The sequence below is a fragment of the Salipiger sp. D13 genome, from assembly GCF_003703915.1.
GTDB lineage: Bacteria > Pseudomonadota > Alphaproteobacteria > Rhodobacterales > Rhodobacteraceae > Salipiger > Salipiger profundus.
Map to the genome: position 1 here is coordinate 1 of NZ_ML112590.1, position 56,153 is coordinate 56,153.

Genomic DNA, 56,153 nt, shown 5'->3' on the forward strand with positions numbered 1-56,153 from the left:
TTGACAGGTACAAGCACCTTCATCGGCGGTTCTCCAGTCTGTTCCGTTGCGCCCTCGGTTCGGGCTTGGCAGGCAGTCAAAGCACAGATCCGCGCGGGTTGCGACCCGGACCCGCTCTGTGCGCCCCATAGGCACGCCCTATGCAACCGATTCCGCGCAGGCGCCGCCGGATCTTCCATGCAAGTCTTCACCGGAAACGAGGGGAGGAGGCCAACATGGGAACGCTGAGCGGGGTGCGCGTGCTGGAAATGGCAGGCATGGGGCCGGTCCCGTTCTGCGGCATGCTTCTCGGGGACATGGGCGCGGACGTGCTGCGCATCGACCGGCCCGTCGCCCCCGAGCGCGGCATCGGCGGTGCGGCGGCGGACCTGCGCGGGCGTAACAAGCGGTCGGTGCAGCTGGACCTCAAGAGCGCCGAAGGTCGCGAAACGCTGCTCGATCTCGTCCGGTCCGCCGACGTGCTGATCGAGGGCTATCGGCCCGGCGTCATGGAGCGTCTCGGGCTGGGGCCCGAGCCGTGCCTCGCCGCGAACCGGGCGCTGGTCTACGGCCGGGCCACCGGCTGGGGGCAGGACGGGCCGCTGGCGCAGGCGGCGGGACATGACATCAACTACATCGCGCTCGCGGGCGCGCTGGGGATGATCGGGGCCGAAAGCGGGCCGCCGGTGCCGCCGCTGAACCTCGTGGGAGACTACGGCGGCGGCGCGCTCTATCTGGCCTTCGGCGTGGTCTGCGCGTTGCTCGAGGCGCGGCACAGCAGCCGGGGGCAGGTGGTCGACGCGGCGATGATCGACGGGGTCGGCAGCCTGCTCACCGTGTTTCGTGGCTTCCTGGCCGAGGGGCGCATTTCCGGCCGACGCGGCGGTAACGACCTGGACGGCAGCGCGCCATGGTACGCGGTCTATGAAACGGCGGACGGCGAATGGATGGCCGTCGGTGCGCTCGAGGCGCGGTTCTATGCCAGCTTCATCGAACGCCTGGAGCTGAAGGCGGAGGCACTTCCGGACCGCTCGGCGCCCGGCGCGCGCGAAGTGCTGCGCGGCATCTTCGCGGCCCGCTTCCGCGAACGCACTCGCGCCGAATGGGAGCGGATCTTCGATGGCAGCGATGCCTGCGTGACGCCGGTGCTGTCACTCTCTGAGGCCGCGACCCATCCTCAGGCGACCGCCCGCGCGATGACGCAGCGCTTTGCCGGGGTCGAGCACCCGGCGCCCGCGCCCCGCTTCTCACGCACGCCCGGCGCGCTGCGCCTTGCCCCGGCGCAGGACGGAGCCGACACCCGCGAGGGGCTTGCGGCCTGGGGCATCGCGCCGGTCCGTATCGAACAGGGGCTTGCGGAGGGATGGCTTCGGCAGGGTGACGCCACGGATCACGCCAGCGAGAGGTAACCCCGATGGTCTCCAGAGACAGGAGCAATCGCTGGCCTCCATAGGCCTTGCCCGCGTGGAACCGCCGCTGTCGAGCGGGTAGGTTCGCTTGAACACCGCGGTGGCGCCGAACGGCCCCCGCGCAGAACCGCCGATCATCGCGCCAGGGGCGCCACAGACCAGACGGAGAAAGACATGGGCCAGACGAAACCGCTGACGGGAATCCGCGTGCTCGAACTCGGGGCCTATATTTCCGGACCCTATGCCGCCGCCATTCTCGTTTCGCTCGGGGCCGAGGTGGTCAAGGTCGAGCCGCCGCGCGGCGGTGACCCGTTCCGGCGCGGCGTCGGCACGGAAAGCCCTTATTTCGTGCAATACAACGCCGGCAAGAAAAGCATGGCGGTGAACCTCAAGTCGCCGGACGGCATCGCGCTCATCAAGTCGTTGCTGCCCGAATTCGACGTCGTGATCGAGAACTCGCGTCCCGGCAAGATGGCGGCGCTCGGTCTCGGGGTCGAGGACATCCACGCCGTCAATCCGAACATCGTCTATTCCTCAGTCTCGGGGTTCGGCGATGGCGGACCGTGGCGCGACCGGGCGGCCTATGACTCGATCGGGCAGAGCATGGGGGCCTTCTACTCGATCATGAACGATGCCGAGGATGCGAGGCTCTCGGGCACCTGCATCGGCGACCTGATTACCGCGATCACTGCCTGCATGGGCATCCTAGCCGGGCTGGTCGGCCGTGGCACGACGGGGCAGGGGTCCGACATCCGGACCTCGCTGCTCGAGGCGATGTCGACCATCACCATCGACGCGGTGACGCAGATGTACGAGGACGGCGGTCGCACCCCCACCCGCGAGAGCCGCCACCCGCAGGCGCAGAACTTCTGCCTCCAGACGTCCGACGGTGGCGCGATCACGCTGCACCTGTCCTCGTCGCAGAAATTCTGGGAGGCGCTGACCCGCGCCCTGGGTCGCCCCGAACTGGCCGAGGATCCGCGGTTCCTGACCTACCAGGACCGGCTGACGCATTACTTCGAGCTGCGTCCCATCGTCGAGGCCGAGTTCGCGCGCCGCGACCGCTCGGAGTGGGAGCGGCTCCTGATCGAATACGACGTGCCCTTCGCCCCGGTGCTGACCGCGGCCGAACTGGTGCGCCACCCGCAGACCGACTGGCTGCAGATGATGGAGCCGGAACGCGACGGGCTGGCGCTGGTGCGCGCGCCGTGGCGGTTCTCCGGAGAGCGGCCCGAGCGTGACTTCATCGCGCCGCAGATCGGGGAGCACACGCGCGAGATCGCGGGACGTGTCCTCGATGCCGCCGAGATCGACCGGCTGTTCGGAGAGGGCGTCCTGGCCGAGACCGAGGCCAAGAGCCCGGCCATCGCCGCGAGCGCCTGAGCCGCCGGACAAAGACCAAGGGAGAGAAGAGCAAAATGACCATCCTCGAGCAGTATTTCGGCCTCGCCGGCAAGACGGTTCTGGTTACGGGCGGCGGACGCGGCATCGGTGAATCCATCGCCGAAGGTTTCGTGAAGGCCGGGGCAAAGGTTTACATCTGCTCGCGCAAGCCCGAGACCTGCGCGGCCACCGCGGAGCGGCTGTCGGCCTTCGGTACCTGCATCGCGCTGCCGGTTCCGGGTGACATCTCGTCGGCCGAGGGCCGGGCGGCCATCGTGGCCGAGATGACCTCGCGCGAAAGCAGCCTCGACGTGCTCATCAACAACGCGGGCGCACTCTGGGCGGCGCCGCTTGCGGAGTACCCCGAAAGCGGCTGGGACAAGGTGTTCGACCTCAACGTGAAGGGGCTGTTCTTCCTCATTCGCGACCTGGTGCCGCTGCTCGAAGCCGCCGCCACCCGGGAGACGCCGGCGCGGATCATCAACATCGGCTCCATCGACGGCTTCCACATTCCCAAGCACGAGACCTACGCCTATTCCTCGTCGAAGGCGGCGTCGCACCAGCTGTCGATCCATCTCGCCGACCAGCTCGCGGGTCGCAACATCACGGTCAATGTGATCGCGCCGGGGATGTTCCCCTCGAAGATGATGCAGGGCACGCTCGACCGCGTGGGCGAGGACAAGGTGACCGAGAAGGTTCCGATGCGCCGCCTCACCGGACCGGACGACATGGCGGGCACGGCGATGTTCCTGGCGTCCCATGCTGCCTCGTACATCACCGGCGTCGTCCTTCCGGTGGACGGCGGCACCGCGACGACGCTGTGACCGCAGAGGTGCCGGGGGTGATGCTTGCACCGCGTCCGGTCGCGCAGTACCTGTGATGGGCGACAACAGTATCATCCGGAAGACAGGCGCGATGGAGCTACCCCGGGGCGCACAGGGGCGCCGCAACCAGCTGTCCCAGGACGTGGCAAGCTACGTCCGGGAACTCATCATCTCGGGACAGGCGCGCGAGGGCGACTACCTGCGCATCGACAGCATCGCGAGGGCGATGGATGTCAGCTCGACGCCAGTGCGCGAGGGGCTGCTTCTGCTGCAGCTCGAAGGCTTCGTGAAGCTGGTGCCGCGCCGCGGCTTCCGCGTGGTGGGGGTCGAGGCGCAGGACGTGCTCGACATCTTCTGGGCGCAGGGCACGCTGGCCGGAGAGCTGGCCGCCCGCGCCGCCGAACGCGCGAGCGACGAGGAAATCGCCGAGCTCGAGCAGCTCATCGTCGACCACCGCGCAGCGGTCGCAGCGGGCGACGAGCCGCTCTACACACGCCTTGGCCACAGGTTTCACCGGGCGGTGAACCTCGCGGCGCGCTCGAACCGCTTGGCAAACCTGCTGGGCAACATGACCAAGCAGCTGCCGAACGAGTTCTATGGTCGCATCGAGGGCCAGATCGAAGGCTCGATGGACTATCACCCGCGCATTCTCGACGCGATCCGCGACCGCGATCCCGAGAGGGCGCGCACACAGATGGTCGAGCATATCGTCAGCGGAGGCGATGCACTGGTGCAGCATCTCGAAGAGCAGGGGCTCTGGAGCGAGGATCGAAAAAACGGGGCCTGACGGCCCCGCTTGATCATTGCCATGTCTGCCTGCCGTGGCTCGGGTTCAGGCCAGTTCATACACGGCGTCGCTGCCGTCACGTTGCCCGAGCGCGCCCTGAAGGGTGCGCAGGTGGTTGGTGCTGGGCGCGGTGCGGGTGCTGTCGTAGACGACCTTGCGTGCCGCGACCCGCCAGACGCCGTCCTCGCGTTTCTCGAACCGGTCGATGTAGCGACCGAAGACCTCGATGTCCGTGTTCTCGCCGTCCGGCGGCTCGCGCCGGCTCATGGCGATGAAATAGGTTTCGGCGCAGGCCGTGACGGGGCCGGTGATCTCGATCAGGCTGTTGGCCATGAGGTGCATCGAGAACGGGACCGTGGCGTGCCGCTCCGAGACCCATGCGATGAACGCGTCCGCGTCGCCGTGGAACTCTCCGTGCCAGTCGATTGCCCCGTCATGGTAGGTGTCACGCACCAGCGCCCAGTCCCTGCGGTCGACACCGCGGGCATAGCGCAGCAGGTTCTCGTGGATCTCCTGCTTGGCGACCAACTCCTCCAGCTTGTCCATCCTGTCTCTCCTCCTCCAGAAAATACGTGGTCAGACCGGATCCCAGGAAAACACGTCCTGGCTGCGGTCGAGCCCGAAGAACGACGGCTTCAGCGCCGGGGCCGCGTGATCGCGGATCTGTTCCGGGGTCCAGCCGTCATCGCGCTGGACCGAGCGGACCGGGCGGCTCTGGCTCATCAGCAGGATCTCGTTCTTGCGGACCGCGAAGACCTGCCCGGTGACGTCCTTGGCCGCGTCGGACGCGAGGTAGACCGCCAGCGGCGTGTTCTTCTCGGGCGTCATCTGCTTCAGCTTCTCGACCCTGGCCTTCTGGTCCGGGGTCTCGGTCGGGATGTTGCCGGTCATCCGGCCCCAGGCGAAGGGACAGATGCAGTTGGCCCGGACGTTGTAGCGCGCCATGTCGAGCGCGATGGATTTCGTCAGCGCCACGATGCCGAGCTTGGCTGCCGAGTAGTTTGCCTGCCCGATGTTGCCGACAAGGCCGGAAGCGCTTGTCATGTTGACATAGGCGCCGGATTCCTGCGCCCGGAAGACCGGGGCGGCAGCGCGGCTGACGAAGAAGGTCCCGTTCAGGTGCACGTTGAGCACCGACAGCCACTGCTCGGGCTCCATCTTGTGGAACATCGCGTCGCGCAGGATCCCGGCGTTGTTGACGACGATGTCGAGCCCGCCAAGGTCCTTCTGCGCCGTCGCCACCATGTTCTGCGCCGCGTCCCAGTCCGATACCGAGTCCGTGCTGATCGTGGCCTTGCCGCCGAAGGCGCGGATCTCGTCGCGTGTTTCTTCCGCAGGGGAGGCAGAGCCTCCCTCGCCGGAGAGCGACACGCCGATGTCGTTCACCACCACGCCGGCGCCCGCGCGCGCCAGCGCCAGTGCCAGTGCCTTGCCGATCCCGCTGCCTGCCCCGGTGACGATGGCGACCTTGCCTTCCAGCATTGCGTGTTCCTCTTTTCCCGTTGTGCTGCGCTCTCGCGCCTTGGCTCCACGATAGGCAACTCTGCACCGGGATTGCAGTCATCGCGGGCGTCGGGCGCCCTGTCGCCCGGATAGGTGCGGCCTATGAGGCCGCCCGCGGCAGTTCCACTGAGCGCCGGGTCAGTTAACGTCCTGCGCGAGACCATGCGCGCGGCGCATGATGCCGGGGAGTGGTCCCGGCAACGATCAGGAGGAGCGATACCATGGCCAGCAGCGGCACTTTCGACACAATCTTCATCGACGGCGACTGGGTCCCGGCGAAGGGCAGCGACCGGATCGAGGTCATTTCTCCCGCGACCGAGGCACCGATTGCCTCGGTGCCGGCCGGCTCCCGCGACGACGTGGACGCGGCCGTCGCCGCAGCCCGGCGCGCGTTCGACGAGGGCCCCTGGCCGAAGGCACCGCTCGAGGAGCGCATGGCGTGCCTTGCGAAGCTCAAGACGATCTTCGAACGCCGTGCCGAGGAAATCGCCCAGGCGATCACCGCGGAGATGGGCAGCCCGATCACCGCGTCGCGTACGCAGCAGGTGCCCATTCCGATCATGATGATGGAGGCGCAACTTGATCTTGCGCCGCAGATCGCGTGGACCGAGCTGCGCCAATCGAAGACCGGCAACGGTCTCGTGACTCGCCGGCCCAAGGGTGTTGTGGTGGCCATCGTGCCGTGGAACGCACCGTTGATGGTGACGCTGGCCAAGATCGGGCCGGCGCTGCTCGCGGGCTGCACGGTGATCCTCAAACCGGCGCCGGAATCGCCGCTGAGCGCCTACCTGCTGGCCGAGATGATACAGGAGGCGGGGTTCCCGCCGGGCACCTTCAACATGCTCTGCGCCGACCGCGCGGAAAGCGAGTATCTCGCGCTGCACCCAGGCGTCGACAAGGTCTCGTTTACCGGGTCGACGGTGGCCGGGCGCACGCTGGCGAAAGGGTGCGGCGAGTTGCTGCGCCCGATCACGCTGGAACTCGGCGGCAAGTCGGCGGCAGTTCTGCTCGAGGACGCCGACATCGGCGCGGCGATCGACGCGCTGCGGGTGGGCTCGTTCCGCAACTCGGGCCAGATCTGCAGCCTGAAGACGCGGATCGTCGTGCCCCGCGCAAAGGAAGCCGAGGTGCTCGAGCGGCTCGAGGCGCTGGTCGCCTCGATGCCCGTGGGCGATCCGCTCGACGAGGCGACCGAGATCGGCCCGATGGTCAGCCAGCGTCAGCGCGACAGGGTCGAGGGCTACATCGACCTTGGCGTGAAGGAAGGGGCCCGGCTGGTCTGCGGCGGCACCGGGCGGCCCGAGGGTCTCGACCGGGGCTGGTTCGTGCGCCCCACCATCCTCGGTGGGGTCGACCCCGATGCGCGTGTCGCGCAGGAGGAAATCTTCGGCCCGGTGCTGTCGGTGATCCCCTACGACACCGAGGAGCAGGCCATCGCCGTGGCCAACAACTCGTCCTACGGGCTGAACGGATCGGTCTTTACCGCCGACACGGCGCGCGGCGTCGAGATCGCGCAGCGCATCAAGTCCGGTGTGGTCGAGGTCAACGGCGGCGGCTGCGGCTTCCACTGTCCGATCGGTGGCGTGAAGGCGTCGGGCATCGGTCGCGAGCACGGTCGCGAGGGCTTTGATCCCTATGTCGAGATCCGCACCATCGGCCTGCCCAAGGATTACGCCGACAGCCTCGCGTGACGGTCAGCCCCAGGATCTTCAGCTGAAAATCCTGGGGCGCACTCAGCCACCCGGGCTGGCAGAAGATTTGCAGGACGAAAAGTCTTCGCAGCCCACCGTCATGGACGGGCAGGGTCCGGAGCGGGGCCGCTGACGTCGGGCAGCGGGCGCCAGATCGCGATGAGCGCAGTGCCCGCCATCGCCACGCCCGAGGCCAGCAGCGCAACCTGCAGGCTGAATTGTTCGGCGACGATGCCCCAGGCCCAGCTGCCCAGGGTCAGGCCGAGATAGGTGAACGTCAGGTGCATCGACACCATCCGCCCGACCAGCCGACGCGGTGCCGAAAGCTGCAGCGTCGAGTTCAGCAGCGTGAGGTTCACCAGCCAGCAGGCGCCGCACACGTAGGTCGCCGCCAGTCCGACCGGGGCCTGGTGCGTGAGCGCAAGCACACCGATCCCGGCCGCGTTCACCGCCGTGGCACCGGTGACCACCCGTTCGATCCCGAACGCCGCACGCAGTCTCGACAGCAACAGACCGCCGCTGATCGCGCCGATGCCGATGCTGCCGTAGAGGTAGCCGTAGATGTCCGCCTCGCCGGCGAACTGCTCGCGCGCCACCAGCGGCAGCAGGGCGATCATCCCGTTCGAACAGAACCCGAAGAGGAACACCCGCTGCACGATGGGGTGCACCCGCTTGGCCTCGGCGATGAAGCGGACACCTTCCGATATCGCCCTGAGGATCGTCGCGCCCTGCGCGTCCTCGCGTTTCGGCGCGCGCCAGAGCGCCAGCGCGACGATGGCCGGAACGTAGCTCAGCGAGCCTGCGACGAAGGCGGCCGTGCTGCCGGCGGTGGCGAGGATCACCCCGCCCAGCACCGGGCCGAGCGTCTTCATGAGATTGGCCGAGATCGTATGCAGCGAGATCGCCTCGGGGAGTTGCTCGCGCGGGGCGATGTCTCCCAGCGACGCCATCCAGGCGGGGGCGAGCGTGGCATTGCCCGACGTTACGAGAAACGCCAGCACCAGCACCCAGGCCGGCGTCAGGACATGCAGCGCGGCCATCGCGACGAGCACCAGCGAGACCGTGAACATGAAGACCTGGCTCAGGATCATCACACGCCGCCGGTCGAGCACATCCGCCAGCCCGCCGGCGAGCAGCGAAAGCAGCACCGGCGGCAGCGAGGTCACGGTGGTCACCAGCGCGACCATGCTGGCGCTGTCGGTCAGTTCGGCCATCACCCAGGAGCAGGCGACGATGTGCAGGAAGAGCCCGAGGAAACAGACCTCGATCGCGGGCAGGAGCTTCCGGAAGGCCGGATCGACCAGGAGCGACAGGGCGGACGCGCGGGCCACCGTCAGCAGCCCAGCGTCATGCCGCCGTCGACGGTCAGCGTCTGCCCGGTGATGAAACGGGCCTCGTCGCTCGCGAGGAAGGCAGCGGCCCTCGCGATGTCCCAGGCGTCGCCGAGCCACTGCATCGGCACGCGCTCGGCGCGTTCCTTCCAGAGCTCTTCCATCTTCTCGGGCGTCGCGCCCCAGTTCCGTTGCGCCGAGGCCCGCGCCATCGGGGTGTCCATGAGGCCCGGCAGCACCGCGTTCACCCGGACCTGCCGCGCCGCGTATTCGGCCGCCGTCACCCGGGTCATGTGGTTCATCGCCGCCTTCGAGGAATAGTAGCCGACGTAGTTCTTGCCGAGATAGCGGATGCTCGAGATCGACGAGACGTTGACGATGGCGCCGCCGCCGCGCTTCAGCATCTCGGGGATGGCGTGCTTCATCGACAGGAAGCAGCTCTTGAGGTTCACGGCAAAGACCTTGTCGAAATCCTCTTCCGACAGCGAGACCACGTCGCCCGGGACAACGATGCCGACGTTGTTGGCCAGCAGGTCGAGACCGCCGTATTCGCTCACCGCCCTGTCGACGGCGGCCTTAACGTCCTCCGAGGACGTGGCGTTTCCGCCGATCCCGACGGCGTCGAAGCCCTCGTCTCGGATGGTCTGCGCGGCCTCCTCGGCGAGGGTGGCATCAAGGTCGAAACAGACGACCTTCGCGCCCTCGCGGGCGAATTGCGCCGCGATCGCCTTGCCGTTGCCCCAGCCGCCGCCGGCTGTTCCCGCGCCGATCACAAGTGCTGTCTTGTCACTGAAACGCTTCACGGTCCTGTCTCCCTCACCCTCGTTTCCCGAGCTTCCGCCGGACGCACGCCTTGTCAATCGCCGCGCCCGAAGCCGCCGCCTTGTGCGGCCACAGGCCCCAACCCCTGCGCCCTTTCGGCGGGGTTTCCAAGGCCCTGGTCTTGCGCACCTATGAGCTTGCCAGCTTTTGCCTTTCGAGGCGCCGAGACCGGCACGCGTCGATTGACCCAAAATAATATATTATGCATTCAAAGGGGAAAGAGGAGGCTTTTCCGGTATGAAACCCACACGTTCGATGCTGTTCGTTCCCGGCCACAAGCAGGCATGGGCCAAGAAGGCCGTGGCGGCCGGCGCGGATGCGGTGATCCTTGATCTCGAGGATTCCGTGCCCGAGGACATGAAGTCCGAAACCCGTCACATGGTCGCCGAAACCATCGGCGAGCTCGCGAAGTCCAACCCCGAGGTCGGGGTCTACGTGCGGCTCAACGCGCTCGAGACCGGCATGATGGGCGACGATCTCGAGGCCGTGGCGATCAAGGGCTGCAACGGTTTCCTGCCGCCCAAGACCTACGGGGCGCGCGACGTCGTCCAGGCCGAGGCGCTGGTGGACCACTACGAGCGTCGCAACGGCGTCGAGGCGGGCACGCTGGAATTCGTGCTCTCGCTCGAGACCGCGCAGGCTTATGCCGACTGCGAGAACATGATCAAGGCATCGCCGCGTTGCGCGACGCTGTTCGCGGGCACGGCCCGGGACGCCGACGTCTCGCGCTCCATCGGCTTCGAGTTCACGCCGGACGGGCTCGAGACGCTCTACATGCGGTCGCGGGCGGTGCTGGCGGTGCGCGCGGCGGGCCGGGATTTCCCGATCGTCGGGCTGTGGCAGGATCTTCAGGACATCGAGGGTGCGTGGAAATTCGCCCGTGACAACAAGAAGCTCGGTTTCCGCGGGCTGGTGGCGATCCACCCCAGCCATGTCGCCATCGCCAACGAGGTCTTCATGCCGACCGAGCAGGAGGTCGCATTCTACCAGGGCATGATCGACGCCTTCGACGCCGGTGTCGCCCGGGGCGATGCCGCGGTCGCCTACGAGGGCATGCACATCGACCTCGCCCACGTGAAGACCGCCCGCGAGGTGATCGGCATGTACGAGCAGCTCAAGGACAGGGGATAAGCCATGAAGGGACGCGCCAGCTTCGGCAGCTCCGCCACGGCGGACTGGCTGCCCGGCCCCGAACATATGGACCGGAGCCGTCTTGCAGCGGCGATGCTCCGCTGGGGATACGACAGCCTCGAGGACCTGCACCGGGCATCCATCGACGCGCCCGAGACCTTCTGGCCGAAGGCGCTCGACGATCTCGGCGTCGCCTTCACCACGCCGTGGCAGACCTTCCGCGACGACAGTGAAGGTTTCGCCTTTCCGCGCTGGTTCACGGGCGGGCGGCTCAATGTCGCCACCCATTGCGTCACGCGTCACGCCGAAGACCCGCAGGCCGCACAGCGCCCCGCGGTGATCAGCGAGGCCGACAGCGGCGCGCGCCGTGCGCTCACGTTCGGCGAACTGGGGGCCGAGGTCGAGCGCATCGCCGCCGGGCTTGCGGCGATGGGCATCGGCAAGGGCGACCGGGTCGGCCTGTTCATGCCGGTGATCCCGGAGGCCGCGGTGGCGCTGATGGCCTGCGCCAAGATCGGTGCGGTGGCGGTTCCGGCGTTCTCGGGCTACGGGCCCGATCCGCTTGCGGCACGGCTCAATGCCGCCGGGGCGGTGGCACTGGTCACGGTCGACGGCACCACGCGCAAGGGCAAGCCGGTCGGCATGAAAGAGACCGCGGACGGCGCACTGGCACAGGCGCCGGGGGTGAAGCATGTCCTCGTGATCGAGAACAGCGGCAGCGGCTGCGACATGACCGAGGGGCGCGACCACGACTGGTCGGGTGTCGGGCGCGGGCTCGATCCGGTGCCGACGGTGGAATGCGATCCCAACGATCCGTTCCTCATCATCTACACCTCGGGGACGACCGGCGCGCCCAAGGGCATCGTGCACAGCCACGCCGGCTACCTCATCAAGTCGGGGGTCGACTTCGGCTATGCCTTCGACGTGCAGTCTGACGACATCGTCGGCTGGATCGCGGACATGGGCTGGATGCTGGGGCCGCTCATGATCACCGGCTGCCTGCAGTTCGGTGCCGGCATCGTCTTCGTCGAGGGGCTGCCGAACCATCCCGATCACAACCGGATGTGGGACATCGTCGAGCGCAACCGCGTCACCATGCTCGGCATGGCGCCGACCGCCGCGCGCGGGCTGCGCGCCGCGATGAACGGCGGTGTTCCGTCGCAGGACATCTCGAGCCTGCGCGCCTTCACATCGACCGGCGAGGCCTGGGACGAGCCGACCTGGTGGTGGCTGTTCCGCGAGGTCGGCGAGGAGAAACTGCCGATCATCAACTACACCGGCGGGACGGAAACCGGCGGGGGGATCCTGTCGAACTACACCTGCGCGCCGATTTCCTGCGCGACCTTTGCGGGTCCGCTGCCGGGGCAGGATGCCGACGTGCTCGACGCCACGGGCGCACCCACGAGCGAGATCGGCGAACTGGCGGTCCACAACACCTGGCCGGGCATGACCCATGCCTTCTGGCAGGATCCCGACCGCTACTTCGACACCTACTGGAGCACCTTCCCGGACACATGGGTGCACGGCGATCTCGCCTCGGTCGCGGAGGATGGCTACTGGCGCATCCACGGGCGGTCGGACGACACCATCAAGGTCTCGGGACGCCGCATCGGGCCGGCCGAGATCGAGAGCGCGCTGGTCACCAACCCCGAGGTCTCAGAGGCCGCCGTGATCGGCGTGCCGGACCCGGACCGTGGCTCGCGCATCGTCGCCTTCGTGACGCTCGTGACCGGGGTCGAGGAACTCGACATGCCCAAGGCTGCCGAGGCCGTCACGCGGCTTGTCGGCAAGGCGATGATCCCGTCGCGGATCGTGCCGGTGCCCGGGCTGCCCAAGACGAAGAACGGAAAGATCATGCGCCGCGCCATCCGCGCGCGCTACCTCGGCCAGCCCACCGGCGACATGTCCGCGCTCGACGCGTCGACGCCGCTCGACCTGATCCCGGTGCAGGCCGACACCGAACAGACCGCCTGAGAGGAGACCCCAAAATGGCACTCGACCAATCCGAACTCGACCTGATCCGAGGCTCCGTCAGCAAGATCGCCGAGCAATTCGACCTCGAATACTGGCGCAAGATGGACAAGACCAAGGAATACCCCTGGGCGTTCAAGGACGCGCTGGCGGAGGGCGGCTGGCTGGGCATCCTGATGCCCGAGGAATATGGCGGCATGGGCCTCGGCCTCACCGAATGCGGCATCGTGCTCGACGAGCTGGGCGCGAAATGCGGCTTCAACGCCAACTCGGTGTTCCAGTACTACGTCTTCCCGCCGGGACCGGTCATCCATCACGGCTCGCCCGAGATGAAGAAGGAATTCCTTCCCAAGCTCGCGAGCGGCGAGGAGATGATGTGCTTCGGCGTTTCCGAGCCCGACAACGGCGTCGACACCTCGCGGCTCAAGACCTTCGCGAAGAAGGACGGCAACCGCTACGTGGTGAACGGGCGCAAGGTCTGGATCTCGAACGCGCTCAACGCCGACCGCATCCTGCTGCTGACCCGCACCAGCCCGCGCAACCCGGAAAAGCCGTTCGACGGCATGACGCTGTTCCTGACCCGGCTGAAGGACAAGAAGGGCGTCCAGATCAACCGCATCGACAAGATCATGCGCAACGCCGTCGACAGCAACGAGATCGTCTTCGAGGATTTCGAGGTCTTCGAGGACGAGATCGTCGGTGAAGAGGGCAAAGGCTTCCGCTGCCTGCTCGACGGGCTCAACCCCGAGCGTATCGCGGTCGCGCAGACCTGCATCGGGCTCGGGCGCGGCGCACTGAACCTCGCGGTGCAATACGCCAAGGACCGCGTCGTCTTCGACCGGCCCATCGGCAAGAACCAGGCGGTGGCGCATCCGCTCGCCGATGCCTGGATGCGGCTCGAGGCCGCCGATCTGGTGACCCAGAAGGCCGCGCGCCTGTTCGACGAAGGCCGGCCCTGCGGGCCCGAGGCCAACGCCGCGAAATATCTTGCCAGCGATGCCGGGTTCGAGGCGGCGGACCGCGCCATGCAGTTCCACGGCGGCTTCAGCATGTCGACGGAATACCACGTCTCGCGCTTCTGGATGGAAGCCCGGCATCTCAAGATTGCGCCGATCAGCCAGCAGATGGTGCAGAACTACATCTCGGACAAGGTGCTCGGCCTGCCGCGGTCGTACTGACGCCACTCCGGGACACAGGAAGGAACACAACATGCGCGAAGCAGTCATCTGCGAGCCGATCCGCACCCCGGTCGGGGGCTATGGCGGCTCCCTGCGCGACGTCCCCGTCGCCGATCTTGCCGCCACCGTCATGAAGGCGCTCGTCGCCCGCACCGGGGTGAAAAGCGAGGACATCGACGACGTGATCTTCGGTCAAGTCTACCCCAACTCCGAGGCTCCGGCCATCGGGCGCATCGCGGCGCTCGACGCGGGGCTCGACATCTCGGTGCCCGGCACCCAGATCGACCGGCGCTGCGGCTCGGGCCTGCAGGCGGTCATCAACGCCTCGATGTGCGTGCAGACGGGCGTCGCGGATCTCATCGTCGCGGGCGGCGCTGAATCCATGAGCCAGGCGGAATATTACACCATGGGCGCGCGCTGGGGCCTCAAGGGCCGTGACGCATCGCTGATGTGCCGGATCGGGCGCGGCCGTGTCACCTCGGGCGGCAAGTTCTACCCGGTGGCCGGCGGCATGCTGGAAACCGCCGAGAACCTGCGCCGCGACTTCTCGATCTCGCGCGAGGAGCAGGATGCCTTCGCCGCCAACTCCCACGCCAAGGCGTCGGCCGCCACGGCGGCGGGCAAGTTCGCCGACGAGACCGTGCCGGTGACGATCAAGAGCCGCAAGGGCGAGACCGTCTTCGATACCGACGAGCACATCCGCCACGACGCGACGCCCGAGAGCCTGTCGCAGCTGCGCGCCATCCTCGGCAAGTCGGACCCCGAGTCCACGGTCACCGCGGGCAACGCCTCGGGGCAGAACGACGCGGCGGCGGCCTGCATCGTCACCACCCGTGAAAAGGCCGAGGCCCTGGGGCTGAAGCCGCTTGGCCGGCTCGTGAACTGGGGCGTCGCTGGTGTCGGACCCGAGCGCATGGGCATCGGCCCGGTGCCGGCAGTGGAAAAGGCATTTTCCCGCGCAGGGCTCGCCATGAAGGACATGGACCTCGTCGAGCTCAACGAAGCCTTCGCGGCGCAGGTGCTTGCCTGCACCAAGAGCTGGGGCTTCGGCGAGGACGACTACGCCCGTCTCAACGTCAACGGTTCGGGCATCTCGCTCGGCCATCCGGTCGGGGCGACAGGCGTGCGCATCCTTGCGACCATGCTCCGCGAGATGGAGCGCCGCGAGGCCCGCTACGGTCTCGAGACCATGTGCATCGGCGGGGGCCAGGGCCTCGCCGCGATCTTCGAACGCGTCAGCTAAGGAATACGGAAATGAGCAACCTCGACAGATACAACGACTTCGCGTTCAAGTTCGAGATGAACGAGCCGGGCGTGCTCGAAGTCATCTTCGACGGCCCCAATCTCAACGCGGTCGATGCGCGGGTCCACTCCGACATTCCCTACGTCTGGAATGTCATCGACGAAGACCCCGACGTGAACGTCGTGATCGTGCGCGGCGCGGGCAAGGCCTTTTCGGCTGGCGGAGATTTCGCGCTGATCGACGCGCAGATCGAGGACTACGGCACGCTTACGCAGGTGCTGAAGGAATCGCGCGATCTCTACTACAACATGATCGACTGCTCGAAGCCGATCATCTCGGCGATCCACGGGCCTGCCGTGGGCGCGGGGCTTGTGGTCGCGCTGATGGCCGACATCTCGATCGCCGCCAAGGATGCGGTGATCGTCGATGGCCATACCCGCCTCGGCGTGGCGGCGGGCGACCACGCGGCGGCGGTCTGGCCGCTGCTTTGCGGGATGGCCAAGGCGAAGTACCTGCTTTTGACCTGCGACAAGATCTCCGGCGAGGAAGCCGAGCGCATCGGCCTCGTGTCGCTGACCGTCGAAGAGGCGGACCTGCTCGAGACCGCCCGCAAGACGGCAAGCAAGCTGAACCGCGGCGCGCAGGAATCCATCCAGTGGACCAAGCGCACGCTCAACCTGTTCTGGAAACAGAACGCGGGCACCTTCGAGGCCGGTCTTGCGCTGGAATTCTTGGGCTTCGGCGGTCCCGACGTGCGCGAGGGCGTCGCGAGCCACCGCGAAAAGCGCCGTCCGGACTTCTCTCGCAAGCGCTGACCCGCGCCACATCAAACGAGAAAGGCCCCGCGGGTGATCGCGGGGCCTTTTCCGTTCGACCGTCGGCGGCGCATGACGCGTGTAGCCCCCGGCGGAGCGGGTCGATACCGCGACCGCGGCTCCGCCGTGACTGAACGGCGCTCGCTGGAATTTGGGCTCATCTCATGCAAAAAGGCGCGGTCTCCCGGACCGCGCCTTCGTCATTGCGTCTCGCGGGGCAGGGGGCCGCACCGCGAATGTGTCTTGAAGCGCGTGCAGTCAGCCGGCTTCTGCGCGCGGGGCGGGAATTTCAGCATCGCCGAGCTTTACGGTGCCGGCTTCGCACATGGCGGCAATCTCCGCCTCCGAGAACCCGTAGTCCGAGAGGACCTCGGCGCTGTGCTCGCCCAGAAGTGGCGGACGGTCGAAGGCGACGCTCCCGGCCGACAGCTGCGCCGGCGGCGGCACCAGCGGGAAGGGCGCTGAGCCCGGGAACGCCACGTCGCGCATGAAGGTCTCGCGCAGGTCGAGCGCTCCGCCCGTGACCTCGGCCGGCGACAGGACCGGGCCGCAGCCGATGCTCGCGTTGCCGAGGATGTCGATGCATTCGTCGCGCGTCTTGTCGGCGCACCACTTCTGCATGATTGCGCTGAGTTCCTCGCCATTCGCGCCACGCTTGTCATCCGTCGCGAAGCGCGGATCGTCCAGCAGGTCTTCGCGTTCGACGATCTTGCACCAGCGCTGGAAGACCTTCTGCCCGATCACCTGCATGATGAACCAGCCGTCGCGCGCCTTGAAGATGTCAGAGGGCCCCGACATGGGGCTGCGGTTGCCGATGGGGGTGCGATGGCGGAAGCCGGTCGCCTCTTCCATCAGGATCTGGTTGGTGAGGTTCAGCGATGTGCCTACCAGCGATGCCTCGACATTGGTGCCTTCGCCGGTGCGCATCTTGCGGATGATCGCGGCGAGTGTTCCGTAGGCCAGCGACAGCGAGGTGGCGAAATCGATGGGCGCCGTGGCCGCGCGATGCGGCTTGCCTTCCTCGCCGGTGAGCCAGACAGCGCCGCTCACCGCCTGGCCGACCCCGTCGAAGCCGATCCGTTCGGCCATCGGCCCCCTGGTGCCGTAGGCGCTGGCGCTGGCAAGGATGATGTCGGGCTTGATCTCCCTGAGCGTCTCGTAGTCGAGGCCGAAATACTTCAGCGCGCTCGGCGAGTAGTTCGCCACGACCACGTCGGCCTGGGCGATCATCTTGCGGATCGCCTCGCGCCCCTCGGGCGAGGTCATGTGCAGCGCGAGGCAGCGCTTGCCGCCGTTGCACTGGAGGAACTGCGCGCCCTCGCCGTGCTCGGTGACCGGCATGAGAAATCGGTCGTCCTCGCCGCGTGGCCGCTCGATGCGCACCACGTCGGCACCGAAGCTGGCCAGCAGGTGGGCGCAATACGGTCCGGCGATCCACCGCCCGAAATCAAGAACCCGGATGCCCTCGAGAATGCCTTGCATGATGGTCTCGCTCCCTGTGTCTCGTGCTGCGGACTTGTTATCATCCCGGCCGGGTGGCGGACGACGCCCTTCGCGGACCGCCGAGCTTTTCCCTTCGGCTGCGCCACCTTGGGCCTATGACCGTGCCGGGCGGGCTGGGAGCGCCGCGCAACCTTGGGCAGACTGGAGTCGGCCCGTGAGGAGGGGCTGCCATGACCCATATCGCGCTGAGCGACCCGCGCGAGTCGCATTTGCGGGGCATCTTCTTCAAGGTGCTCTACGTCATCTGCATCGTTCTGATGCTGACCCTCGTCAAGCTGATCGACGACGTCCCCCTGGGAGAGCTGATGTTCTTCCGCTGCTTCTTCTCGATCCTTCCCATCGCGGGGCTCCTGATCCTGCGGGGCGAGTTGACCGCAGCCTTCCGGACCAAGCGGATCTTCGGCCACGTGACGCGAACCACGCTTGGGCTGACGATGATGGGGCTGACTTTCGTCGCGGTTCAGGCGCTGCCGCTGCCCGAGGCGGTGACGCTGCAATACACCCAGCCGCTCTTCGTTGTGGCGTTCTCGGCGCTCTTCCTGCGCGAGGTCGTGGGGCCGAACCGTTGGGGCGCCGTCGCCTTCGGTTTTCTCGGCGTGCTCGTCATCACCTGGCCGAACCTCTCGATGCTCACCAGCGGTACCGGAGAGCTGAGCCGCGCCGAGCTGATCGGCATTGCCGCGGCGCTGATCGCCGCCGCCGGCGTGGCGGTGGTCTTCCTGCTGGTGCGCGGCCTCGTGAAGACCGAGGCACCGACCACGATCGCCGCCTACTTCTGGTTGATTTCGTCGTCGCTGCTTGCGCTCTCCGCCATTGGCGGCTGGGTGCCCCTGACCTGGGAACAGGCGGGGCTGCTGGTGCTCTGCGGTATCCTCGGCGGGTTCGGGCAACTGTGCATGGCGCTGAGCCTTCAGGCCGCGCCGGCGTCGGTCACGGCGTCCTTCGAGTATACCTCGCTGCTCTTCGCGATCACGCTGGGGTGGCTGATCTTCGACGACGTGCCGGGGATCAACACGCTGGTCGGCGGGGCGATGGTGGTCGCCGCGGGCCTGTTCATCCTCTGGCGCGAGAGCCGCGCGGGCGGGCCGGTCAGCAAGCGCAAGCTGCCGCCGTCGCCCTGAGCCGCCGGCCTAGTCCAGTGCCTTGTAAAGGAAGTCCGGCACGGCAACGGCCTTGCGGGTGTTCAGGTCCACCGTCAGAAGGCATTGCTCGATGGTGGCGACGGTCTCTCCGAGATCGGTAACGATGCGGTGCGCGCACCAGAAGCTCTTGCCCTTGATGCGCTGGAGCTTCGATTTCGCGAAGAGCGGCGTGCCCGCGGCCGGGGCGATACCGCGCGACACCAGGAACTCGACGCCCATCCGGTTGATGCCGGTCTCGTTCGAGAATTCCGGCGTCAGCCCAAGCCCGTTGAGCTGTGCATGCGAAGAGACCGAGCTGTGGCGGATGATCTGCTCGAAGAGCATCTCGCCGGTATGGTCTAGATCGGACGGGCGCACCGGTCCGAGCGGAACCGTAAGGTCGTAACGGCCCTCCGCGGGCCAGTCGCCCATGGGATCTAGGTCAAGACCGCGGGGCAGGGCGAGCGGCACGTCCTCGGGGTCGACCGGAGGAAGCCCGGCGTTGCCGCCCGGCAGATCGAGTGCCGTGGCCGACAGGGTGTCACCGCTGCTGAGAAGATGCACGATCGCGCCCTCGTGCGGGCCCGACGCCAGGCGGGCGCTGCGCACCGAGACCGGGGCCGAGACGAAAAGCTCGCTGTGGAAGCGCAGGTGGCGCAGGGGCGTGGTCGCGCCCCCCGGACCACTGGCGCCGGGCGGCGTTGCCAGCGCCTCGGCGGCCATCTGGAAGCTGCGGCCGTAGTAGCGCGCGTTCCAGTGGTTGTTGTAATCGCATTCCCAGCGTTCGACCCGGCTGTAATAGGTCGGTGTGCCGATTTCGCTCATCTGAAGGCCCCCGTGCAGTCGCCCAAAGGGACCGCAACGCGGCGGTGGGCGCAAGGGCGGATAGGGCGAAGGGGGGCAAAGGAAAAGGCGGGGCCTCGGGGACCCCGCCTTCGGACTGCGTCCCGCGTCGGGGCAGTCGATCAGTTCATGCCGTATTCCGCCGGGTCGAGCTCTCCGTAGAGGTTGTCGTAGAAGACCTGGGTGAGCTCGTCTTCGTCGAGCGGATCATCCATGTTCGAAATCAGCTCGCGCCATTTCTCGATGTAGGGCTCGAAGGAGGCGAAGAGCGCTTCGGGATCCTCGACGCCGTAGGCATCGCGGGCCACCGCGGCGCGGTCGCCGAGACCGTTGTCGATCCATTCCTGCACGGCGTTCTGGATGCTCTCGTCGGGCTCGACCACGGGGTGACCCTTGGAGGCGGTGGTGTCGAGCGCCTTCTGGTTGGAACTGTTGAAGTCGATCTGTGCCTTGGCGTGGGCGCGGGCGGCGAGCTTGATGATCTCGGCGCGCTGATCATCGGTCAGGCTCTGCCAGAAGTCCTTGTTGAAGAGCTGCAGCGGCGAGTTGAAGCTGCCTTCCCAGCCCAGCAGCGTCACGGACTTCGACACCTCGTCGAGCGAGTTGTCGATGTTCAGCCACGCCGCGAGGATGCCGGCACAGTCGATCTGGCCGGTCTGAAGCGCCTGGTAGATCTCGGGGGCCGGAATGTTGACCGGGATCACGCCCAGGTCCTGTGCGAGCTTCGAGGTCAGGCCACCGGGGAAGCGGATCTTGAGGCCCTGCAGGTCCTCGAGCGTGGTGACCGGCTCGTCGGTGTTGCAGATCGCTGGGTACGTCGGCGTCGAGAAGCCGCCGAAGGGCACGACATTGTGCTCGGCGTACTGACCGTTGCCCGCCGGGTCGTTGATCGCCCAGTCTGCGAAGGCGGCGCCGACGGTGGTGGGATCGGGCTCGATGTAGCCGAAGCCCGAAAGTGCGTTCGACAGCGGCAGCTCCGAAGGCGTGTAGCCCGAGGTATGGAAGCCTTCCTGGACCACGCCGTCGCCGATGCCCTGCAGGGTTGCCTTGGCGGGCAGCAGAACGCCGCCGGTGAAGACCTCGAAGGCGATCTCGCCGTCGGTGGCCTTCTCGATTTCCTCGGCGAACCACTTGGCGACGCGAACGGTCGTTTCGCCGTCGGACTGGTAGTGCGAGATGCGATAGGTTTCGGCCTGTGCGCCGGTGACCGCTCCGGTGGCGGCAAGCGCGCCGAGGCTGCCCGCAAGCAGCAGTGCTTTCATGGTCCTCATGGTGACCCTCCTCCCTGATGTCCCGTCGAGCGCGGCCCTCCCGGCCGCGAAATGCGAGAATGATGCAATATGGGACTATACGCTCCCGGTGCGGGCTGGAGGAACGGCTTTCTTCACCCCATAGGCGGTGCCCCTGACCCCTAAAGGTCCGCTGGCAAAGGCCGTGCTTGCCGCGAAATGAGGGCGACCCGTAGAACGGGGGCTACTAGGTCGCGATACGGGACAATCGGGCAGGGAGGATCGCCCGACCCCGCGCAGACCGCAGGAAAAGGAGGGAGGAGGATGATCCGCAATCCGCTTGAGTGGGTGTCGGAAGCGCTCGTCACCGTCACCACCATACCGGTGCTGGCGATGATGGTGCACGTCACGCTGGACGTGGTCCTGAAGTACACCGTCAACACGCCGATCCAGGGAACCCTGGAGGTCACCGCCTACTACTACATGGTGGCAATCGTCGTTCTTCCCATGGGGTTCGTCGAACTGACGCGTCAGTCAATCGCGGTCGAGCTGTTCTACCAGATGATGTCGCCGCGGATGCAGGTCGCGGTGGTGGGCTTCGTGCTGCTGCTGAGCGCCATCGGCTACGGCGGCGTCGCGTGGATCTCGTGGCCGGATGCCATCAAGGCGTTCGAGCGCAAGGAGATCGTGATGGGCGCGGTGCGCGTCTACATCTGGCCGGCCCGCTTCCTTCTGCCCTGCGCGATGATGCTCGCGGCTGCCGTCTGCCTGATGCTCTTCGCGCGGCTGCTCTTCAAGCCGCGGGCCCGGGCCGAGCTTACCGCGGTGCATACCGCAGACATCGATCACGGAGCCGACTGACATGTCCATGCTAGAAATAGGATTTGCCAGCGCGGGTCTCGTGCTGGCCCTCATCGCCCTGCGCGCGCCCATCGGCATCGTGCTGCTCGTGGTGTCCTTCGGCGGCGTCTGGGCCGCGCTCGGCCTCCAGGTTGCCTGGGGCATCGCCCGCGCCATTCCCTTCGACTTCATCGCCAACTGGAGCTTCAGCGCCGTGCCGATGTTCCTGCTGATGGGTTACGTCGCCTCGAACGGCGGGCTCACCGACGGGTTGTTCGCGGCCCTGAAGATCATATTGAGGCGGGTTCCCGGCGGTCTCGGCTGCGCCGGCGTCGGCGCATGCGCCATGTTCTCGGCGGCCTCGGGATCGTCGGTGGCGACCTCGGCGGCGATGTCGCGGATCGCGGTGCCCGAAATGCTCAAGCAGGGCTACGACAAGGCGCTGGCCACGGGCACGATCGCCTCGGCAGGCACGCTGGGTTCGCTGATCCCGCCGTCGATCCTGATGATCGTCTACGCGATCTTCGCCAACGTGTCGGTCGGCAAGCTCTTCCTCGCGGGCTTCCTGCCGGGGGCGCTTTCGGCGGCGATGTACATGACGATGATCATGCTGCGGGTGAAGGCCAACCCCGATCTCGCACCGCGCTCCGAGGAGCGTGCGACGCGGGCGGAAACGCTGGCCGCGATCAAGCAGGTGTGGCCGTTGCCGGCACTGATCCTCGGCGTCCTCGGCGGCATCTTCGCCGGCGTGATGACCCCGACCGAGGCCGGCGCCGTCGGTGCGTCGCTGGCGATGGTGCTGGCGGCCTTCAAGCGCCGGTTGAACTGGACCGTGGTGCGCACCGCCGTCCGCGACGCCGCCATCGGCACCTCGACGGTCTTCATCATTGCCGTGGGCGCCACGATGTTCACGAGCTTCATGGGCCTCACTGGTGTGCCGCGCGCGGTTGCGAGCTTCATGATGGGCATGGGCGACAGCCCGGTTCAGCTGATCCTGATGATCGCCGTGGTCTACATCGTGCTCGGCATGTTCATCGAGTCCATCGGCATCATGCTGCTGACCCTGCCCATCTTCTTCCCGCTGCTGCAGGCGGCGAACGTGGACATGATCTGGTTCGGCATCATCGTCATCAAGCTTCTGGAGATCGGCATGATCACGCCCCCGGTCGGGCTCAACTGCTACGTCATCGGGTCCGCATTGCGCGGGATCGTTCCGATCTCGACCGTGTTCCGGGGCGCGCTCTGGTTCATCGCGACCGACCTCATCACCCTGACGCTTCTGGTGAGCTTCCCGGCCATCGCGCTGTGGCTTCCGAGCCTGATCGACTGAACCACGCGGCGCCCCTTCGGGGGCGTCGCCCCGTTCGAGAGAAGGAGACGACATGGACCCCGTTCAACGCATGCTGATCGAGCACGAGTGCCGCAATCTGACGGTGCGCTACTGCCAGCATCTCGATCATCTCGACCCCGACGGCTTCGCGTCGATCTACACCGAGGATGCGGTCTACAAGCCAGCCGTCGAGCCGGTGCCGATCGAGGGGCGCGAGGCCATCCGTGCCTGGATCGGGCGCTACCCGAAGGACCGGCTGGGGCGGCATATCGCAACGAACCAGATCGTCGACGTGATCGACGCGGACAACGCCAAGGGGACGTCCTACGCGATCGTCTTCCGCGAGCCGGCGCCGCAGGAGGGGGTGATCTCGTCGCGGGTGATGCCGCGCAGTCTTGTCGAATACACCGACACCTACCGCCGCACGGAGGAGGGCTGGAAGATCGCGCGCCGCTTCTACCGGTTCGACTTCCTCGATGCCGAGGAGACGCGGCGCCCGGGAGAGACCGGGGCGCCGCGCTGAAGGCTCAGTCCTTCCAGCTGTTCTCGGGCACGAAGTCCTGCGGGGTGGTGGCGGCAAGCCCCTCCCGCAGCGCCTCGGCATCGAGCGGCCGGCAATAGACCGGACGGGCCCGTTCGAACTTCCAGCTGTCCTTCAGCGGACCTGCGTAGACCGGATCGAGACCGCAGTCGCGGACGATCTGCGCCACCACGTCCGCCGCCGCCGTGTCGTCCGAGGCGATCGGCAGCGCGTGGAGTCCGCCCGACGGAGTGGGGCGCCCACCCTCGGCCAGATGCGCCGACATGATCGAGTTGAACGCCTTGACCACCCGTGCTTGCGGCATCATCCGCTGCAGCTGCTCGCTGGTGGTGTCGCCGCCGCCCTCGAACTCGGGATGCGGGCCGTCGCGACCCGGATAGTAGTTGCAGGTATCAACGACGATACGGTCCCCGATGGCCTCGGCCGGGATCGTGTCGAAACGATTGAGCGGCACCGTCACCACCGTGACCTCGCCAAAGGCGGCCGCGTCCTCGGCCGAGCCGGCAAGGCAGCCGAGCGCATCGGCGGTCTCCTGCACAGCCTCGCGTCCGCGCGAGTTGCTGATCATCAGTTCGTGCCCGTGCGGTGCGAGCCGTTCCACAAGGGCCGAGGCAATGCGGCCCGCGCCGATCATTCCAATCTTCATCAGGTATCCTCCCGTGTCTTGTCCGCGCACAGGGTAGGTCAGGCGGGCACCGATTTCCGAGGCTTTCGCGGCACGGTCATGCGGCTCCTCGACGGCGCATAGGCGCGGGCTATGCCGCGCGCCGCCCCCTCGCAGGCGCGGGCGCTTGCTGCATACTGGGCGGCGACAGCAACCATGGGGGGAGACCATGATGACCACGGAACCGTCGTTCGAGCAGAAGGTCCAGGAGCTCTGGGACCGCGAGCAGATCCGCCAGTGCCTCGTGCGCTACTGCCGGGGGGTCGACCGGTTCGACCGCGACCTGATCCTGTCGGCTTTTCATCCCGACTGTCTCGACGAGCACGGCAAGTTCGTCGGCACACCCGAGGAATTCGTCGACTGGGCACTTGGTCAGCACGGCGCGGCGCATCTGTCGCACCAGCATTGCCTGCTGAACCAGACCGTCGAGCTGGACGGCGACACCGCCCACGCCGAGACCTACTTCATGTTCGTCTGCATGAACCGCAAGGGAAAGCCGCTGACGCTTGGCGGCGGGCGCTATGTCGACCGGCTGGAAAAGCGCGAGGGCGCCTGGCGCATCGCCGCACGCGTGACGCTGCGCGACTGGTCGATGATGGACGAGATCCCCGACATGGACGATCTCACCTCCTTCACCTCGACCCGTGCGATCCTGCCGCAGGAGGTGAAGGACTTCATGAACGCGGGCCGGGGCCCGGTGAGGGGGCCGGAGGATCCGTCCTACGACCGCCCGCTGAAGGTCGATCCGGCGCGACGCGAGGGCTATCTCGCGATGATGCGCCAGACCGAGAAGGCGTAGGCCTCAGCTTTCCTCCTCGAAGGAGGATTTCTTGATCATCATTCCGGTGCGGCGCAGGGTCACCACGACCTCGTCGCGCTGGTTCAGGCCACGGGTCTCGAACTCGACCAGCCCGGCGTTGGGCCGCGACTTCGACTCGCGCTTCGAGAGCACCTCGGTCTCGGAATAGATGGTATCTCCGATGAACACCGGGTTGGGGAACTTGACGTCGGAATAGCCCATGTTGGCCAGCGTCGTGCCGAGCGTCATGTCGTGCACCTGCACCCCGGCCACGAGCGACAGCGTGAAGTTGCTGTTGACCAGCCGCTGCCCGAACATCGAGTGGTTCTTGCAGTATTCGTCGTCAACATGCAGCCAGGCCATGTTGTATGTCAGGGTCGAGAACAGAAGGTTGTCGGCCTCGGTCACCGTGCGGGTGATCGAGTGCTTGTATACCGTGCCCGGCTCGAGTTCCTCGTAGAACATGCCGCTGGCGAGTTGCTTGTAGTTTGCGGGCATCCGCGCCTCCCTAGGTGGTGTTTCCCCGGCGATCGCCGACGGCCCGGACGCGGGCCGATACATAATTGTGTATCATGCATTATTTTCCGGTAAACCACGGTCGCGCCGCTGCCTTGGCTGACCCTCGCGCAGGCCTATGCGTCTTGTCCTGCCACAAGAAAAAAGGGGCGGGCCCGGGCCCACCCCTCGTCATGTCCGGCCTGCTCGGAGGGGTCAGTTCGCGAGCTGCTCCTTGAACAGGTCGAGCGCTTCCTGCGCGGGCAGGTCACGGCTCTCGAGCCGCGAAACGAAGTCGTTCTCGACCGGCGCCATCGCCTCGGAGAAGGCCGCGAGCTGGTCGTCGCTCAGCTCGTAGATCTCGATGCCCTGCTCGCGATACTCGTCGCGGATGCGGCCCTCGTTCTCGTCGACCCATGCCGCGAGTTCGAGCTCGGTGGTCTTGCCGCACTCGTCGACGATCTGCTGGTGCTCGGGCGACAGGCTGTCGAAATACTCCTGGCTCATACCGATCCACGAGGCGGAGGTGCCGAAGCTGGCATTCTCGCTCATGTGGGTGGCGACCTCGTTGACCGAGTAGGGCGTGGCCGAGGCGAACGACAGGATCGTGCCATCGACCGTGCCGCGCTGCATCGCGGTGTAGAGATCGTTGGCCGACATCTCGACCGAGACCGCGCCGATGCTGTCCACGAGGAAGTTCAGCGCCGAGCCCGTCGTGCGGATCTTCTTGCCCTGCCAGTCGGCGATATCCGCGTAGTTCTGCGTGCCCATGATCTGGTAGGGCGCAAGCAGGCTCATCTGGATCGGCTTGACGCCGACGCTCTCGAGCTCGTCCTTCAGCGCCCCGTCGGTGCTGATCGCCGCGCGCCAGGCCTCGACCCCGTCGACGGCGCTTTCGAACATGCCCGGCAGCACGGTCACGCTCTGCAGCGGCACAGTCGCGGTCTCGGCAGCGATCGTCGAGAAGGTCAGCTGCGCCAGCCCCTTCTGAAGCGCCGAGACGCCTTCGTCGCGCTTCACCAGCTGGCCGGAGGGGAAGTAGTTGAAGTCGATCTCGTCGCCGGCGGCCTCGGTTATGCAGTTCATCAGGCGCTCGACCCCCTGCACCGAAACGAAATGCGTGGGGGGCAGGTCGGTGGCGACGATCATCGTCTCTGCCTGTGCCGCCGAGGTTGCGGTCAGGGCCGTGGTCGCGGCCAGCGCCAGCCCGAGGCCGGTTTTCCTGTAAGCAGGTCCTGTCATGATGGTCCTCCCAAGTAGATCTATCTAGCGTCCCGGTTCCCTGTCACCTTGCCCCGCACGGGCCCGGCATCCTCCTCCGGACGCGGCGAACATGTCGCCCTTGCCCGCAAAGGTAAAGAGTGCAGGGCTTCTCTCCAAGCATCAGGGCCCTGACGTGGGCCACGGCCAAAGGCGAGCCTATGGCCGACATAGGCTCGGCTGCGCATTGATCCCGACGGATTTCGGGAAGTATGACTAAACTTGGGATAACCTCGGCATGCTGACCGTCCGGCTTCTCTGCGACCCGGACCGGGCCCGTGCCGAACGACGCATGCTGCGCCATGCAGGGAGGACCAAGGAATGACCGAGAACCGCTCGCCGCTGGGGCGCGCATGGACTGTCGCGGACCGGATTCTGTCACCGGTGGAGATCGCCGCGGCGGTGATCGCCGCCGCGATGATGCTCGCCGCGATGGTTCTGAACACCGCCGATGCGCTGTTCCGCTACGCACTGAACAGCCCGCTCAACTTCAATCTCTTCGTCACCGAGAACTACCTGATGGTCGGCCTGATCTGCATGCCGATGGCCTGGGCGTTCAAGACCGGGGGCTATATCCGCATCACCTTCATGCTCTATGCGTTGCCGCGACTGCTGCAGACGATCCTGCTGCGTGTCGGGCTTCTTGCCAGCGGCATCTACTGCGCGCAGCTCGCGTGGCTCGGTGGCTACGAGTGGTGGGACACCTACAGCACCGGATCGGTCGACATGGGTGTCTATGACTGGCCGTGGCACTGGTCCTGGATCTGGATTCCCATCGGGATGGGGCTTCTGTCGCTCCGGTTGCTGCTGACCTGCGTCGGCCCGCGTCACGGGCTCGAGGTCACCGCCGAGATCGAGGAGGGCGCGGCATGACCTTCGCAATCGGCGTTGCCATTCTCCTCGGGCTCATGGTCCTTGCGGTTCCGATCGGCTACGCGCTGGGGATCGCGGGCGTCATCAGCCTGAACATGCTGGTCCCCTTCGGCATGATCGAGACGCTGCTGGGCAAGGTGGTGCACGGCACCGTCGCCAGCTCGATCATGCTGACCATTCCGATGTTCATCCTGATGGCCGAGTTCCTCGCCTGCGGGGGCGTCGCCACCGACCTTCTGCTGGCCTGCAATCGCCTGCTGCGCAAGGTGCGCGGCGGTCTTGCCATGGCCTGCATCTTCGCCGGCGCGATCCACGCCGCCGCGACCGGCTCGTCGACCGCATCGGCGGCAAGCCTCGCGCGGGCGTCCTTCCCGGCGATGATGAAGGCCGGCTACTCGCCGCAGCTTGCCGTCGGCACCATCTCGATCGCCGGCACACTGGCGATCATGATCCCGCCGTCGGTGGCCTTCGTGATCTACGGTGTCGTCACCGAGACCTCGATCGGAAAGCTGTTCCTTGCGGGCGTCACACCGGGCCTGATGACCATGCTCGGCTACATCCTCACCATTTCGCTGACGCTGAAGTTCAAGCCGGAGTGGGGGCCGAGCGACGCCGACAAGGAGCGCGCCATGGCCGAGGAGCGCGGCGGACGCGTCTGGCCGATGTTCCTGCTGATCGTCGTGGTTCTCGGCGGGCTCTACAGCGGCATCGCGACGCCGACCGAGGTGGCTGCCATCGGTGCCTTCGGTGCGCTTCTGATCTCGGTGTTCTCCGGCCGGATGACCACCAACAGCTTCACGCACGCCCTCGGGGGCACCATGCGCATCACCTCGATGATCATGATGATCATCATCAGCGCGCATGTCGTCGGCTATTTCATCTCGTTCACCAAGATCACCGACACGTTGCTCGAGTGGATCGCTGCCAGCGGGATGTCCCCGGTGCAGGCGATGCTTATCGTCGTGCTCATCTACCTGATCCTGGGCATGTTCATGGACCAGGCGGCGGTGCTCATCCTCACGGCTCCGATCTCGACCCCGCTGATGGTGGGCCTGGGCTTCGATCCGGTGTGGTGGGGCGTGATCATGATCAAGACCACCGAGATCGGGCTGGTGACACCACCGCTTGGCATGGTCGTCTTCGTCACCGGGTCCTCGACGCGAACGGACCTGCGCAAGAGCTTCGCCGGTGTCACGCCCTTCATCATCGCCGAGTTCGTGACGCTGGCCCTGCTGCTCGCGTTCCCGGCGATCACGCTCTGGCTGACCTGAGCTGCCGCCGGGGCAGGGCGCGGTATCCCGCCCGCCTTGCCCCGGCATTGGCTGCGCCTCTGCAAGCGCTGCAGACGGGCCAAACGCCTTGTGCGCAGGGGGGCGCACGGTGACACTGACGCATGGGCCGGGACCGCGCCACGAGGAGACGCGACCGGCCGAGCGGAGGAGTTCACGACAGATGCAATATGTTTCGGCGACATCCATCGACGAGGCCGTCGGCCTGCTTGCGGCCGAGGCCGGCGCGGCGCACGTTCTCGCGGGGGGCACCGACCTTGTGGTGCAGATGACCGCGGGAATGCGCGCACCCTCGCTGGTAGTCGACATCAAGGCGATCCCCGAGCTGGGTGAGATCACCGAGGACGACAGCGGGTTTCACATCGGATCGGCGGTCTGCGGCGCGAGGATCAACGAACATGCCGCCCTGCGCGCCGCGTGGCCCGGGGTCTGCGAGGGGATCGATCTCATCGGCTCCATGCAGGTTCAGTCCCGGGCGACCCCGGCGGGGAACCTCTGCAACGCCTCCCCGGCTGCCGACAGCGTGCCGGGCATGATCGCGGCCGGTGCCACCGTCACCGTGGTCGGACCCTCCGGGCGCCGCGACGTTCCGGTCGAGGACATTCCGGTGGCCCCCGGCCGCACCAGCCTCGAGCGTGGCGAGTGGATCGCGGCGATCCACCTGCCGAAGCGCCCGGCGCGGGCAGGGGACGCCTACCTCCGCTTCACGCCGCGCACCGAGATGGACATCGCCGTCGTCGGCGCAGCGGTGAACATCGTGCTGGACGAGAGTGGCACCTGCACCTTCGCGCGTGTCGCGGTTGGCGCCGTGGCGCCGACACCGCTGCTGGTGCCCGCGGCCGCCGAGGCGCTGGTCGGCACGAAGGTCGACGAGGCCGCCCTCGATGCCGCCGCGAAAGAGGTGCAGGCGGTCTGCAAGCCCATCGACGACAAGCGCGGCACGGCGGAATACCGCATCCGGATCGCCGGCGTCATCTTCAAGCGCGCCGCAGCCACCGCGCTCGCGCGCGCGCAAGCCTGAGACAGGGGAGGCACAGCACATGGCCAAGCTTCACATCACCACGACGATCAACGGCGACGAGATGGAATTCCTCGCCCGTCCGGACCAGACGCTGCTCTCGGCGCTGCGCGACGAGCTGAACCTCACCGGCTCCAAGGAAGGCTGCGGCTCGGGCGACTGCGGCGCCTGCTCCATCGAGGTGGACGGGCGCGTCACCTGCTCCTGCCTGATGCTCGCCCCCGAGGCGCAGGGCAAAACCATCACCACCATCGAGGGCGTCTCGGACAAGGGCACCCTGCACCCGGTGCAGCGTCATTTCCTCGAGGAGGCCGCGCTGCAATGCGGTTTCTGCACGCCGGGGCTCATCGTGGCGGCGAAGAACCTGCTGGAGCGCAACGCCGATCCCAGCGAAGAGGAGATCCGGTTCTGGCTCGCCGGGAACCTCTGCCGCTGCACGGGCTACGACAAGATCGTTCGTGCGGTTCAGGCCGCCGCTGCCGAGATGCGCGAGCCCGCCTGAGCCATGGACCCGTTCGAGCTCTACGCGCTCCGTTACGCCCGTAACGGGCCGCGGACACTCGGCCAGAACCTGCAGGGGGGCGACCTGCACGAGGCGCATTCCGACCTCGAGTTCTACACCTGGGTCGCGAAACGCGGCGACAGGGTCTTCGTGATCGACACCGGCTCTTCGGCGGCCTCGGCGGGCAAGCGGGGCGACACCGTCCTGCGGCCGCCGCACGAGGCGCTGGGACTTCTGGGCATCGAGGCGGCGCAGGTCGAGGACGTGGTGCTGACCCATGCCCATTACGACCATGCCGGCAACCTGCCCGAATACCGTGCGGCACGCTTCCACCTGCAGGACGCCGAGATGTCCTATGTCACCGGGCGCTGCATGTGCGCGCCGGTGCTGCGGCGGGGCTACGAGATCGACGACGTGCTGCACCTTGTGCGATGCGTGCATTGCGACAGGGTGGTGTTTCACGACGGCAGCGCCGAGATCGTGCCGGGGCTGAGCGTGCACCGGGTCGGAGGCCACACCGCCGGGCTTCAGGTGGTCCGGGTCTGGACGTCGCGGGGCTGGGTGGTGCTTGCCTCGGATGCGGCGCATTTCTTCCTGAACGCGCAGCGCGGCATTCCCTTCCCATCGATCCTGCATGCCGACGCGATGGCAGAGGGGTTCCGCACGATCCTGTCGCTTGCCGACGGCTCTTGGGAACACGTCATCCCCGGCCACGATCCGCTGGTGCTGGATCTCTACCCGGCGCCGGATCCCTCGCTTTCGGGAATGGTGGCGCGGCTCGATCTGCCGCCGCGCCGGACGGTGCCCGCGCCCTGAGGCACGGGCACCCGTTTCTCAGGCAGACACCCGCGCGAGCTCCTGTGCAGCCAGCTGCTCCATCATCGTGGAGACGTCGCCCACGTCCTCGAGTGACATGACCGCGTCGATCACCGCCTCGGTCTGCGCCGGGGGCAGCACGCCCTCGGCATTGGCGCGGAACTTCTCGGCCAGTCCCTCGTCGGTGGGGATGCAGCCCTCGACGCCGATCGACAGCCAGTTGGCGAAATCCAGGGATTTCTCGAAGACCTGCCCGCGCGCCCTGATGCGCACGTCCGCGGGCCGGTGGCTGAGGTAGGGCCGGCCCTCGACCTCGATGTCCTGGTGCCGCAGCGTCTCCGAGCGCGGGTTCACCTCATGGCGCACCTTCTTCATGAGAGCGCGAATGCCCGGGTGCTCGAGCAGTTCCCTTGCCTGCCAGCCGGGCCCGCGCGGGATGCGATGCGCTGCCACGGAGAGGATGTAGGGCCCGCTCGCCGCGGCCTCGATATGATCGTTGGGCTCGGTGGTGGTGTATTTCGGAATGCTGGCAAACTGCTCGATGGCATAGACGATCTCGTCGATTTCTTCGGGCTGGATGTCATGCTCGTCGATCAGCGCAGTCAGCGCATCCAGCGGCGACTGGTAGAAGCCGCAGGTCGGCCAGAACTTGTAGGCCGCGTTGAGAAACACCCAGTCCGAGCCGATCCCGTCCAGTACCGAGGCCTCGTCCCACGCGGGGGCCGCGTTCATTGCCCAGAAGCCGCGCTCTGTTTCGAGGAACGAGGTGTCGCCACGATAGCCCATCTGCGCCAGCGTGGCGGTGGTCACGCCACCCTGTGCCATCCAGCCGGAGGGCGCGAATTTCGCGTAGCCCACTTCCTTGGTGTAATTGTATTTCACATGGCTCGGAACCGGCGCGTGGAAGGCCGCGAGCCCCAGCGCGTGCAGCATTTTGCCGGCGTCGAGCCCCAGCACATGCGCCGCCGCCGCCGTCGCGCCAAGCTGGTTCGAACTGATGCCCCAGACCGGCAGGGGGTAGCCGCCCTTGGTCGCCCGCAGCCCGCCAAGCGAACGGCCGACGCGCCCCGCGACTTCCATGCCGAGCACGAGCGCGGTGATGAGATCGCGGCCCGACCGTCCTTCGAGCTCGGCCAGGGCCATGGCACCGGGCATCACGTAGGGCGGCACATGCGAAGGCGGCAGAAGCGCGTTCCAGTCGAGCGCGTTCATCAGGTCGCCATTGGCGAAGGCGGCGTTGGCAGCCGGCAGCTTGCCCGGCATCCCGAGAACCGTCGCTTCCGGCGCGCCGCCCATCCGACGGGCGTAGGCCACCGCCATCTGGCCCTTTTCCACCGCGTGGCCGCCGAGACCGCATCCGATGGTGTCGAGCAGCAGGCGCTTGGCCTCGCGGGTGACCTGCGGTGGCAGATCGTCATAGCGCAGGCCGGCGGCGAAATCTGCAAGCCGTTCCGAGGTGGTCATGGGGTCTCCTTTCGTGGAAGCGGTGTGCCCCTCCGGGGGCACGCCGCGTTGTGCATCATTCGACGCCGTAGGTTTCCGGGTCGAGCTTGTCGTAGAGCTCGGTCATGATGAGATCGTACATCGCCTCTGGATCGTCCCGATCGTTCTCGGCCAGGAGCCCGTCCCACTTGGTGAGCAGGGCGGAGAACTCGTCGATCGCCTGCTGGTAGTTCGCCACGCCGCGGTTCTCGGCGATCTTCGCCAGCCCACCGATGCCGTCGGCGACGAAGGCGTCCTTGGCAGCCACGAGATCCTCGGCCGGTTCGATCACCGCGAGACCGTTCTCTCGGGCCTGCGCGAGGTTGTCCTCGAGCATCTTGTCCTGCGCGTCATGCAGCCGCACGAGGGAACGGGCGGATTCCTCGAAGATGATCCGCCGCTGCTCGGCGCTCAGGTCGTTCCAGAACGACTGGTTGAACGCCCAGGCGGCCTGGCTGAAGAACGGGCCCATCGGCAGCATCACCACGGAGTCCACCACCTCGGCGACCTGCGCACCGTTGTAGAGATGGGTCGGATCGAGATTGGTGCATTCGATGGCCCCGCGCTCCAGCGCGGAATACGTCTCGGTGTAGGAGACGTTCACCGGCACCGCGCCGATGCTCTCGGCAAAGCGCGCCCAGCCGTTGCCGGCGGTGCGGATCCGCAGGCCCTCGAAGTCCTCGAGGCTCTTCGGCTCGCCCCGGCAGAGGTAGCTGTACATCACCGTCGATGCGCTGCCGGTGAAGACGACGCCGTTGCCGGTCCATTCGTCGTGCCCGAGCTGGTTCAGCAGGCCGAATTCCGTGGCCGCGAGGGTCACCGCGTAGTCGCTCGATGCCTCCCAGGCGACATCGCCGATGACGTTCCACACCGGCATTTCGGCCGGCACGTAGCCGGCGGTGATGAAGCCGCCTTGCGCGACGTTCTGGGCAACGCCCTGAAGCACGCCGTTTCCCGGCAGGATCGCGCCGCCGACGTAGACCTCGAAGTCGATCTCGCCGTCGGTACGCTCGGCCACGTCCTCGGCCCAGGGCACATGCAGGTTCAGCGTGATGGGGTGGTTCGGCCCCAGGAACGTCGAGAACGTGTAGTCTGCGGCCAGCGCCGGAGCGGCGGCAAGCACGAGAGCGGTGCTGCCCGCCAGGGTCCTCAGGTTGATCATCTTTCCTCCTCCTCGAAATTGTGCCGTTGTCAGTGCGCCATCACGCCCGGCAGCCAAAGCGTGATGACGGGGAAGGCCACGAGGATCAGCAGGACCACGAGATCGGTCAGCATGAACCAGGCGGCGCCCCGGAAGATCGTCGGCAGGCTCACGAGGTTCCCGAGCGCGGTGCGCACCACGTAGACGTTGAGCCCCACCGGCGGTGTGATTAGCCCGATCTCGAGCAGCTTGATGGTGATGATGCCGAACCAGATCATGTTGATGTCGAGCTGGTCGAGCAGCGGCATGATGACCGGCAGCACCAGCAGCATGATCCCCACCGCGTCGACGAACATCCCCAGGAACACGAAGATCAGCGAGATCAGCAGGATGACCACGAAGGGGTTGTCGCTGATGCCGAGGATGACGTCGGCGGCGAAGCCGGGCAGCTGGCTGAAGGCCATGAGCCGGACGAACATGGATGCGCCGACCGCGATGACGAACATCACCGAGGTGGCGACCGCTGCATCCGCCGCCGCCTGTGCCAGCATCTTCAGCGAGAATTGCCGCCGCAGGATGGAGATGAGGATCACCAGCGCGGTTCCGACGGCACCGGCTTCCGTCGGGGTGATGACACCGAAGAATATGCCGCCCAGCACCCCGACGATCAGGGTCGGCAACGGCCAGATGTCGAGCAGTGCGGAAATCTTCTCGGCGCGGGTGAACTGCGTCTGCAGCTTCGGGGCGATCGACGGATTGCGCCAGACCCGCAGCATGATCATCGCGACGAAGGCGAAGGCGGTCAGCGCGCCGGGGATGAAGCCCGCCATGAACAGCGGGCCGATCGGGGTCGAGGTGAACAGCCCGTAGATCACCAGCAGGATCGACGGCGGGATCAGCGAGCCCAGCGTGCCCGAGGCGGCGATGGTGCCGGTGGCAAGCCCCTTGTCGTAGCCCGCGCGCAGCATCTCGGGCACGGCGATCTTCGACAGCGCCGCCGAGGTTGCCAGCGACGAGCCGGACGCCGCGGCGAAGAGGGCGCTCGCGCCCACGGACGCCGAGGCAAGGCTGCCCGGCACCCGGGCCAGCAGGATGCGCATGGCCTGGAACAGGCCGCCGGTCATGTCGGTGCGCGCGGCGAGATAGCCCATCAGCAGGAACATCGGGACGGCGCTGAACTCCCACGTCGCGACGAAGCTGTAGGGGATGGTGCTGACGATGCCCCAGGCCGCTCCGACAGAGGTGATCGCGGCGATGCCCACGAAGGAGACCAGCGCCAGAGCGATGCCGATGGGCAGGCGAAGGGCCAGCAGCACCAGCGTGGCGACGAGGCTCAGAAGACCGATATCAACCTTGTCCATTCATTCGACCTCCGCGCTGGTGTTGGCGCCCTGCTGGGTCCAGCTGTCGCGGTCACGTCCGGAGAGCACGCCCCAGAGCTGCCACAGTGCGACCAGCCCGGCCGAGCCGAAGCCCAGCGGCAGTGCGAAGCGCGACTGCCAGGTCGGCACCTCGAGGCGCCCCCCCATCAGGAAATCTCCGCGCCGCATCGCGCCCATGGCGTCGCCCCAGGTGCGCCAGGCAAGACCGAGGTAGACCGCCGCAGTGGTTGCCAGCACCAGCGCGATGAGCACCAGCTGCGCCCGTCGCGGCAGCATCAGGTAGACGATGTCGACCGCCACCGACTTGCGCCAGAGCTCGACCAGCGCCAGCGGCAGGAAAACGGCGATCACCATGTAGTGGAACGATACGATCTCGAGCGTGCCGGGCAGGATGATCCCGAAGACCTGGCGCAGCAGAACGTCGAGGCAGACGTGCGCCATCATCAGCAGCAGTGGCAACCCGAACAGGATGTGCAGCAGGTGCAGCTTGCCGTGGCCGTCGTCGTCTTCCATGTGGATCTCCCCTTTCGACACGTCGATATCGGGCCCGTTGCCGAGGTGGCGACAGGCTCGTGAGCGGGCCCCGCAGGGACCCCTTCAGTGATGGTTTCGGGGATTGTCGGCGCGCTGCTCAGGCGACGCGGCCGGTCCGTTTCTCCTCCCGGATATCCCTCGAAAATCAGGCTACGGTCTGCCGGTTCGGGCTGTCAACGAAGCCCGGGCCGCCACGACCTTTGCCCCTCATAGGCGTTTGCCTTGGCATCATGTCGGACCCTAGTGGACCGAGGCGAACATGATCTCGTCCTCCGATGCATCCGGGTCGAACTCGGCCACGACACGGCCGGTGCGCATCACGAGGATGCGGTCCGACAGGCTGCGCACCTCGGGCAGGTAGGAAGAGATCACCACCACCGCGAGACCGGCTTCGGCGAGCCCGTTGATCATCTCGTGAATCTCGGCAATGGCGCCCACGTCGACCCCGCGTGTCGGCTCATCGAAGATGATGAGCCGCGGCTCCTGCACGAGGCTCTTGGCGATCACGACCTTCTGCTGGTTGCCGCCCGAAAGTTCGACAACCTTGGATTCGTCGGACAGGGCCTTGATGTTCAGACGTTTCTTCCAGTCATCATAGAGCGCGCGCGCCTCGGCGCTGTTCAGCACCAGTGGTCCGCCGCGCTGCGCCAGGCGTCCCATCACGAGGTTGTCGCGGATCGACATGGTCTCGAAGAAGCCCTCGACCTTGCGGTCCTCGGTGACGTAGAGCACCCCGTCCTTCATCGCCTGACGCGGCACCCGGTAGCGCACAGCCTTGCCGTCAAGACGGACCGTGCCGCCATGGAAGGTGTTGCGCTTGAGCACACCCGACACGATCTTTGCGGTCTCGGTCCGGCCCGAGCCGATCAGCCCGAAGAGCCCGGTGACCTGGCCGGCAAAGACCGAGAAGCTGTTGTTTCGGACGGCCTTGCCCATCGACAGGTTCTCGACGCTCAGACGTAGCGGCCCGCGCGGGCGCGGCGTGCGGGTGCCGCCCGAGTAGATCTGTGCCGACAGGTCGCGTCCCACCATGTGGCGCACGATGCTCTCGCGGTCGAAGGCATGGGTGTCGTCGGTGATGACGTGGCTGCCGTCGCGCAGGATGGTGATGCGGTCGGCGATCTCCAGCGCCTCTTCAAGCGCATGCGAGATGAAGATGATGGAGACGCCCTTCGCCTTCAGACGCCGCACGAGCGCGAAGAAATGTTCCTTCTCCTCCGGCGTGAGCGCGGTCGTGGGCTCGTCGAAGATGATGATGCGGGCCTCGTGGTGAACGGCCCGCGCGATCTCCACCATCTGCTTCTTGGCGGCCCCGAGGGTGCCGGCAAGCGCCCATGGATCCACCTCGAAATTCAGCGAGCTGAGAAAGACCTGCGCGGAAATATACAGCGGCCGCAACCGGTTGAACGCCTTCTCGTCGCCCAGATAGAGGTTCTGTGCCACCGTCATCGAGTTCACGAGGCTGGTTTCCTGGAACACCATGACCACGCCATGCTCGCGTGCCTCGGCGGGGGTCTCTGCGGAATAGGGCGCGCCGTCGAGCAGCACCTCGCCCGAGGTCGGCGCGGTGACGCCGCTCATCATCTTCGTGAGGGTGGACTTGCCGGCGCCGTTCTCGCCGAGCAGCGCGTGCACCTCGCCTCGCCGAAGGGTGAAATCGACCTCGTTGACCGCGATCGCACCGTGGTAGCTCTTCGTGACCCCGCGCATTTCCAGGACGGTCTCGGCGGGGGGGCGGTTGAGCTGCTCGGTCATGGCCTCGCTTCGGGTCATGTTCACGTCGCGCCCTCCGTCTCGATGCGGATGATGCCACCCGCGCCGCGGCTGCTTGCAAAGACGGTGTCGCCGTCTGCGGCGAGGCTGGTCAGCCCGTGCCGGTTGCCATCCGCACGACTGTGAAGCGACATCCGCGGCAGGTGATCGGGCCCGATCCGTGCGATCAGCCCGTAGCTGAGCGATGGCGCCCAGGGTTTCATCTCGCCATGGTGGCGCTCGGCCCCGGCCTGCATCGGGGCGAGAGGACTGTCCGGTGGCGACAGCGCGGGGGCAAGCCAGTATTCGGGCTCGATCTCGGCCAGCATCCGCTCGACGTAGCGGCGCTCTCCAAGTGCGAACTCAACCAGCTGATTGCGCACCGACAGGAAGCTCAGCCAGTAGCCGCCACCGGCGGCCGGCGCGAGCCGGGCAGGGTAGGCGGGCAGGTGCCCGAGCACCGTCTGCGGACGTCGTCCCTTTTCGAGACGGGCAACCGCGTGATCCCACGCGAGCGATACGAGCAGCGCGCCGCTCTCTTCTTCAAGCAGACCGATGGGATAGGCGAGACGCCGCGACATGCACTCCGGGTCGCCGCCTTCGGGCAGTCGCCAGACCGAGCCGGTCCGGCCCCGCAGCATCAGATCGCGTCGCCAGTCGCGAAAGCGCAGGCCCTCGGCGCCGATCGCCGCCGCCAGCCCGCCGTCCCGCAGGAAACACAGCGCGGTGACGTCGCTGCCCGGCTGGACCGGGGCGATCTCGCGCTTGCCGGTGTCCGACACGATGGTGACGGCACCGCCCTCGTGGGCGATGGCCAGCTGTCCGCCGGGGCCGGCAGCCATCGCCGTGATCTCGCCCACGCCGGACAGCACCCGGTCGACCGAGCCGTCGGCTTCCATCCGCAGGACCGTGCCCCCGCTGGAGAAGTGCAGCGCGCCGTTGCGCAGCACCACGTTGTCCGCGTCGTGGCAGCGCAGCACCACGGGCGCCGCGTCGAGCGACGAATTGGCCCGGAAGGCACCGTCGAGCGGCGGCACCGTCAGTGCATGAGCCCCCGAGCCGCGGAACCGGTCGTAGCTGTCCTTGACCATCGAAATCATGCCTTGCCTCCCCAGTAAGACTCGTATTGCGTCCAGTCGGGGTCGGCGGTCTCGAGCGTCAACACGCCAACCCTGTCGTTGATGACCCCACCGAGGAACAGCCGGCCCTTGTGCTCGCACATCGAGGTGATCTGCGGCCAAGCGCCGTCGGGGCGGTCCCAGTAGCTCTCGATGGTGTTGCCCTGCTCGTCGAACTTCAGGATGCAGCCGGTGCCGGTGTTCGGGAACAGCCAGTTGTCCGGCGCCACCCGACGGATCATGCGCTTGCGGAACCCCGGCATCTCGAGGGCCAGGTCGAACGCCTTCGAGCGCATGCCGACCAGCGCCACCCAATAGGTGCCGTCCGACGCGCGGTTGATGTTGTCGGGGTAGCCCGGCAGATCGGTGATGAACGGCTCCCAGGTGCCCTTCTTCGGTCCGGCGATCCAGTACTTGCCGATCTTCGCGCCCCAGGTCTCGGCGACGAGCATCGCCTGCCCGTCGTGGGTGAGGCAGACGCCGTTGGCGAAGAGCAGCCCCTTTTGCAGGGTTTTCGTCGAGCCGTCGGCGGGATCGAAGCACAGCAGTCGTCCGGTGCCGCGCCCCTCGAGCGCATCCGAAAGCCATTCCGAGGCATCGTAGCGGCCGATGGGATCGGTGTAGAAGATCCGCCCGTCCGGCGCGACGTCGAGATCGTCGGCCATGCGCACCCGGCTGTCATCCTTGATCGAGGTCAGCGAGCGCTGCGTCTGGGTCGAAAGCGCGATGATCTCGCGGTCCTTGGTGATGCGGTAGAGCCCTGCACCGGCAACGCAGCAGAGGATCGAGCCGTCACGGTCCACGGTGATGCCGAAGGGCCGTCCGCCGGTGTGAGCAAAGACCTCGAACTCCTTGAAATCAGGTCCGAAGAAGCGATAGATCTCGCCCTTTCTCGTGCCGGCGAAAAGGTTGCCCTCGTCGTCGATGATGATGTCTTCCGGACCGTCGAGAACGCCCTTGCCGATCACCTCGACGTCGTCCAGCCGGTTGCGTCGCGCATAGGGGGAAGACGAGCCCTCGGCGATGTCGGGCATCGGCGGCATCTCGAGCAGCGTCGGCGAGGCATAGGTGCGGTTGAGCAGCTTGTGGCGGTTCTTGTTCCAGCGGATGTCGATGACCACCGCCAGCAGCAGGATCGCACCCAACACCACCGAGCTTCCGCCCGAGGCCAGGCCCAACCGCAGCAGGCTGAAGGTGATGATGACCACGACGAGCGTGCCCAGCACCGCCTTGAGGATGGAGCCGCGGCCGCCGCCGAGGCTGATGCCGCCGAGGATCACGCTGGTGATGATGATCATCTCAAGCCCGACACCGGTGCTCGAGCCGGTCGCCGACAGGCGGGTGACGTAGAAGAACGCCGCCGCCCCGGTCGTCGCGCCCGAGATCACGTAGGTGAGAAAGACCGTCCGGCGCACCTTGATCCCGGCATTGAAGGCCGAGCGGCGCGAACCGCCCACCGCGGCGACATGCCAGCCGAAGCGGGTGCGGCTCAGCACCACGTGGAAGATCACCGCCAGTCCGAGCGCCACCAGCGCGGATGAGGCCAGGCCGAACACGCTGCCGTCCGCGAACCAGTCGAAGAGGTCGATGCCGTTGATGTCGAAATCGGTGATGAGGCTCGAGCCGTAGCGCACCACGAGGATGTCGGTGATCGAACGCACGATGATAAGCGTCACCAGCGTGGTCAGGAATGCCCGCAGCCGCAGGTAGCCGATGAGGTAGCCGTTGAACGCCCCGATCAGCCCGCCGATCGCGATCACCAGCGGCAGTGCCAGCAGCACGTGCAGCTTGGCGGTGAAGACGAGGAAGATGCCGACGAAATTGCACAGCGCGAAGATCGAGCCGATCGACAGGTCGATGCCGCCGGCCAGGATCACCACCGCCTGTCCCAGCGCGATGATCAGGTATTCGCCCAGCACGCGGCCGAGGTTGCCGAGGTTGCTGGCGCTGTAGAAGTCCGGCGTCAGCGCCGCGAAGACCGCGATGGTGATCGCCAGGATGATCGCCGGGATGGCGGTGTCGATCCACGGCTTGGCGAGGATCTCGCCCAGCAGGTGGTCGGGAATGAGACGGTAGCGCAGGCGCGTGGTAAGGCCGGGCCTGCGGCGCGGAGCAAGCCCCGCGTCGGTACTGGTATCGGCCATTGAGGCTCTCCGGATCGGTCAGGCAGGCCCCCGGGGTTTGCCGGGGGCCGTCGCGGTCAGTTCAACGGGCGGGTGTAGAAGTCGAGATCCCAGCAGGCGTTGGGCGACATGTTGTCCGCCGTGATGGTCACGAAGTCGTTGTAGATCGAGAACTGCTCGGAGCCGGGTTCGGGCTGCTTCTGCAGGACCTCCGCGATCAGCCCCTTGAGCATGTAGCTCTGGTGCCCGGCGTTGTAGCTGATGTATGCGGCGTAATTGCCGTTCTCGACGTTGTTGCACGCGTTCGTGCGGCTTCCGCCGCCCGAGGTGATGACCTTGACCTGATCCTTCAGGCCGGCCTCTTCCAGCGCGGGCGGAATGCCGATGGCCTGACCTTCCCACTGGTCGATCACCGCGCAGACACCGGGGTTCTGCTTGAGCGCGGTGGACACGATGGCCTTGGCCTTGGCCGGATCCGCCTCGGCCGATTGCATGGCGACGACCTCGATGTCGGGGTGGTTCTCCTTGAACTCGGCAAGGGTGCCGTTCGTCTCGGTGATGCCGACCGAGTTGGTGGCCGAGGCCTGCACGATGATGACCTTCTTCTCTTCGCTGTCGGCGCAGAACTCGGCGGCGAGCGCCGCCTTCTTACGGCCGAAGGCGTCGAAGTCTGGACCGATGAAGGCGTCACCGCCCATGAAATCGGTGCCGGCGCCCGACCTCAGGTTCATGAAGATGACGTAGATGCCCTCTTTCTGCGCCTTGCGCACGACCCGCATGAAGGCCTTGTCGTCGAGCGGATGGATGACCATGATGTCGGGCTTTTCCGAGACGAACTGCTCGGCCACCTGGACCGCTCCCTCGACGCTCCAGTTGGGATCGCGCACGAGATACTCGAAGCCCATCTCCTCGGCGTAGCTGCGCATCGCACCGTCGTAGAGTTGCGCGAGATCGAAGCTCAGCGCCATGGGCACGAAGGCAACCGTCTTGCCCTCCATCGCAGCGTAGTAGTCTTGCCATGGCTTGCCGTCGCCGATGCGGTCCTGCGCGATGGCGGTGGCCGGCAGGGCCGCGATGAGCGCGGCTGTCAGGGCGCCTTTGAATTGCATGATATCCTCCTCAAGTCTCATGCGGGGGTCTTTTCCACTGGTCTAGATGTCGCCCTGCTGGGCGGTCTGCTCGTCGCGGGGGTTGAGCAGGCTGTCTATGACGATCGCCACCAGCAGGATCGACGCCTTGACCAGGTTCTGCGTGTAGAAGTCGACGTTCATGATGGTCAGCCCGTTGCCGAGAATGCCGATCACCGCGGTGCCGACCAGGACGTTGGCGACGCCGCCCTTGCCACCGGCAAGCCCGACACCCCCGAGCACCACGACGAGGATCACGTCGTAGACCATGGTCGACTGGAAGATCCGGGTGTTCGCCCCGTCGACGGTGGTCGCCAGGAAGAAGCCGGCCAGCAGCGCGATGAGCGCCGACAGCACGTATTGCAGCAGGATGCTGGGGCGCACCGCGATGCCGGTGATCCGCGCGGCCATCGGGTTGTCGCCGATGGCGTAGACGAAGCGCCCCTGCACGAGCAGACGCAGGAACAGCGCCACGACGGCGGCCACGGCCAGGAAGGCCAGCACCGCGTTCGGAACACCGAAGGTCGTGCCGCGCACGAGGGCGGCAAGGCCTGTCATCGCCTCGGGAATGGGGATGAGGTCGTTGCTGACCGCGAAATACTGGATCAGGCCGAAGGTAACGATGCCGGTCGCCAGCGTCGTGAAGATCGCGGGGACCTCGACGTAGGCGATGAGCCAGCCGTTCAGCAGACCGACCAGCGCGGCGGTCGCGATGGCGAGCCCGACCGCGACAGGCACCGGTGTGCCGTCGCCGATCATCACGAAGGCCCAGGCCACCGGCATCACGGCCACCGCGATGATCGACAGGTCGATTCCGCGCCCGATGATCGTGATGGACAGGCCCAGCCCGAGAATGCCGATGATCGACACGGACTGCAGCAGCGACAGGATGTTGTCGGCAGTGGCGAAGCCGGGAAGCGTGGCGGCGAAAACCACCAGAAGCGCGATGGCCACAAGGGTAACGATCCTGCCTTGCGACAGGTTGCGGGTAAGATCGGTCACGGGGTCGGCTCCTCCTCCAGCCCGTTGCGTGATGAACGGGGCGCCCTCCTCAAAGCGCCCCGTTCATGGAGCGGGTCAGAGCTCTTCGCCGCGGGTGTCGATGGCCTTGAGCACGGTCTGCGGGTTCATCGGAAGCGATGTCATGCGCCGCTTCGTGGCCCGGCTGACGGCGTTGGCGACGCAACCCAGCGCCGAGACCATGCTGGCCTCGGCCACGCCCTTCACGCCGAAGGGATGGTAGGGGTTGGGAACCTCGACGATCACCGACTGCAACATCGGCAGGTCGGAGGCCACCGGCATCCGGTAGTCGAGCCAGCCCGAGTTCTGCAGAACGCCGTCCTTGCCGTAGACATAGCCCTCGTTCAGGGCCCAGCCGATGCCCTGCACGCAGGCGCCCTGCATCTGGCCCTCGACATAGGCGGGGTGGATGGCACGGCCCGCGTCCTGGCAACTGACGAAGTTCAGGATCTTCGTGGCGCCGGTGTCGGGGTCGACCTCGACATCGCAGAACATCGCCGAGAGACCGGGGGCATGGCCCGACATCGTCTTGCCGTAGGAGGCCCCGAAGTGGCCGCCCGTGGCGCTGGCGTCGGCGGCGAGTTCCTTGAGCGTGAGCGGCTCGAACTTGCCGACGTTCGTCGACGAGGGATGCGCCGCGCCATCGACCCAGTCGACCGCGTCGGGGTCCACGCCCCAGATCTCGGCAGCACGCGTCTTGAGCTGCTCGATGACCTCGGAGCAGGCACCGACGATGGCCTTGCCGGTGGCGAAGGTCACGCGGCTGCCGCCGGTGAGGTCGCCATAGGGCACCGAGGCGGTATCGTGGATCTCGGACCGGACATCGTCGTAGGCAATGCCGAAGGTGTCGGCGGCCATCATCGCCATCGAGGCGCGGCTGCCGCCGATGTCGGGGCTCGAGTTGGCCACGGTGACGATGCCGTCGCTGTTGACCAGGCAGGTCGCGCCGGAATGGCCCGACATGTTGTGCCAGTAGCCCGCCGCCACGCCGCGGCCCTGGTTCGGCCCGAGCGGTTTCTCGTAGTCCGGGTGCGCCTTCAGCGCCTCCAGGATCTCGCGGAAGCCGTTGTGGCTCACCGTGCGGTCGCCAAGCTGCCTGGTGCCCTCGACGATCGCATTCTTCAGGCGCAGGTCGATCGGATCCATGTCGATCTTGCGGGCGATGACGTCAAGCACGCCCTCGACCGCGAAACAGGCCTGCGTCGAGCCGGGCGCACGGTAAGCCGCGGTCATCGCACGGTTGGACAGCACGTCGTAGCCCACGGCATGCTGGTTGGCGATGTCGTACTGCCCGAAGGCGCAGAGACAGCCGTTGATGAAGGGCGCACCGGGGTAGGCGCCGGAGTTGTAGTAGAGCTCGATCTCGCCAGCGGTGATGGTGCCGTCACGCTTGGCACCGACCTTCACGCGGATCTTGCTGTCGGAGGCGGGCCCGGTCGCGCGAAAGACCTCTTCGCGGGTCATGGTCATCTTGACCGGCAGGCCCGACTTCTTCGAGAGCATCATCGCGACCGGCTCGAGGTAGACCTTCGTCTTGCCGCCGAAGCCGCCGCCGATCTCGGCCGGGGTCGCCTTGATGTCGCCCGGCGACATGCCTGTCATCTTGGCGGTCAGGTCACGCATGGTGAAATGACCCTGGCTCGAGACCCAGAGCTGAGAACTGCCGTCCTCCTCATATTCCGCGACGCAGGCGTGCGGCTCGATGTAGCCCTGGTGAACGGGCACGCTGTCGAAGTTGAGCTCGACCACCTCGTCGGCCTCGGCGAAGCCGGCCTCGATGTCGCCGATGCTGTCCTCCCAGCGGCGGGTGATGTTCGAGGGCGTGGTCGGCGCCGGCGTGACGTTGCGGGTGATCATGCCGTCATGGACCTGCGGCGCGCCCGGCGCGATGGCCTCGTCGATGGTGATGACGTGGGGCAGAACCTCGTAGTCGACCTCGATCAGCTTCAGGGCGGCCTTGGCGGTGGCGTCGTCGCGCGCGGCGACAGCGGCGAGCGCGTGTCCGTGGTAGAACACCTTGCCCCGCGCCATCACGTTCGAGGACTCGTGGAACATGTTCTTCTCGATCCGCTCCGGGCCGGCGAAGGCGTCGGGGAAGTCGGGGAAATCCGCACCTGTGACCACCGCATGGACGCCGGGCAGCGCCTCGGCCTTGCTGGTGTCGATCGAGCGGATCCGCGCGTGAGCGTGCGGCGAGCGCAGCACCTTGCCGACGATCATTCCGGGCGGCGCATAGTCCGCACCGTAGCGGGCGGCGCCGGTGACCTTCGGAACGCCGTCGGGACGCACCGGGCGGGTTCCGACATAGCCGTTGCGGGCTGGCGAAATATCGGGATTGATCTCGTTCATGAGCACCACTCCTCCTTTGGCAGGCATGACGACCGGGCTGCCGGCGGCAGCGCGGGATGGCAGGGAACGGGCCCCGCCGGGAAGATCGCTTGAACAACAGGCTAACACCCCGCACGGTCCTGTGAGGCGCAAAAGTGCGATGCAAACCCGCAGCCTTTGGCGGGCAAAGGCGGAACGCATGCCCGGGGCCGCGCGCTTCCGGGGTGCGCGACGCACTTCTAGACTGGCGCCAACCCACGGAGGAGACACGTAAATGGAGATCAGCCCCAACGGCTCACGGGCCTCGAGCATCGGGCCTGCCGAAAATTTCACCGGTCACGCGCGGCGCGACCCGCTGTTCACGGCCCCGGCGCCTTCGCGGATGATGGGCGGCTCGGTCACGTTTGACGCGGGCGCCCGCACGGTCTGGCACACGCACCCGGTGGGGCAGATGCTCGTCATCACGTCGGGCGCGGGGCGCGTCGGCAGCTGGGGCGGCCCCGTCCGCGACGTCGGCCCCGGCGACGTGGTCTGGTTCGCGCCCGGCGAGAAGCACTGGCACGGCGCCGCGCCGGATGTGGGCATGTCGCACATCGCCATCGTCGAAGCCGAGGACGGCGTTTCGAGCGACTGGCTCGAGCCGGTCACAGAGGCACAATATATCGGCGAGGCATGGTCATGACGAAACGCCTCGAAGGCCGGTCGGAGCCTATTCTCGACCCGGAGCTGCCGATCCTCGATTCCCACATGCACCTGATGAACGTGCCCGGGCACCCCTACCTGCTGGACGACTACCTCGCCGATGCGCAGGCGGGGCACAACGTGGTCGGCTCCATCTACTGCGAAGCCAAGACCTTTGCCCGCACCGACGGGCCCGAGCACATGCGCCCGTTGGGAGAGGTCGAATTCGCCAACGGCGTGGCGGCGATGTGCGCCTCGGGGGCGCTCGGGCGCTGCCACGTGGCGGCAGGGATCATCGGGCATGCCGACCTGACCGAGGGCGCAAGGATCGGCGAGCTGCTTGATCGCTGCATGCAGACCGCGCCGGACCGCTTCCGGGCCGTGCGGCTGGCGACGCTCGATTATCCCGATGAGCGGCCGTTCCAGTTCATCCTGTCGTTCAAGCCGCGCCGAGGACTGCTCGATCATCCCGCGCTGCCCGAGGGCTTACGCGCCCTGTCCGAGCGCGGCCTGATCTTCGACGCCGCGATCTACGACATGTCGATGCCGCGCCTTGCGGAACATGCGGACGCGCATCCGGACCTCACGTTCGTGCTGGGCCACATCGGCAATTTCGTCGGCGTCGACATGAGCCCGACCGAGCGGGCCGAGGCCTTTTCGCGGTGGCAGCGCGACCTGCGCGCGCTGGCCGAGCGGCCGAATGTCATGTGCAAGATCGGCGGACTGGGGATGCCGCAATCGGGCTTCGGTCTGCACGAGAACGAGGCCGAGACCACCTGGGAAGACATGGCGGGCCACTGGCGGCCCTTCGTCGAGACCGGGATCGAGGTCTTCGGCGTGGAGCGCTGCATGATGGAGAGCAATTTCCCGCCCGATGGCCGGGCCGGGGGCTTCGTTCCGACCTGGAACGCCTACAAGTACCTGACGCGGGCCTTCTCCGAGGACGAGCGCCGCGATCTCTTCGGACGGAACGCGGCACGGATCTACCGGATCGACGTGCCCGGCCTGTAGGAGAGGTTGCGCGCGCCGGACAGGACGGCGCGCGCGGCGGGGCAGGCCGGGTGGGCCGGACCATGCCCCGGACGATCTCAGAACACGAAGACGCCCTTGCCGCCGGTCTGCTTGTCGAACATCTTGTAGGCCTTGTCGGCATCCTCGATGTCCCATTGATCCGAGAACACCTTGTCGACCTCGACCCCGTGCGAGGCGATGAACTCGGCGCAATCCTTCATTCCGTTGATCGAGAAGGTCCAGGACCCGATCACCGTGCGCTGGCCGACGATCATGTCGTTCCAGCCGACCACGTTGAGGTTCCCCCCGATAGCGACCAGCGCGATGCGGCCCCAGGGTGCGGTGCAGCGCACGGCCTGCTGCTTGGGGATCTCGCCGCCCGCGCAGTCGATGGCGCAGGTGGCGCCCTTGCCGCGGGTCAGTTTCTTGACCTCTTCCACCGGATCGTGCGTCTTGCCGTTGATGACATGCGCGGCGCCGAAGGCCTTGGCCTGCTCGACGCGCCCGGGGTCGATGTCGACGCCGATCACCTCGACACCCATGGCCGCCGCCAGCTGGACCGCCGAGAGCCCGACCGGACCGAGCCCGAACACCACGAGCTGATCGCGGGCGCTCAGACCCATGCGCACCAGCGCGTAGTAGGCGGTGCCGGTGCCGCAGGCCACGGCGGCGCCGCCGACGAAGCTCAGGTCGTCGGGCATCTTGACCAGCGTGGAGGCCGGCACGAGCTGGAATTCCGCGTGACCGCCATGCTTGGCGACACCGTGGGGCTCGACGCCGTTCTCGCACATCTGCGTCCAGCCCGAACGGCAGTGTTCGCAGAAGTTGCAGCCCTCGTAGTGGAACACGATGACACGGTCGCCGGGCTTGAGCACCTTGGGGTCGATGCCGGGGCCGATCTCCTCGATGACACCGCAGGGCTCGTGGCCGGCGATGATCGGCGTGTCGTCGGGAAGGCCGCGATCGGCAAAGGTCTTGAGCCCCATCTGCGCCATCAGCTTGGCCATGCTCTCGGCCCGGTAATAGTGCAGGTCGCTGCCGCACATGCCCGATGCCTTCATGCGCACCACCGCCTGGCCCGGGCCAGGTTTGGGGTCGTCGAAGTTCATCACTTCGAGTGTGCTGTTCCCCGTGAAGACAACGCCTCGCATGTCGGTTTCCTCCCTTGGATTGCCTGTATCGCCCTCGTGGGCAGGCGCACTGAGCGCCGCGTCAGCAGAAAGCCCCGGTGCCGGATCGTCAATCGGCTGCGGGCCATTTCCGACCCGAACCTATGGGAGGCATAGGCCGCGGAAACATCCGCCGGGTTTGACCACTGAACAGTCAGTCAGTAGCGTTCAGGGCAAGTCGTGAGGAGCGACAGGAGGACAGGCGCCTCACGTCAGGTGCCAAGGGAAGCTAACATGAAGACAAGCATTGTCGGACTCGGTCAGACCGAGTTCTCGAAGAATTCCGGCCGCAGCGAGCTCAAGCTGGCGCTCGAGGCCATTCTCGGGGCGCTCGAGGATGCAGGGCTCGAGGTCAACGATATCGACGGGCTGGTGCGCTACACCTGGGAGAACACCACCGAGGCGGCCATCGTCAACGCGCTCGGCCTGCCGAAACTCACCTACTACGGCGAGACCGAGTTTGGCGGCGTCAACTGCTGCGGCGCGGTGGCGCAGGCTTCGGCCGCGATCGAGGCGGGGCTGGCGAACGTGGTGGTGTTCTACCGCGCGCTCAACGCCCGCTCCGGCGTGCGCTTCGGACGGGGCGAGCGGGTGCTGTCTCAGGATGGCGACTGGCTCGTCAGCCGGCAACCGGAGCCGCCGGGCGACATCTACTCCGCGCCCTTCGGCCTGTTGGTCCCGGGCCAGCACCACGCCCTTTACGCACAGAGCTACAAGAGCCGCTACGGCCTTTCCGACGATCAGTTCACCGACATGCTGGGCAACGTCGCGGTGACACAGCGCGCCTATGCCAACCGCAACCCGCGCGCACTTCTGAAGGACAAGACGCTGAGCCTCGACGACTACCGCGCGGGCCGGGTCATCACCGAGCCACTGCGGATCTACGACTACTGCCTCGAGACCGACGGCGCGATGGCCATGGTCATCGTCAGCCGCGAGAAGGCGCGGGAACTCTCGGGCAAGGCCGTCGATGTGCTCGCCGCGGGGCAGTACATCATGCCCGGCTCGGTGCCGATGTATCTCTACGCCGACCGGACCTGGAGCCTCGCGCCCGAGGGCGCGCCCGAGCACCTGTTCAGCCGCGCCGGCGTCTCGGCTTCCGAGATCGACGTGGCGATGATGTATGACGCGACCTCGATGATGGTGCCGCTAGCACTTGAGGATTTCGGCTTCATCGAGCGGGGCGGGGCGCATGACTTCCTGACCTCCGGCGGCATGGGTCCGGACGGGGCACTGCCGGTGAACACCCACGGCGGCCTTCTGTCCGAGGGCTACTTCCACGGGCTCAACGTGATCGCCGAAGGGGTTCGGCAACTGCGCGGAGAGTCGCACAACCAGAAAGAGGGCGCGGAAACCGCCTTCGTCACCCTTCGCGGGGCAAGTTCAATGGTGTTGGGGCGCGCATGACTGTCATCAGACCTTCCGACGAATACCTGGCCGAGCCGTACTACAAGTACCTTGCGGGCGGGACCTTGCATCTCAACTGCTGCAACGACTGCGGCTCGGCGCATCATCCGCCGTCGCCGATCTGCCCGAAATGCCGGTCCTTCAACACCGGCTGGAAGCCCGCCTCTGGTCGCGCGACGCTCAACAGTTTCGCCGTGGCGCGCCACCCGGTGCACCCGATGCTGGACCCCAAGGTGCCTTACATCATCACGCTGGTGGACCTCGAAGAGGGCGTCCGGCTGGTAAGCGGCATCCCCGAGGGCGTGAAAGTCGATCTCGAGGTCGGCATGGCCCTCGAGTGCAAGGTCATCTCCTTCGATGACGACTTCGCGCTGCCTTATTTCCTGCCCAAAGAGGAGACCGGCACATGAGCAGACCCCTCGACGGAATCCGCGTGCTCGACTTCGGCGCCTTCGTCGCCGGCCCCTACTGCGGCACGATTCTCGCATCGCTCGGCGCCGAGGTGGTCAAGGTTGAATCCCCGCGCGGCGGCGACCCCTTCCGCCGGGGAGAGGGCGCCCGGAACGCCTATTTCAACCAGATGAACGCGGGCAAGAAGAGCCTCGCGGTCGATCTCAAGACCCCGGAGGGCATCGCGCTCATCAAGGCGCTGGTGCCGAGCTTCGACGTGCTCATCGAGAACACCCGGCCGGGCAAGATGGCGGCGCTCGGGCTCGGGCCCGACGACCTGCGGGCGATCAATCCCGAACTGGTCTATTCCTCGGTCTCGGGCTTCGGCGACGGCGGCCCGTGGCGTGACCGCGCGGCCTATGACACCATCGGCCTGAGCATGAGCGGCTTCCTGTCGATCATGTCGGACAAGGACAACACCCGGCTTGCCGGCACCTGCATCGGTGACCTCACGACGGCGCTCGTGTCGGTGATCGGCATCGTCACCGGGCTTGTCGGGCGCTTCAAGCAGGGCAGCGGCACCGAGGTGCGCACCTCGCTGCTGGAAGCGATGACGACGATCACCGTCGACGCCATGACCCAGTATTTCGAGACCGGCGAGACCCCGCACCGCGAGTCCCGGCACCCCTCGGCGCAGAGCTTCGCGCTCAAGACCGCGGACGGGCAGGCGATCGCCGTGCACATGTCGTCCTCGCCCAAGTTCTTCAAGGGCATGATGACAGCCATCGAACGCACCGATCTTCTCGAGGATCCGCGCTTCGCGACCTACGACGACCGCCGTACCCACTACTTCGAGCTGCGGCCCATGGTCGAGGAGGCGTTCCTCAAACACGACCGCGACGAATGGGAACGGCGGCTGATCGCGAACGACGTGCCCTATGCGCCCGTCGTGACCCCAGACGAGCTGACCGAGCACGAGCAGATGGAGTGGCTCGACATGTACGAGCCGCCCCGCGAGGACGGGCTGCGCCTGCTGCGCGCCCCCATGCGCTTCGAGGGAGAGCGTCCGGCGAACACCGTCGGCGCCCCCGAGATCGGCCAGAACTCGCGCGAGGTGGCGCTTACCGTGCTGCCCGAGGCCAAGGTCGACAAGCTGATCGAGGCCGGGGTGATCGCCCAGGCGCCTGCGGCCTGACGCCGGCACGAAGGAAAGAGACGATGACCAAGACCCCCGTCACCACCACCGCCGAAGAGGCCGTGACCCGCATCGAAAGCGGCATGTCCGTGGTATTCCCGCACCTGAGCGCCGAGCCCTGCGCACTGACCTCCGCGCTCTGGAACCGGGCCGAGGGCCTGAAGGATCTGACCGTCACGAGCGGCATGCTGCTGTCGGGCTACAAGTTCCTGCAGATGCCCTGCGCCGAGAACATCCACTTCAAGACGTGGTTCCTTCCGGGCACGCTGCTGCGCAAGACCGCCGCCGACGTCAAGGCCGACTACCTGCCGCTGACCTGGTCGCAGACCGCGCGCTACCTGCTCGAGACGCCCTTTGACGTCGGCCTGATCCAGGTGTCGCCGCCCGACGAGGACGGCTATTACAGCATGGGCCTGAACTGCACCGTGGTGAAGGGCATCGTGCACAGTGCGAAGGTCCTGATCGCGCAGGTCAATCCCGAGATGCCGCGCACCCTGGGCGACAGCCGCATCCATGGCTCGGAAATCGACGTCCTCGTCGAGCAGGCAGAGCCGCTGGCCGAATATCCGAACCGCCCCCTCGACACCATCGACGAGACCATCGGCACCGCCATCGCTGGCATGATCCCCGACGGCGCCTCGATCAGCCTCGGGGTCGGGGGCATTCCGCTCGCTGCCGCCAACGCGCTGATGGCGCGCGGGGCGAAGGACCTGCGCTTCATCAACACCTTCACCGATCCGACCATGGAGCTGATCAAGGCGGGGTGCGCCACGTCCGAAAGCCCCAAGGCTCACGCCGGCGACATCTTCGGCACCGCCGAGCTTTACCGCTGGGTCGACAACAACCCCGACATCGCCATGGCCAGCGCCATGACCACGCACCGTCCCGAGGATTTCGTCGCGCGCAAGACCGTCTACTCGGTCAACTCGGCGCTCGAGATCGACCTGCTCGGCCAGGTCAACGCCGAGACCATCGGTGGCAAGCAGGCGGGCTCGATGGGCGGGCTGATCGACTTCGCGGTCGGCGGGCAGGTGGAGGGCGGGGCCTTCCTGCTCGGCCTGCGGTCGCAGACGAACAAGGGCAAGGCGCGCATCGTCAACCGGCTCGACGCCAACGTGGTCTCGCTGTCGCGAACCTTCGTCGAGACCGTGGTCACCGAGCACGGCACGGCGAACCTGCGCAACAAGACCGTCTACGAGCGGGCCGTGGCTCTCGCCAACATCGCGCATCCCGATGACCGGGACGCGCTGCTCGCCGAAGCGGAAAACCTGCGCTGAGGCGCGGACGGGAGGAAAGACATGAGCAAGAAACCCCGCAAGGTCATCATCACCTGCGCCGTCACCGGGTCGATCCACACGCCCTCGATGTCGCCGCACCTGCCGGTCACCCCGCAGGAGATCAGCAGCGCCGCGGTCGAGGCGGCCGAGGCCGGCGCCGCCATCATCCACCTGCATGCCCGCAACCCGGAAACCGGCGTGCCCGACCAGTCGGTCGACGCCTATGCCAACATCCTTCCGGTCATCAAGCAGCAGACCGGCGCCGTTCTGAACATCACGACCGGCGGCTCGACCACCATGACCACCGAGGAACGACTCGCACCGGCGCTGCATTATGCGCCCGAGGTGGCCAGCCTCAACATGGGCTCGATGAATTTCGGCCTCTACCCGATGCTGAACCGCTTCAAGGAGTTCGAGCATGACTGGGAAGAGGAGTACCTGCGCACGTCCGACGACCGGATCTTCAGGAACACCTTCAAGGACATCGAGAAGATCCTGACGAAATGCGCCGACAACGGCACCCGGTTCGAGATCGAGTGCTACGACATCGGCCATCTCTACACCTGCAGGCATTTCATCGACCGCGGGCTCATCAAGCCGCCGTTCTTCATCCAGAGCGTGTTCGGCATCCTCGGCGGCATCGGCCAGCATCCCGAGGACATCCTGCACATGAAGCGCACCGCCGACCGGCTGTTCGGCGACGACTACCAGTGGTCTGTGCTGGGGGCAGGCGCCAAGCAGATGCAGATCGCGGCACAGTCGGTGATGCTCGGCGGCAACGTGCGTGTCGGGCTCGAGGACTCGCTCTGGCTCGGACGGGGCAAGCTCGCCACCAGCAACGCGGCCCAGGTCGCCTTTGCCAAGAAGATGGTCGAGGACCTCGGCATGGAGGTCGCCACGCCCGACGAGGCCCGCGAGATGCTGTCGCTGAAAGGGGGACACGATGTCAACTTCTGAGATCCTGCTTTCGGAAACCTCGGGGGGCGTGCTCAAGCTGTCGCTGAACCGGCCCGAACGGCGCAATGCGCTGAACGAGGATCTGATCCTCGAGCTGACCACGGCGCTCGAGGAGGCCTCGCGCAACCCCGAGGTGCGGGTGATCCTGCTCACCGGGACCGGTGAAAAGGCGTTCTGCTCGGGCGCGGACCTCAATCCCAAGGCGGGCACCTTCGGCTTCGACTACGCCAACCCGATGACAGCCTACGCGAACCTGCTGCGGGCCGCGCGCCGCACCACCGTTCCGGTGGTCGGCCGGATCAATGGACATTGCCTCGCGGGTGGCATGGGCCTCCTGGCGCTCTGCGACATGGCGGTTGCGTCGCGGACGGCCAAGTTCGGCCTGCCCGAGGTCAAGGTCGGCGTCTTCCCGATGCAGGTGGCCGCGCTTCTCCAAGCCACCGTTCCGCCGCGCCGCTTCGCCGAGATGTGCTACACCGGCGAATTCATCTCGGCCCAGGAGGCCATGGATTGGGGGCTGGTGAACTACGTGGCCGCGCCCGAAGAGCTGGACGAAAAGACCGACTGGCTGATCTCCCGCGTGGCCGACAAGTCGCCCACGGCAATCCGGCGCGGCAAGCATGCGCTCAACTCGATGGCGGGGATGACGACCGACCAGGCCATCGCCTTCATGGAGGCGCAGGTCGGCCTTCTGCCGCTCACCGAGGACGCCAAGGAAGGCATGGCCGCTTTCGCCGAGAAGCGCACGCCGGTCTGGACGGGGAAATGACATGAGCGAGCTTCCGAAACGCGTCTACATCGTCGAGGAGGGCGCCCGGGAGGGGTTCCAGTCCGAGCCGGCCGATATTCCGACCTCGGAGAAGATCCGCCTCATCGAGGCGCTGGCCGAGACCGGCGTGCCCGAGATCGACTGCGCCTCCTTCGTCAATCCCAAGGTCGTTCCGCAGATGGCCGACGTGGCGCAGATCGCAGAGGGGATCCGCAAGCGCGAGGGCGTAACCTACGGCTGCATGTGGCTCAACGCCAAGGGCTTCCTGCAGGCGGTCGACAGCGGGCTGAGCCTGCCGGCCCTGACCTCGGGCAGCGCCTCGGACACCTTCCTTGCGCGCAACAACAACTCGACGCCCGAGAAGCAGATCGAGGGCCAGCGCAAGCTGCGCGCCCTCTACACCGAGCACGGCCTCGGCTCGGGGCCGGTGTATCTCTTCACCGCGTTCGGCTGCAATTACGAGGGTGACATCCCGGTCGCCAAGGCGATGCAGCGGGCCGAGGATCTCGTCGGCGTCTGCGAAGAGGCGGGAACACCGCCGAGCTGCATCTACCTGTGCGACACCATCGGTGCCGCCGACCCGATGCAGGTGCGTGCGCTGGTCGAGGCGGTGCGCACGCGCTGGCCCGACTACCCCGTCGCGCTGCACCTGCACGACACCCGCGGGCTCGGCATCGCCAACGCCATGGCGGGGCTCGAGCTGGGGGTGTCGCGGTTCGACGCCTCGGTGGGCGGGCTCGGCGGGTGCCCCTTCGCGGGCAACAGGTCGGCGGCCGGCAACATCGCCACCGAAGAGCTGGCGCTGCTCTGCGAGCGGCTCGGAATCGAGACCGGCATAGACATTCCCGCGCTGCTGGACGTGGCGCAGATGGCCGAGGAAATCGTCAATCACAAGCTGCCGGGCAAGCTGTTCCGCGCCGGCATGTTCGCAAGAAACTGATGGCCGCGCCGCGTGCGCCGGCCCCTTCGGGAGGAGAGACCCATGAAGACCCGTGACCTGCCCATCGGCATCGAGGTGACCGACGAACGCCGCCAGATCGTCGACAACGTGAAGCGCATCTGCGAGAAGTTCGACGACGAGTTCTGGCTCGAGAAAGAGAACAAGCACGAGTTCCCGCACGAATTCCACGCGGCCATGGCCGAGGCCGGCTGGCTGGGCATCACCATGCCCGAGGAATACGGCGGCGCGAACCTCGGCGTGACCGACGCGGCGCTGCTGATGCAGACCATCGGCAATTCCGCCGGCGCGATCTCGGCCTGTTCGACGATCCACATCAACCTCTTCGGTCCGCATGCCATGGTGAAACACGGTACCAAGGAGCAGAAGGACCGGATGATCCCGCCGCTGGTCGAGGGCACGCACAAGGCATGCTTCGGCGTGACCGAGCCCGACGCCGGGCTCGATACCACCCATATCTCGACCCGCGCGGTGAAGCAGGGCAGCAACTACATCGTGCATGGCCAGAAGGTCTGGACCTCGACGGCGCAGAACGCCGACAAGATCCTGCTGCTGACCCGCACCACGCCCATCGAGGACTGCAAGAAGCCGACCGACGGCATGACGCTGTTCTACACCGACGTCGACCGCGACAAGATCAACATCACCCCGATCGACAAGATGGGTCGCAACGCGGTGAACTCGAACTCGATCTTCATCGACGGGCTGGTCATCCCCGAGGAGGACCGCATCGGAGAAGAGGGCAAGGGCTTCAAGCTGCTGCTCGACAGCCTCAACCCCGAACGCATCCTGGTGGCCGCCGAGGCCATCGGTGTCGGTCGCCGGGCGCTGCAGAAGGCGGCAGAATACGCCAACGAGCGCGTGGTCTTCGGCCGGCCCATCGGCAAGAACCAGTCGATCCAGCACCCGCTGGCGCAAAGCTGGATGGCGCTTGAGGCCGCGGACCTCATGGTCTGGCAGGCGGCAAAGCTCTACGATGCGGGCGAGCCCTGCGGCGCCGAGGCGAACGCGGCGAAGTTCCTCGCGGCCGATGCCGCCTTCGATGCCTGCGACCGGGCGGTCCGCACCCATGGCGGCTTCGGCTACGCCAAGGAATACCATGTCGAGCGGTATTTCCGCGAAGTCGTGCTGCCGCGCATCGC

51 protein-coding genes (1 of these 51 running past the window's edge) are annotated in these 56,153 nt (G+C 66.8%); 30 read left to right on the forward strand and 21 right to left on the reverse strand.

Annotated features, from left to right (window positions below; genetic code table 11):
* Positions 1 to 215 precede the first annotated feature (215 nt).
* The 4 genes from D6860_RS00005 (at position 216) to D6860_RS00020 (ending at position 4,382) form a co-directional block, all read left to right on the forward strand.
* Positions 216 to 1,388: a CaiB/BaiF CoA transferase family protein gene (locus tag D6860_RS00005; protein WP_076624684.1), complete on the forward strand. Its 1,173-nt coding sequence runs from the start codon at positions 216 to 218 to the stop codon at positions 1,386 to 1,388.
* Between the two features lie 174 nt (positions 1,389 to 1,562).
* A complete protein-coding gene (locus tag D6860_RS00010; RefSeq protein WP_076624683.1) occupies positions 1,563 to 2,771 on the forward strand; it encodes a CaiB/BaiF CoA transferase family protein in 1,209 nt (402 codons plus the stop codon).
* A gap of 35 nt (positions 2,772 to 2,806) precedes the next feature.
* On the forward strand, positions 2,807 to 3,595 hold the full coding sequence (locus D6860_RS00015) for an SDR family oxidoreductase (protein WP_017468137.1): 789 nt from the start codon (positions 2,807 to 2,809) through the stop codon (positions 3,593 to 3,595).
* 55 nt (positions 3,596 to 3,650) lie between these two features.
* On the forward strand, positions 3,651 to 4,382 hold the full coding sequence (locus D6860_RS00020) for a GntR family transcriptional regulator (RefSeq protein ID WP_083697883.1): 732 nt from the start codon (positions 3,651 to 3,653) through the stop codon (positions 4,380 to 4,382).
* 45 nt (positions 4,383 to 4,427) lie between these two features.
* On the opposite strand, the gene D6860_RS00025 is transcribed toward D6860_RS00020, so the two are convergent.
* A complete protein-coding gene (locus D6860_RS00025) occupies positions 4,428 to 4,928 on the reverse strand; it encodes a nuclear transport factor 2 family protein (RefSeq protein WP_017468620.1) in 501 nt (166 codons plus the stop codon).
* A gap of 30 nt (positions 4,929 to 4,958) precedes the next feature.
* Positions 4,959 to 5,864 (reverse strand): SDR family NAD(P)-dependent oxidoreductase, encoded by a 906-nt coding sequence (locus D6860_RS00030; RefSeq protein WP_076624681.1) that lies wholly within the window; start codon positions 5,862 to 5,864, stop codon positions 4,959 to 4,961.
* 242 nt (positions 5,865 to 6,106) lie between these two features.
* Here D6860_RS00030 and D6860_RS00035 point away from each other — a divergent pair, with 242 nt between their 5' ends.
* Positions 6,107 to 7,576: an aldehyde dehydrogenase gene (locus D6860_RS00035; protein ID WP_017467122.1), complete on the forward strand. Its 1,470-nt coding sequence runs from the start codon at positions 6,107 to 6,109 to the stop codon at positions 7,574 to 7,576.
* Positions 7,577 to 7,674: 98 nt separating this feature from the next.
* Here D6860_RS00035 and D6860_RS00040 read toward each other — a convergent pair whose 3' ends face one another.
* Entirely contained in the window at positions 7,675 to 8,907 is a 1,233-nt protein-coding gene (locus tag D6860_RS00040; protein ID WP_017467121.1) for an MFS transporter, read from the reverse strand.
* Positions 8,908 to 8,909: 2 nt separating this feature from the next.
* Positions 8,910 to 9,710, reverse strand: coding sequence for an SDR family NAD(P)-dependent oxidoreductase (locus tag D6860_RS00045; protein WP_076624680.1), 801 nt, complete (start codon positions 9,708 to 9,710; stop codon positions 8,910 to 8,912).
* Between the two features lie 256 nt (positions 9,711 to 9,966).
* Between D6860_RS00045 and D6860_RS00050 the strand changes: the two genes are divergently transcribed.
* Genes D6860_RS00050 through D6860_RS00070 form a run of 5 tightly spaced genes read left to right on the forward strand, consistent with a single transcriptional unit; the run spans position 9,967 to position 16,067 of the window.
* Entirely contained in the window at positions 9,967 to 10,860 is an 894-nt protein-coding gene (locus tag D6860_RS00050; RefSeq protein WP_076624679.1) for an HpcH/HpaI aldolase/citrate lyase family protein, read from the forward strand.
* A gap of 3 nt (positions 10,861 to 10,863) precedes the next feature.
* The gene (locus D6860_RS00055) at positions 10,864 to 12,834 is read left to right on the forward strand and encodes an AMP-binding protein (protein WP_076624678.1); all 1,971 of its coding nucleotides are present in this window, start codon (positions 10,864 to 10,866) and stop codon (positions 12,832 to 12,834) included.
* A gap of 14 nt (positions 12,835 to 12,848) precedes the next feature.
* Positions 12,849 to 14,009: an acyl-CoA dehydrogenase family protein gene (locus tag D6860_RS00060; protein ID WP_017468208.1), complete on the forward strand. Its 1,161-nt coding sequence runs from the start codon at positions 12,849 to 12,851 to the stop codon at positions 14,007 to 14,009.
* A gap of 31 nt (positions 14,010 to 14,040) precedes the next feature.
* Complete coding sequence (locus D6860_RS00065; protein WP_076624677.1) at positions 14,041 to 15,252, forward strand: acetyl-CoA C-acetyltransferase; 1,212 nt, start codon at positions 14,041 to 14,043, stop codon at positions 15,250 to 15,252.
* A gap of 11 nt (positions 15,253 to 15,263) precedes the next feature.
* Positions 15,264 to 16,067 carry an enoyl-CoA hydratase/isomerase family protein gene (locus D6860_RS00070; RefSeq protein WP_076624676.1) on the forward strand — a complete coding sequence of 268 codons (804 nt, stop codon included), beginning with the start codon at positions 15,264 to 15,266 and terminating at the stop codon, positions 16,065 to 16,067.
* A gap of 258 nt (positions 16,068 to 16,325) precedes the next feature.
* Here D6860_RS00070 and D6860_RS00075 read toward each other — a convergent pair whose 3' ends face one another.
* On the reverse strand, positions 16,326 to 17,549 hold the full coding sequence (locus D6860_RS00075; RefSeq protein ID WP_076624675.1) for a CaiB/BaiF CoA transferase family protein: 1,224 nt from the start codon (positions 17,547 to 17,549) through the stop codon (positions 16,326 to 16,328).
* A 191-nt stretch (positions 17,550 to 17,740) separates the two neighbouring features.
* On the opposite strand from D6860_RS00075, the gene D6860_RS00080 reads away from it, so the two are divergent.
* Positions 17,741 to 18,691: a DMT family transporter gene (locus tag D6860_RS00080; protein ID WP_076624674.1), complete on the forward strand. Its 951-nt coding sequence runs from the start codon at positions 17,741 to 17,743 to the stop codon at positions 18,689 to 18,691.
* Between the two features lie 9 nt (positions 18,692 to 18,700).
* Here the strand turns inward: D6860_RS00080 and D6860_RS00085 are convergent, their stop codons facing one another.
* A complete protein-coding gene (locus tag D6860_RS00085; RefSeq protein ID WP_076624673.1) occupies positions 18,701 to 19,516 on the reverse strand; it encodes a hypothetical protein in 816 nt (271 codons plus the stop codon).
* A gap of 140 nt (positions 19,517 to 19,656) precedes the next feature.
* Positions 19,657 to 20,805: a C4-dicarboxylate TRAP transporter substrate-binding protein gene (locus D6860_RS00090; protein WP_076624672.1), complete on the reverse strand. Its 1,149-nt coding sequence runs from the start codon at positions 20,803 to 20,805 to the stop codon at positions 19,657 to 19,659.
* A 282-nt stretch (positions 20,806 to 21,087) separates the two neighbouring features.
* Between D6860_RS00090 and D6860_RS00095 the strand changes: the two genes are divergently transcribed.
* Genes D6860_RS00095 through D6860_RS00105 form a run of 3 tightly spaced genes read left to right on the forward strand, consistent with a single transcriptional unit; the run spans position 21,088 to position 23,456 of the window.
* A complete protein-coding gene (locus D6860_RS00095; RefSeq protein WP_076624671.1) occupies positions 21,088 to 21,624 on the forward strand; it encodes a TRAP transporter small permease subunit in 537 nt (178 codons plus the stop codon).
* Position 21,625: 1 nt separating this feature from the next.
* Positions 21,626 to 22,933 (forward strand): TRAP transporter large permease, encoded by a 1,308-nt coding sequence (locus D6860_RS00100; protein WP_076624670.1) that lies wholly within the window; start codon positions 21,626 to 21,628, stop codon positions 22,931 to 22,933.
* A gap of 52 nt (positions 22,934 to 22,985) precedes the next feature.
* The gene (locus D6860_RS00105; protein ID WP_076624669.1) at positions 22,986 to 23,456 is read left to right on the forward strand and encodes a nuclear transport factor 2 family protein; all 471 of its coding nucleotides are present in this window, start codon (positions 22,986 to 22,988) and stop codon (positions 23,454 to 23,456) included.
* Between the two features lie 4 nt (positions 23,457 to 23,460).
* Here the strand turns inward: D6860_RS00105 and D6860_RS00110 are convergent, their stop codons facing one another.
* A complete protein-coding gene (locus tag D6860_RS00110; RefSeq protein ID WP_017468375.1) occupies positions 23,461 to 24,120 on the reverse strand; it encodes an NADPH-dependent F420 reductase in 660 nt (219 codons plus the stop codon).
* Between the two features lie 190 nt (positions 24,121 to 24,310).
* Here D6860_RS00110 and D6860_RS00115 point away from each other — a divergent pair, with 190 nt between their 5' ends.
* On the forward strand, positions 24,311 to 24,937 hold the full coding sequence (locus D6860_RS00115; RefSeq protein WP_206512184.1) for a nuclear transport factor 2 family protein: 627 nt from the start codon (positions 24,311 to 24,313) through the stop codon (positions 24,935 to 24,937).
* A gap of 3 nt (positions 24,938 to 24,940) precedes the next feature.
* Here the strand turns inward: D6860_RS00115 and D6860_RS00120 are convergent, their stop codons facing one another.
* Positions 24,941 to 25,435, reverse strand: coding sequence for a MaoC family dehydratase (locus D6860_RS00120; RefSeq protein ID WP_076624668.1), 495 nt, complete (start codon positions 25,433 to 25,435; stop codon positions 24,941 to 24,943).
* A 213-nt stretch (positions 25,436 to 25,648) separates the two neighbouring features.
* Positions 25,649 to 26,674: a TRAP transporter substrate-binding protein gene (dctP, locus tag D6860_RS00125; protein WP_017468880.1), complete on the reverse strand. Its 1,026-nt coding sequence runs from the start codon at positions 26,672 to 26,674 to the stop codon at positions 25,649 to 25,651.
* A 339-nt stretch (positions 26,675 to 27,013) separates the two neighbouring features.
* Here dctP and D6860_RS00130 point away from each other — a divergent pair, with 339 nt between their 5' ends.
* The 5 genes from D6860_RS00130 to D6860_RS00150 all read left to right on the forward strand — a co-directional run bounded on the left by D6860_RS00130 (position 27,014) and on the right by D6860_RS00150 (position 31,190).
* Positions 27,014 to 27,565 (forward strand): TRAP transporter small permease, encoded by a 552-nt coding sequence (locus D6860_RS00130; protein WP_076624667.1) that lies wholly within the window; start codon positions 27,014 to 27,016, stop codon positions 27,563 to 27,565.
* Positions 27,562 to 28,836 carry a TRAP transporter large permease gene (locus D6860_RS00135; protein ID WP_076624666.1) on the forward strand — a complete coding sequence of 425 codons (1,275 nt, stop codon included), beginning with the start codon at positions 27,562 to 27,564 and terminating at the stop codon, positions 28,834 to 28,836. Before D6860_RS00130 ends, D6860_RS00135 begins: the two co-directional genes overlap by 4 nt.
* Before the next feature lie 181 nt (positions 28,837 to 29,017).
* Entirely contained in the window at positions 29,018 to 29,875 is an 858-nt protein-coding gene (locus D6860_RS00140) for an FAD binding domain-containing protein (protein WP_076624665.1), read from the forward strand.
* A 19-nt stretch (positions 29,876 to 29,894) separates the two neighbouring features.
* Positions 29,895 to 30,374, forward strand: a complete 480-nt coding sequence (locus tag D6860_RS00145; RefSeq protein ID WP_076624664.1) for a (2Fe-2S)-binding protein — start codon at positions 29,895 to 29,897, stop codon at positions 30,372 to 30,374.
* Between the two features lie 3 nt (positions 30,375 to 30,377).
* Positions 30,378 to 31,190 (forward strand): N-acyl homoserine lactonase family protein, encoded by an 813-nt coding sequence (locus D6860_RS00150; protein WP_076624663.1) that lies wholly within the window; start codon positions 30,378 to 30,380, stop codon positions 31,188 to 31,190.
* A gap of 18 nt (positions 31,191 to 31,208) precedes the next feature.
* Here the strand turns inward: D6860_RS00150 and D6860_RS00155 are convergent, their stop codons facing one another.
* From D6860_RS00155 to D6860_RS00200, 10 genes are all read right to left on the reverse strand, one after another.
* Complete coding sequence (locus tag D6860_RS00155; RefSeq protein ID WP_076624662.1) at positions 31,209 to 32,654, reverse strand: MmgE/PrpD family protein; 1,446 nt, start codon at positions 32,652 to 32,654, stop codon at positions 31,209 to 31,211.
* Positions 32,655 to 32,709: 55 nt separating this feature from the next.
* Entirely contained in the window at positions 32,710 to 33,834 is a 1,125-nt protein-coding gene (locus D6860_RS00160; RefSeq protein ID WP_076624661.1) for a C4-dicarboxylate TRAP transporter substrate-binding protein, read from the reverse strand.
* 29 nt (positions 33,835 to 33,863) lie between these two features.
* On the reverse strand, positions 33,864 to 35,174 hold the full coding sequence (locus D6860_RS00165; protein ID WP_076624660.1) for a TRAP transporter large permease: 1,311 nt from the start codon (positions 35,172 to 35,174) through the stop codon (positions 33,864 to 33,866).
* Positions 35,175 to 35,708, reverse strand: a complete 534-nt coding sequence (locus D6860_RS00170) for a TRAP transporter small permease (protein ID WP_076624659.1) — start codon at positions 35,706 to 35,708, stop codon at positions 35,175 to 35,177.
* 261 nt (positions 35,709 to 35,969) lie between these two features.
* Positions 35,970 to 37,502 (reverse strand): sugar ABC transporter ATP-binding protein, encoded by a 1,533-nt coding sequence (locus tag D6860_RS00175; protein WP_229743222.1) that lies wholly within the window; start codon positions 37,500 to 37,502, stop codon positions 35,970 to 35,972.
* Between the two features lie 2 nt (positions 37,503 to 37,504).
* Complete coding sequence (locus D6860_RS00180; protein ID WP_083697879.1) at positions 37,505 to 38,581, reverse strand: NHL repeat-containing protein; 1,077 nt, start codon at positions 38,579 to 38,581, stop codon at positions 37,505 to 37,507.
* A complete protein-coding gene (locus D6860_RS00185) occupies positions 38,578 to 40,743 on the reverse strand; it encodes an ABC transporter permease (protein ID WP_076624658.1) in 2,166 nt (721 codons plus the stop codon). The genes D6860_RS00180 and D6860_RS00185 overlap by 4 nt, the downstream gene beginning before the upstream one ends.
* A gap of 56 nt (positions 40,744 to 40,799) precedes the next feature.
* Positions 40,800 to 41,831, reverse strand: a complete 1,032-nt coding sequence (locus D6860_RS00190; protein ID WP_157895889.1) for a sugar ABC transporter substrate-binding protein — start codon at positions 41,829 to 41,831, stop codon at positions 40,800 to 40,802.
* A gap of 42 nt (positions 41,832 to 41,873) precedes the next feature.
* Positions 41,874 to 42,851, reverse strand: a complete 978-nt coding sequence (locus D6860_RS00195; protein WP_076624657.1) for an ABC transporter permease — start codon at positions 42,849 to 42,851, stop codon at positions 41,874 to 41,876.
* Positions 42,852 to 42,926: 75 nt separating this feature from the next.
* Entirely contained in the window at positions 42,927 to 45,218 is a 2,292-nt protein-coding gene (locus D6860_RS00200; RefSeq protein WP_076624656.1) for a xanthine dehydrogenase family protein molybdopterin-binding subunit, read from the reverse strand.
* 253 nt (positions 45,219 to 45,471) lie between these two features.
* Here D6860_RS00200 and D6860_RS00205 point away from each other — a divergent pair, with 253 nt between their 5' ends.
* Positions 45,472 to 45,879: a (R)-mandelonitrile lyase gene (locus D6860_RS00205; protein WP_076624655.1), complete on the forward strand. Its 408-nt coding sequence runs from the start codon at positions 45,472 to 45,474 to the stop codon at positions 45,877 to 45,879.
* Complete coding sequence (locus D6860_RS00210) at positions 45,876 to 46,889, forward strand: amidohydrolase family protein (protein ID WP_076625435.1); 1,014 nt, start codon at positions 45,876 to 45,878, stop codon at positions 46,887 to 46,889. The genes D6860_RS00205 and D6860_RS00210 overlap by 4 nt, the downstream gene beginning before the upstream one ends.
* Before the next feature lie 77 nt (positions 46,890 to 46,966).
* On the opposite strand, the gene D6860_RS00215 is transcribed toward D6860_RS00210, so the two are convergent.
* Complete coding sequence (locus tag D6860_RS00215; RefSeq protein WP_076624654.1) at positions 46,967 to 48,040, reverse strand: zinc-dependent alcohol dehydrogenase family protein; 1,074 nt, start codon at positions 48,038 to 48,040, stop codon at positions 46,967 to 46,969.
* 252 nt (positions 48,041 to 48,292) lie between these two features.
* On the opposite strand from D6860_RS00215, the gene D6860_RS00220 reads away from it, so the two are divergent.
* The 8 genes in view from D6860_RS00220 to D6860_RS00255 are tightly spaced (at most 42 nt apart) and all read left to right on the forward strand, a layout consistent with a single transcriptional unit that may run on beyond the window.
* Positions 48,293 to 49,465, forward strand: a complete 1,173-nt coding sequence (locus tag D6860_RS00220; RefSeq protein WP_017467810.1) for a thiolase C-terminal domain-containing protein — start codon at positions 48,293 to 48,295, stop codon at positions 49,463 to 49,465.
* Positions 49,462 to 49,875 (forward strand): Zn-ribbon domain-containing OB-fold protein, encoded by a 414-nt coding sequence (locus D6860_RS00225; RefSeq protein WP_017467811.1) that lies wholly within the window; start codon positions 49,462 to 49,464, stop codon positions 49,873 to 49,875. The genes D6860_RS00220 and D6860_RS00225 overlap by 4 nt, the downstream gene beginning before the upstream one ends.
* Positions 49,872 to 51,050, forward strand: coding sequence for a CaiB/BaiF CoA transferase family protein (locus D6860_RS00230; protein ID WP_076624653.1), 1,179 nt, complete (start codon positions 49,872 to 49,874; stop codon positions 51,048 to 51,050). The genes D6860_RS00225 and D6860_RS00230 overlap by 4 nt, the downstream gene beginning before the upstream one ends.
* Before the next feature lie 23 nt (positions 51,051 to 51,073).
* On the forward strand, positions 51,074 to 52,327 hold the full coding sequence (locus D6860_RS00235) for an acetyl-CoA hydrolase/transferase family protein (protein ID WP_076624652.1): 1,254 nt from the start codon (positions 51,074 to 51,076) through the stop codon (positions 52,325 to 52,327).
* Positions 52,328 to 52,348: 21 nt separating this feature from the next.
* Positions 52,349 to 53,284, forward strand: a complete 936-nt coding sequence (locus tag D6860_RS00240) for a 3,5-dioxohexanoate:acetyl-CoA acetone transferase (protein ID WP_076624651.1) — start codon at positions 52,349 to 52,351, stop codon at positions 53,282 to 53,284.
* The gene (locus tag D6860_RS00245) at positions 53,271 to 54,053 is read left to right on the forward strand and encodes an enoyl-CoA hydratase/isomerase family protein (protein WP_017468514.1); all 783 of its coding nucleotides are present in this window, start codon (positions 53,271 to 53,273) and stop codon (positions 54,051 to 54,053) included. Before D6860_RS00240 ends, D6860_RS00245 begins: the two co-directional genes overlap by 14 nt.
* A 1-nt stretch (position 54,054) precedes the next feature.
* On the forward strand, positions 54,055 to 54,993 hold the full coding sequence (locus tag D6860_RS00250; protein WP_076624650.1) for a hydroxymethylglutaryl-CoA lyase: 939 nt from the start codon (positions 54,055 to 54,057) through the stop codon (positions 54,991 to 54,993).
* Between the two features lie 42 nt (positions 54,994 to 55,035).
* A protein-coding gene (locus D6860_RS00255) for an acyl-CoA dehydrogenase family protein (RefSeq protein ID WP_017468924.1) crosses the window boundary here: on the forward strand, positions 55,036 to 56,153 show its 5' portion. The gene runs 70 nt beyond the window's last position; the window shows 1,118 of its 1,188 coding nt (coding positions 1-1,118); the start codon lies at positions 55,036 to 55,038; its stop codon lies beyond the right edge, outside the window.

What these genes read in the sequence shown, in the direction of transcription:
- D6860_RS00015 (WP_017468137.1), top strand. Translation starts at nt 2,807, where the DNA reads ATGACCATCCTCGAGCAGTATTTCGGCCTCGCCGGCAAGACGGTTCTG.
- D6860_RS00110 (WP_017468375.1), bottom strand. Translation starts at nt 24,120, where the DNA reads ATGAAGATTGGAATGATCGGCGCGGGCCGCATTGCCTCGGCCCTTGTG.
- D6860_RS00085 (WP_076624673.1), bottom strand. Translation starts at nt 19,516, where the DNA reads ATGAGCGAAATCGGCACACCGACCTATTACAGCCGGGTCGAACGCTGG.
- D6860_RS00220 (WP_017467810.1), top strand. Translation starts at nt 48,293, where the DNA reads ATGAAGACAAGCATTGTCGGACTCGGTCAGACCGAGTTCTCGAAGAAT.
- D6860_RS00240 (WP_076624651.1), top strand. Translation starts at nt 52,349, where the DNA reads ATGAGCAAGAAACCCCGCAAGGTCATCATCACCTGCGCCGTCACCGGG.
- D6860_RS00160 (WP_076624661.1), bottom strand. Translation starts at nt 33,834, where the DNA reads ATGATCAACCTGAGGACCCTGGCGGGCAGCACCGCTCTCGTGCTTGCC.
- D6860_RS00230 (WP_076624653.1), top strand. Translation starts at nt 49,872, where the DNA reads ATGAGCAGACCCCTCGACGGAATCCGCGTGCTCGACTTCGGCGCCTTC.
- D6860_RS00095 (WP_076624671.1), top strand. Translation starts at nt 21,088, where the DNA reads ATGATCCGCAATCCGCTTGAGTGGGTGTCGGAAGCGCTCGTCACCGTC.
- D6860_RS00090 (WP_076624672.1), bottom strand. Translation starts at nt 20,805, where the DNA reads ATGAGGACCATGAAAGCACTGCTGCTTGCGGGCAGCCTCGGCGCGCTT.
- D6860_RS00155 (WP_076624662.1), bottom strand. Translation starts at nt 32,654, where the DNA reads ATGACCACCTCGGAACGGCTTGCAGATTTCGCCGCCGGCCTGCGCTAT.
- D6860_RS00120 (WP_076624668.1), bottom strand. Translation starts at nt 25,435, where the DNA reads ATGCCCGCAAACTACAAGCAACTCGCCAGCGGCATGTTCTACGAGGAA.
- D6860_RS00225 (WP_017467811.1), top strand. Translation starts at nt 49,462, where the DNA reads ATGACTGTCATCAGACCTTCCGACGAATACCTGGCCGAGCCGTACTAC.
- D6860_RS00200 (WP_076624656.1), bottom strand. Translation starts at nt 45,218, where the DNA reads ATGAACGAGATCAATCCCGATATTTCGCCAGCCCGCAACGGCTATGTC.
- D6860_RS00050 (WP_076624679.1), top strand. Translation starts at nt 9,967, where the DNA reads ATGAAACCCACACGTTCGATGCTGTTCGTTCCCGGCCACAAGCAGGCA.
- D6860_RS00150 (WP_076624663.1), top strand. Translation starts at nt 30,378, where the DNA reads ATGGACCCGTTCGAGCTCTACGCGCTCCGTTACGCCCGTAACGGGCCG.
- D6860_RS00235 (WP_076624652.1), top strand. Translation starts at nt 51,074, where the DNA reads ATGACCAAGACCCCCGTCACCACCACCGCCGAAGAGGCCGTGACCCGC.
- D6860_RS00165 (WP_076624660.1), bottom strand. Translation starts at nt 35,174, where the DNA reads ATGGACAAGGTTGATATCGGTCTTCTGAGCCTCGTCGCCACGCTGGTG.
- D6860_RS00190 (WP_157895889.1), bottom strand. Translation starts at nt 41,831, where the DNA reads ATGCAATTCAAAGGCGCCCTGACAGCCGCGCTCATCGCGGCCCTGCCG.
- D6860_RS00010 (WP_076624683.1), top strand. Translation starts at nt 1,563, where the DNA reads ATGGGCCAGACGAAACCGCTGACGGGAATCCGCGTGCTCGAACTCGGG.
- D6860_RS00060 (WP_017468208.1), top strand. Translation starts at nt 12,849, where the DNA reads ATGGCACTCGACCAATCCGAACTCGACCTGATCCGAGGCTCCGTCAGC.
- dctP (WP_017468880.1), bottom strand. Translation starts at nt 26,674, where the DNA reads ATGACAGGACCTGCTTACAGGAAAACCGGCCTCGGGCTGGCGCTGGCC.
- D6860_RS00205 (WP_076624655.1), top strand. Translation starts at nt 45,472, where the DNA reads ATGGAGATCAGCCCCAACGGCTCACGGGCCTCGAGCATCGGGCCTGCC.
- D6860_RS00080 (WP_076624674.1), top strand. Translation starts at nt 17,741, where the DNA reads ATGACCCATATCGCGCTGAGCGACCCGCGCGAGTCGCATTTGCGGGGC.
- D6860_RS00025 (WP_017468620.1), bottom strand. Translation starts at nt 4,928, where the DNA reads ATGGACAAGCTGGAGGAGTTGGTCGCCAAGCAGGAGATCCACGAGAAC.
- D6860_RS00065 (WP_076624677.1), top strand. Translation starts at nt 14,041, where the DNA reads ATGCGCGAAGCAGTCATCTGCGAGCCGATCCGCACCCCGGTCGGGGGC.
- D6860_RS00035 (WP_017467122.1), top strand. Translation starts at nt 6,107, where the DNA reads ATGGCCAGCAGCGGCACTTTCGACACAATCTTCATCGACGGCGACTGG.
- D6860_RS00140 (WP_076624665.1), top strand. Translation starts at nt 29,018, where the DNA reads ATGCAATATGTTTCGGCGACATCCATCGACGAGGCCGTCGGCCTGCTT.
- D6860_RS00070 (WP_076624676.1), top strand. Translation starts at nt 15,264, where the DNA reads ATGAGCAACCTCGACAGATACAACGACTTCGCGTTCAAGTTCGAGATG.
- D6860_RS00250 (WP_076624650.1), top strand. Translation starts at nt 54,055, where the DNA reads ATGAGCGAGCTTCCGAAACGCGTCTACATCGTCGAGGAGGGCGCCCGG.
- D6860_RS00185 (WP_076624658.1), bottom strand. Translation starts at nt 40,743, where the DNA reads ATGGCCGATACCAGTACCGACGCGGGGCTTGCTCCGCGCCGCAGGCCC.
- D6860_RS00210 (WP_076625435.1), top strand. Translation starts at nt 45,876, where the DNA reads ATGACGAAACGCCTCGAAGGCCGGTCGGAGCCTATTCTCGACCCGGAG.
- D6860_RS00180 (WP_083697879.1), bottom strand. Translation starts at nt 38,581, where the DNA reads ATGATTTCGATGGTCAAGGACAGCTACGACCGGTTCCGCGGCTCGGGG.
- D6860_RS00170 (WP_076624659.1), bottom strand. Translation starts at nt 35,708, where the DNA reads ATGGAAGACGACGACGGCCACGGCAAGCTGCACCTGCTGCACATCCTG.
- D6860_RS00135 (WP_076624666.1), top strand. Translation starts at nt 27,562, where the DNA reads ATGACCTTCGCAATCGGCGTTGCCATTCTCCTCGGGCTCATGGTCCTT.
- D6860_RS00115 (WP_206512184.1), top strand. Translation starts at nt 24,311, where the DNA reads ATGACCACGGAACCGTCGTTCGAGCAGAAGGTCCAGGAGCTCTGGGAC.
- D6860_RS00055 (WP_076624678.1), top strand. Translation starts at nt 10,864, where the DNA reads ATGAAGGGACGCGCCAGCTTCGGCAGCTCCGCCACGGCGGACTGGCTG.
- D6860_RS00145 (WP_076624664.1), top strand. Translation starts at nt 29,895, where the DNA reads ATGGCCAAGCTTCACATCACCACGACGATCAACGGCGACGAGATGGAA.
- D6860_RS00175 (WP_229743222.1), bottom strand. Translation starts at nt 37,502, where the DNA reads ATGACCCGAAGCGAGGCCATGACCGAGCAGCTCAACCGCCCCCCCGCC.
- D6860_RS00245 (WP_017468514.1), top strand. Translation starts at nt 53,271, where the DNA reads ATGTCAACTTCTGAGATCCTGCTTTCGGAAACCTCGGGGGGCGTGCTC.
- D6860_RS00215 (WP_076624654.1), bottom strand. Translation starts at nt 48,040, where the DNA reads ATGCGAGGCGTTGTCTTCACGGGGAACAGCACACTCGAAGTGATGAAC.
- D6860_RS00030 (WP_076624681.1), bottom strand. Translation starts at nt 5,864, where the DNA reads ATGCTGGAAGGCAAGGTCGCCATCGTCACCGGGGCAGGCAGCGGGATC.
- D6860_RS00020 (WP_083697883.1), top strand. Translation starts at nt 3,651, where the DNA reads ATGGGCGACAACAGTATCATCCGGAAGACAGGCGCGATGGAGCTACCC.
- D6860_RS00105 (WP_076624669.1), top strand. Translation starts at nt 22,986, where the DNA reads ATGGACCCCGTTCAACGCATGCTGATCGAGCACGAGTGCCGCAATCTG.
- D6860_RS00005 (WP_076624684.1), top strand. Translation starts at nt 216, where the DNA reads ATGGGAACGCTGAGCGGGGTGCGCGTGCTGGAAATGGCAGGCATGGGG.
- D6860_RS00130 (WP_076624667.1), top strand. Translation starts at nt 27,014, where the DNA reads ATGACCGAGAACCGCTCGCCGCTGGGGCGCGCATGGACTGTCGCGGAC.
- D6860_RS00100 (WP_076624670.1), top strand. Translation starts at nt 21,626, where the DNA reads ATGTCCATGCTAGAAATAGGATTTGCCAGCGCGGGTCTCGTGCTGGCC.
- D6860_RS00075 (WP_076624675.1), bottom strand. Translation starts at nt 17,549, where the DNA reads ATGCAAGGCATTCTCGAGGGCATCCGGGTTCTTGATTTCGGGCGGTGG.